Origin of the sequence: Pseudomonas sp. NBRC 111119, assembly GCF_001320125.1 — a bacterium.
GTDB classification, from domain to species: Bacteria; Pseudomonadota; Gammaproteobacteria; order Pseudomonadales; family Pseudomonadaceae; genus Aquipseudomonas; species Aquipseudomonas parafulva.
In genome coordinates this window covers 1-55,847 of sequence record NZ_BCAV01000022.1, presented here as the reverse complement: position 1 = coordinate 55,847, position 55,847 = coordinate 1, and the positions used below count along the sequence as shown (strand labels likewise).

At 62.7% G+C, this 55,847-nt stretch carries 56 protein-coding genes (1 of these 56 running past the window's edge); 37 read left to right on the top strand and 19 right to left on the bottom strand.

The window, feature by feature from the left end; genetic code table 11:
- The 11 genes from lpxA to ispD all read left to right on the top strand — a co-directional run.
- A protein-coding gene (gene lpxA, locus APH25_RS09715; RefSeq protein WP_028634991.1) for an acyl-ACP--UDP-N-acetylglucosamine O-acyltransferase crosses the window boundary here: on the top strand, nt 1–449 show its 3' portion. The gene continues 328 nt to the left of window position 1, outside the view; 449 of the gene's 777 nt are visible here — the last part of the coding sequence; the start codon falls outside the window, past its left edge; it ends in the stop codon at nt 447–449.
- Between the two features lies 1 nt (nt 450).
- Nucleotides 451–1,578, top strand: a complete 1,128-nt coding sequence (lpxB, locus tag APH25_RS09710) for a lipid-A-disaccharide synthase (protein WP_060481758.1) — start codon at nt 451–453, stop codon at nt 1,576–1,578.
- A gap of 1 nt (nt 1,579) precedes the next feature.
- Nucleotides 1,580–2,203: a ribonuclease HII gene (gene rnhB / locus APH25_RS09705; RefSeq protein WP_028634993.1), complete on the top strand. Its 624-nt coding sequence runs from the start codon at nt 1,580–1,582 to the stop codon at nt 2,201–2,203.
- Between the two features lie 86 nt (nt 2,204–2,289).
- Nucleotides 2,290–5,814, top strand: a complete 3,525-nt coding sequence (gene dnaE, locus APH25_RS09700) for a DNA polymerase III subunit alpha (RefSeq protein ID WP_060481757.1) — start codon at nt 2,290–2,292, stop codon at nt 5,812–5,814.
- A 105-nt stretch (nt 5,815–5,919) separates the two neighbouring features.
- Nucleotides 5,920–6,867 carry an acetyl-CoA carboxylase carboxyltransferase subunit alpha gene (locus tag APH25_RS09695; RefSeq protein ID WP_060481756.1) on the top strand — a complete coding sequence of 316 codons (948 nt, stop codon included), beginning with the start codon at nt 5,920–5,922 and terminating at the stop codon, nt 6,865–6,867.
- Between the two features lie 118 nt (nt 6,868–6,985).
- Nucleotides 6,986–8,269 carry a tRNA lysidine(34) synthetase TilS gene (gene tilS / locus APH25_RS09690; RefSeq protein WP_060481755.1) on the top strand — a complete coding sequence of 428 codons (1,284 nt, stop codon included), beginning with the start codon at nt 6,986–6,988 and terminating at the stop codon, nt 8,267–8,269.
- Nucleotides 8,270–8,539: 270 nt separating this feature from the next.
- Nucleotides 8,540–10,168 (top strand): CTP synthase, encoded by a 1,629-nt coding sequence (locus tag APH25_RS09685; protein WP_028634997.1) that lies wholly within the window; start codon nt 8,540–8,542, stop codon nt 10,166–10,168.
- Between the two features lie 3 nt (nt 10,169–10,171).
- The gene (gene kdsA / locus APH25_RS09680) at nt 10,172–11,017 is read left to right on the top strand and encodes a 3-deoxy-8-phosphooctulonate synthase (protein ID WP_028634998.1); all 846 of its coding nucleotides are present in this window, start codon (nt 10,172–10,174) and stop codon (nt 11,015–11,017) included.
- Between the two features lie 152 nt (nt 11,018–11,169).
- Nucleotides 11,170–12,459 (top strand): phosphopyruvate hydratase, encoded by a 1,290-nt coding sequence (eno, locus tag APH25_RS09675; RefSeq protein ID WP_028634999.1) that lies wholly within the window; start codon nt 11,170–11,172, stop codon nt 12,457–12,459.
- 155 nt (nt 12,460–12,614) lie between these two features.
- Nucleotides 12,615–12,896, top strand: coding sequence for a cell division protein FtsB (gene ftsB / locus APH25_RS09670; RefSeq protein WP_028635000.1), 282 nt, complete (start codon nt 12,615–12,617; stop codon nt 12,894–12,896).
- Complete coding sequence (gene ispD / locus APH25_RS09665) at nt 12,893–13,600, top strand: 2-C-methyl-D-erythritol 4-phosphate cytidylyltransferase (RefSeq protein WP_060481754.1); 708 nt, start codon at nt 12,893–12,895, stop codon at nt 13,598–13,600. Before ftsB ends, ispD begins: the two co-directional genes overlap by 4 nt.
- A 148-nt stretch (nt 13,601–13,748) precedes the next feature.
- Here ispD and APH25_RS09660 read toward each other — a convergent pair whose 3' ends face one another.
- Nucleotides 13,749–14,645 carry a LysR substrate-binding domain-containing protein gene (locus APH25_RS09660; RefSeq protein ID WP_060481753.1) on the bottom strand — a complete coding sequence of 299 codons (897 nt, stop codon included), beginning with the start codon at nt 14,643–14,645 and terminating at the stop codon, nt 13,749–13,751.
- Between the two features lie 107 nt (nt 14,646–14,752).
- Between APH25_RS09660 and APH25_RS09655 the strand changes: the two genes are divergently transcribed.
- From APH25_RS09655 to rpoS, 8 genes are all read left to right on the top strand, one after another.
- Complete coding sequence (locus tag APH25_RS09655) at nt 14,753–15,865, top strand: S-(hydroxymethyl)glutathione dehydrogenase/class III alcohol dehydrogenase (RefSeq protein ID WP_060481752.1); 1,113 nt, start codon at nt 14,753–14,755, stop codon at nt 15,863–15,865.
- An 8-nt stretch (nt 15,866–15,873) separates the two neighbouring features.
- Nucleotides 15,874–16,725, top strand: a complete 852-nt coding sequence (gene fghA, locus APH25_RS09650; protein ID WP_060481751.1) for an S-formylglutathione hydrolase — start codon at nt 15,874–15,876, stop codon at nt 16,723–16,725.
- Between the two features lie 50 nt (nt 16,726–16,775).
- A complete protein-coding gene (ispF, locus tag APH25_RS09645; RefSeq protein ID WP_060481750.1) occupies nt 16,776–17,249 on the top strand; it encodes a 2-C-methyl-D-erythritol 2,4-cyclodiphosphate synthase in 474 nt (157 codons plus the stop codon).
- A complete protein-coding gene (gene truD, locus APH25_RS09640) occupies nt 17,246–18,304 on the top strand; it encodes a tRNA pseudouridine(13) synthase TruD (protein WP_060481749.1) in 1,059 nt (352 codons plus the stop codon). The genes ispF and truD overlap by 4 nt, the downstream gene beginning before the upstream one ends.
- Nucleotides 18,292–19,041 (top strand): 5'/3'-nucleotidase SurE, encoded by a 750-nt coding sequence (gene surE, locus APH25_RS09635; RefSeq protein ID WP_028635007.1) that lies wholly within the window; start codon nt 18,292–18,294, stop codon nt 19,039–19,041. The genes truD and surE overlap by 13 nt, the downstream gene beginning before the upstream one ends.
- A 35-nt stretch (nt 19,042–19,076) precedes the next feature.
- Complete coding sequence (locus APH25_RS09630; protein WP_161629595.1) at nt 19,077–19,715, top strand: protein-L-isoaspartate(D-aspartate) O-methyltransferase; 639 nt, start codon at nt 19,077–19,079, stop codon at nt 19,713–19,715.
- Between the two features lie 217 nt (nt 19,716–19,932).
- Nucleotides 19,933–20,781: a peptidoglycan DD-metalloendopeptidase family protein gene (locus APH25_RS09625; RefSeq protein ID WP_028635009.1), complete on the top strand. Its 849-nt coding sequence runs from the start codon at nt 19,933–19,935 to the stop codon at nt 20,779–20,781.
- Between the two features lie 108 nt (nt 20,782–20,889).
- A complete protein-coding gene (gene rpoS / locus APH25_RS09620) occupies nt 20,890–21,897 on the top strand; it encodes an RNA polymerase sigma factor RpoS (RefSeq protein ID WP_028635010.1) in 1,008 nt (335 codons plus the stop codon).
- A 504-nt stretch (nt 21,898–22,401) separates the two neighbouring features.
- On the opposite strand, the gene fdxA is transcribed toward rpoS, so the two are convergent.
- Nucleotides 22,402–22,725 carry a ferredoxin FdxA gene (gene fdxA, locus APH25_RS09615; protein ID WP_060481748.1) on the bottom strand — a complete coding sequence of 108 codons (324 nt, stop codon included), beginning with the start codon at nt 22,723–22,725 and terminating at the stop codon, nt 22,402–22,404.
- A gap of 140 nt (nt 22,726–22,865) precedes the next feature.
- Nucleotides 22,866–25,439, bottom strand: a complete 2,574-nt coding sequence (gene mutS / locus APH25_RS09610; protein WP_060481747.1) for a DNA mismatch repair protein MutS — start codon at nt 25,437–25,439, stop codon at nt 22,866–22,868.
- A 181-nt stretch (nt 25,440–25,620) separates the two neighbouring features.
- Here mutS and APH25_RS09605 point away from each other — a divergent pair, with 181 nt between their 5' ends.
- The 4 genes from APH25_RS09605 (at nt 25,621) to recX (ending at nt 28,894) form a co-directional block, all read left to right on the top strand.
- Nucleotides 25,621–26,685: a hypothetical protein gene (locus APH25_RS09605; protein WP_060481819.1), complete on the top strand. Its 1,065-nt coding sequence runs from the start codon at nt 25,621–25,623 to the stop codon at nt 26,683–26,685.
- A 57-nt stretch (nt 26,686–26,742) separates the two neighbouring features.
- Nucleotides 26,743–27,225, top strand: a complete 483-nt coding sequence (locus APH25_RS09600; RefSeq protein ID WP_060481746.1) for a CinA family protein — start codon at nt 26,743–26,745, stop codon at nt 27,223–27,225.
- 103 nt (nt 27,226–27,328) lie between these two features.
- The gene (recA, locus tag APH25_RS09595) at nt 27,329–28,405 is read left to right on the top strand and encodes a recombinase RecA (RefSeq protein ID WP_028635015.1); all 1,077 of its coding nucleotides are present in this window, start codon (nt 27,329–27,331) and stop codon (nt 28,403–28,405) included.
- Between the two features lie 21 nt (nt 28,406–28,426).
- On the top strand, nt 28,427–28,894 hold the full coding sequence (gene recX / locus APH25_RS09590; RefSeq protein ID WP_060481745.1) for a recombination regulator RecX: 468 nt from the start codon (nt 28,427–28,429) through the stop codon (nt 28,892–28,894).
- Between the two features lie 4 nt (nt 28,895–28,898).
- Here recX and APH25_RS09585 read toward each other — a convergent pair whose 3' ends face one another.
- Both APH25_RS09585 and APH25_RS09580 read right to left on the bottom strand, forming a co-directional pair.
- Nucleotides 28,899–29,966 (bottom strand): LOG family protein, encoded by a 1,068-nt coding sequence (locus APH25_RS09585; protein WP_060481744.1) that lies wholly within the window; start codon nt 29,964–29,966, stop codon nt 28,899–28,901.
- 122 nt (nt 29,967–30,088) lie between these two features.
- Nucleotides 30,089–30,508, bottom strand: a complete 420-nt coding sequence (locus APH25_RS09580) for a quorum-sensing-regulated virulence factor family protein (RefSeq protein ID WP_028635017.1) — start codon at nt 30,506–30,508, stop codon at nt 30,089–30,091.
- Between the two features lie 213 nt (nt 30,509–30,721).
- On the opposite strand from APH25_RS09580, the gene APH25_RS09575 reads away from it, so the two are divergent.
- The 3 genes from APH25_RS09575 to APH25_RS09565 all read left to right on the top strand — a co-directional run bounded on the left by APH25_RS09575 (nt 30,722) and on the right by APH25_RS09565 (nt 32,705).
- A complete protein-coding gene (locus tag APH25_RS09575) occupies nt 30,722–31,432 on the top strand; it encodes a tRNA-uridine aminocarboxypropyltransferase (RefSeq protein ID WP_060481743.1) in 711 nt (236 codons plus the stop codon).
- Nucleotides 31,433–31,612: 180 nt separating this feature from the next.
- Nucleotides 31,613–32,263 (top strand): response regulator transcription factor ErdR, encoded by a 651-nt coding sequence (erdR, locus tag APH25_RS09570; RefSeq protein ID WP_028635019.1) that lies wholly within the window; start codon nt 31,613–31,615, stop codon nt 32,261–32,263.
- 73 nt (nt 32,264–32,336) lie between these two features.
- A complete protein-coding gene (locus tag APH25_RS09565) occupies nt 32,337–32,705 on the top strand; it encodes a diacylglycerol kinase (protein ID WP_028635020.1) in 369 nt (122 codons plus the stop codon).
- Here APH25_RS09565 and APH25_RS09560 read toward each other — a convergent pair.
- Nucleotides 32,702–33,628: a LysR family transcriptional regulator gene (locus tag APH25_RS09560; protein WP_060481742.1), complete on the bottom strand. Its 927-nt coding sequence runs from the start codon at nt 33,626–33,628 to the stop codon at nt 32,702–32,704. The two genes, APH25_RS09565 and APH25_RS09560, sit on opposite strands and share 4 nt — an antisense overlap.
- 119 nt (nt 33,629–33,747) lie before the next feature.
- Here APH25_RS09560 and fpr point away from each other — a divergent pair, with 119 nt between their 5' ends.
- Nucleotides 33,748–34,527, top strand: coding sequence for a ferredoxin-NADP reductase (gene fpr / locus APH25_RS09555; protein WP_028635022.1), 780 nt, complete (start codon nt 33,748–33,750; stop codon nt 34,525–34,527).
- Nucleotides 34,528–34,611: 84 nt separating this feature from the next.
- Here fpr and APH25_RS09550 read toward each other — a convergent pair whose 3' ends face one another.
- A complete protein-coding gene (locus tag APH25_RS09550; protein ID WP_256217502.1) occupies nt 34,612–35,133 on the bottom strand; it encodes a SprT family zinc-dependent metalloprotease in 522 nt (173 codons plus the stop codon).
- Nucleotides 35,134–35,221: 88 nt separating this feature from the next.
- Nucleotides 35,222–35,821, bottom strand: coding sequence for a Yip1 family protein (locus tag APH25_RS09545; protein ID WP_028635024.1), 600 nt, complete (start codon nt 35,819–35,821; stop codon nt 35,222–35,224).
- 258 nt (nt 35,822–36,079) lie between these two features.
- Between APH25_RS09545 and ttcA the strand changes: the two genes are divergently transcribed.
- Both ttcA and APH25_RS09535 read left to right on the top strand, forming a co-directional pair.
- A complete protein-coding gene (gene ttcA / locus APH25_RS09540) occupies nt 36,080–36,904 on the top strand; it encodes a tRNA 2-thiocytidine(32) synthetase TtcA (protein WP_028635025.1) in 825 nt (274 codons plus the stop codon).
- A 4-nt stretch (nt 36,905–36,908) separates the two neighbouring features.
- Nucleotides 36,909–37,580, top strand: coding sequence for a DNA-3-methyladenine glycosylase I (locus APH25_RS09535; protein WP_060481740.1), 672 nt, complete (start codon nt 36,909–36,911; stop codon nt 37,578–37,580).
- Between the two features lie 32 nt (nt 37,581–37,612).
- On the opposite strand, the gene APH25_RS09530 is transcribed toward APH25_RS09535, so the two are convergent.
- The 3 genes from APH25_RS09530 to arsC are packed head-to-tail and all read right to left on the bottom strand — an operon-like array spanning nt 37,613 to nt 38,974.
- Entirely contained in the window at nt 37,613–38,026 is a 414-nt protein-coding gene (locus APH25_RS09530; RefSeq protein ID WP_060481739.1) for a DUF2069 domain-containing protein, read from the bottom strand.
- On the bottom strand, nt 38,019–38,624 hold the full coding sequence (gene wrbA, locus APH25_RS09525) for an NAD(P)H:quinone oxidoreductase (RefSeq protein ID WP_060481738.1): 606 nt from the start codon (nt 38,622–38,624) through the stop codon (nt 38,019–38,021). The genes APH25_RS09530 and wrbA overlap by 8 nt, the downstream gene beginning before the upstream one ends.
- Nucleotides 38,621–38,974 (bottom strand): arsenate reductase (glutaredoxin), encoded by a 354-nt coding sequence (gene arsC, locus APH25_RS09520; RefSeq protein WP_028635029.1) that lies wholly within the window; start codon nt 38,972–38,974, stop codon nt 38,621–38,623. The genes wrbA and arsC overlap by 4 nt, the downstream gene beginning before the upstream one ends.
- 85 nt (nt 38,975–39,059) lie before the next feature.
- On the opposite strand from arsC, the gene APH25_RS09515 reads away from it, so the two are divergent.
- Complete coding sequence (locus APH25_RS09515) at nt 39,060–39,524, top strand: TlpA disulfide reductase family protein (RefSeq protein WP_028635030.1); 465 nt, start codon at nt 39,060–39,062, stop codon at nt 39,522–39,524.
- Between the two features lie 76 nt (nt 39,525–39,600).
- Here the strand turns inward: APH25_RS09515 and APH25_RS09510 are convergent, their stop codons facing one another.
- From APH25_RS09510 to APH25_RS09495, 4 genes are read right to left on the bottom strand one after another with little or no spacing between them, the layout of a single operon-like run.
- Nucleotides 39,601–40,005: an META domain-containing protein gene (locus APH25_RS09510; protein ID WP_028635031.1), complete on the bottom strand. Its 405-nt coding sequence runs from the start codon at nt 40,003–40,005 to the stop codon at nt 39,601–39,603.
- Nucleotides 40,002–40,439 carry a hypothetical protein gene (locus tag APH25_RS09505; protein ID WP_028635032.1) on the bottom strand — a complete coding sequence of 146 codons (438 nt, stop codon included), beginning with the start codon at nt 40,437–40,439 and terminating at the stop codon, nt 40,002–40,004. The genes APH25_RS09510 and APH25_RS09505 overlap by 4 nt, the downstream gene beginning before the upstream one ends.
- Before the next feature lie 31 nt (nt 40,440–40,470).
- Entirely contained in the window at nt 40,471–41,460 is a 990-nt protein-coding gene (locus APH25_RS09500; RefSeq protein ID WP_060481737.1) for a 2-hydroxyacid dehydrogenase, read from the bottom strand.
- Nucleotides 41,461–41,520: 60 nt separating this feature from the next.
- Nucleotides 41,521–44,274 (bottom strand): response regulator, encoded by a 2,754-nt coding sequence (locus APH25_RS09495; protein WP_060481736.1) that lies wholly within the window; start codon nt 44,272–44,274, stop codon nt 41,521–41,523.
- A 191-nt stretch (nt 44,275–44,465) separates the two neighbouring features.
- Between APH25_RS09495 and APH25_RS09490 the strand changes: the two genes are divergently transcribed.
- The 7 genes from APH25_RS09490 (at nt 44,466) to APH25_RS09460 (ending at nt 52,781) form a co-directional block, all read left to right on the top strand.
- On the top strand, nt 44,466–45,185 hold the full coding sequence (locus tag APH25_RS09490; RefSeq protein WP_028635035.1) for a response regulator transcription factor: 720 nt from the start codon (nt 44,466–44,468) through the stop codon (nt 45,183–45,185).
- A gap of 3 nt (nt 45,186–45,188) precedes the next feature.
- Nucleotides 45,189–46,538 carry a sensor histidine kinase gene (locus APH25_RS09485; protein WP_028635036.1) on the top strand — a complete coding sequence of 450 codons (1,350 nt, stop codon included), beginning with the start codon at nt 45,189–45,191 and terminating at the stop codon, nt 46,536–46,538.
- 120 nt (nt 46,539–46,658) lie between these two features.
- The gene (gene cysM / locus APH25_RS09480; RefSeq protein ID WP_060481818.1) at nt 46,659–47,558 is read left to right on the top strand and encodes a cysteine synthase CysM; all 900 of its coding nucleotides are present in this window, start codon (nt 46,659–46,661) and stop codon (nt 47,556–47,558) included.
- Nucleotides 47,559–48,917, top strand: a complete 1,359-nt coding sequence (rlmD, locus tag APH25_RS09475; RefSeq protein ID WP_060481735.1) for a 23S rRNA (uracil(1939)-C(5))-methyltransferase RlmD — start codon at nt 47,559–47,561, stop codon at nt 48,915–48,917.
- A gap of 99 nt (nt 48,918–49,016) precedes the next feature.
- Nucleotides 49,017–51,257 (top strand): GTP diphosphokinase, encoded by a 2,241-nt coding sequence (gene relA, locus APH25_RS09470; RefSeq protein ID WP_028635039.1) that lies wholly within the window; start codon nt 49,017–49,019, stop codon nt 51,255–51,257.
- A 124-nt stretch (nt 51,258–51,381) separates the two neighbouring features.
- Nucleotides 51,382–52,215: a nucleoside triphosphate pyrophosphohydrolase gene (gene mazG, locus APH25_RS09465; RefSeq protein ID WP_060481734.1), complete on the top strand. Its 834-nt coding sequence runs from the start codon at nt 51,382–51,384 to the stop codon at nt 52,213–52,215.
- Nucleotides 52,216–52,241: 26 nt separating this feature from the next.
- A complete protein-coding gene (locus APH25_RS09460; protein ID WP_028635041.1) occupies nt 52,242–52,781 on the top strand; it encodes a DUF2058 domain-containing protein in 540 nt (179 codons plus the stop codon).
- Nucleotides 52,782–52,824: 43 nt separating this feature from the next.
- Here APH25_RS09460 and APH25_RS09455 read toward each other — a convergent pair whose 3' ends face one another.
- From APH25_RS09455 to purM, 4 genes are all read right to left on the bottom strand, one after another.
- On the bottom strand, nt 52,825–53,007 hold the full coding sequence (locus tag APH25_RS09455) for a hypothetical protein (protein WP_028635042.1): 183 nt from the start codon (nt 53,005–53,007) through the stop codon (nt 52,825–52,827).
- 201 nt (nt 53,008–53,208) lie between these two features.
- On the bottom strand, nt 53,209–53,919 hold the full coding sequence (locus APH25_RS09450) for a DUF3108 domain-containing protein (RefSeq protein ID WP_060481733.1): 711 nt from the start codon (nt 53,917–53,919) through the stop codon (nt 53,209–53,211).
- Between the two features lie 8 nt (nt 53,920–53,927).
- Nucleotides 53,928–54,581 (bottom strand): phosphoribosylglycinamide formyltransferase, encoded by a 654-nt coding sequence (gene purN, locus APH25_RS09445; protein WP_028635044.1) that lies wholly within the window; start codon nt 54,579–54,581, stop codon nt 53,928–53,930.
- On the bottom strand, nt 54,581–55,639 hold the full coding sequence (purM, locus tag APH25_RS09440; protein WP_028635045.1) for a phosphoribosylformylglycinamidine cyclo-ligase: 1,059 nt from the start codon (nt 55,637–55,639) through the stop codon (nt 54,581–54,583). Before purM ends, purN begins: the two co-directional genes overlap by 1 nt.
- Nucleotides 55,640–55,847 lie beyond the last annotated feature (208 nt).

The following is a 55,847-nucleotide window of genomic DNA, read 5'->3' as shown; positions in this document are numbered from 1 at the left end:
ACAACCTGATCATGGCCTATGCCCACATCGGCCATGACAGCGTCATCGGCAGCCACTGCATTCTGGTCAACAACACGGCGCTGGCAGGCCATGTGCACGTGGGCGACTGGGCGATCCTGTCCGGTTTCACACTGGTGCATCAGTATTGCCACATCGGGGCTCACGCGTTTTCCGGCATGGGCACCGCCATTGGCAAAGATGTGCCGGCATTCGTCACGGTGTTCGGCAGCCCGGCTGAAGCCCGCAGCATGAACTTCGAGGGCATGCGCCGCCGCGGTTTCAGTGACGAGGTGATCCACGTGCTGCGCCGCTGCTACAAGATCGTGTACCGCCAGGGCCTGACTGTCGAAGATGCCCTGCGCGAGTTGCAGGCGCCGGCGGCGCAGTACCCTGAGGTCGAACTGTTCCGTCAGTCGATCGTGAGCTCTGCCCGCGGCATCACCCGCTGATATGGCCCAGCTTTGCATAGCCTTGGTCGCGGGTGAGGCCAGCGGCGACATTCTTGGCTCGGGCTTGATGCGCGCACTCAAGGCGCGTCACCCCGATGTGCGCTTCATCGGTGTCGGTGGCCCGCTCATGGAAGCCGAGGGCCTGCAGCCCTACTTCCCCATGGAGCGCCTTGCGGTGATGGGGCTGGTGGAAGTGCTGGGCCGTCTGCGCGAGCTGCTCAAGCGCCGCAAGCTGCTGATCCAGACCCTGATCGAGCAGAAGCCGGATGCGTTCATCGGCATCGACGCCCCTGATTTCAACCTGACGATCGAACTCAAGCTGCGCCAGGCCGGTATCAAGACCGTGCACTATGTGAGCCCGTCCGTGTGGGCCTGGCGTCAGAAGCGTGTACTGAAGATTCGCCAGGGCTGCGACCTGATGCTGACGCTGCTGCCCTTCGAGGCGCGCTTCTATGAAGAGCAGGGCGTACCGGTGCGGTTCGTCGGCCACCCGCTGGCCGACACCATTCCTTTGGAGTGCGACCGCGCTGCTGCCCGTGCCGCCCTCGGCTTGGGTGACGGGCCGGTGGTTGCGCTGATGCCAGGCAGCCGTGGCGGGGAAGTGGGTCGCTTGGGGGCGTTGTTCCTGGATGCAGCCCAGCGCCTGAGCGAACGGGTGCCGGGGGTACGCTTTGTGCTGCCCTGCGCCAATGCTAGCCGCCGCGCCCAGGTCGAGCAGATGCTGAGCGGCCGCCAGCTTGCATTGACGCTGCTTGACGGCCAGTCGCACCAGGCCCTGGCGGCCTGTGACGCGGTGTTGATCGCTTCGGGCACCGCCACCCTGGAGGCATTGCTGTTCAAGCGCCCTATGGTGGTGGCTTATCGCCTTGCGCCGCTGACCTACTGGATACTCAAGCGCCTGGTGAAAAGCCCCTACGTGTCGTTGCCCAACCTGCTGGCCCAGCGTGAGCTGGTGCCTGAGTTGCTGCAGGACGCAGCCACCAGCGAAGCGCTGGCCGCCACACTGGCGCCACTGGTGCGCGATGGCAGCCTGCAGACCGAGCGCTTCGACGAAATTCACCGCACCCTGCGTCGCGACGCCTCCAACCAGGCCGCCGACGCGGTGCTGGCTTTGCTGGAGAGGCGTTGAGATGCAGATAGGGCTGGACTTCAACCTGGTCGAAGACCTGGTTGCCGGTGTCGATGAAGTGGGTCGTGGCCCGTTGTGCGGTGCAGTGGTCACGGCGGCAGTGATCCTTGACCCATTGCGCCCGATCCTGGGCCTTAACGACTCGAAAAAGCTGACTGAAGCCCGCCGTGAGGCGCTGTTCGACGAAATCTGCGAAAAAGCCCTGAGCTTTTGCATTGCCCGCGCTGAAGTCGAGGAAATCGACCGCCTGAACATTCTGCACGCCACCCTGCTGGCCATGCAGCGTGCGGTCGAGGGCTTGCACATCACCCCCAACATGGCCCTGATCGACGGCAACCGCTGCCCACGCCTGGCCGTACCCTGCGCACCCGTTGTGCAGGGGGATGCCAAGGTGCCGGCCATTGCCGCTGCCTCAATCCTGGCCAAGGTGAGCCGCGACCGGGAGATGGCAGCCTTCGAGCTCATTTACCCAGGCTACGGCATGGGTGGGCACAAGGGCTACCCGACGCCTGTGCACCTCGAAGCGCTCGCGCGCCTGGGGCCTACGCCCATTCATCGTCGCTCGTTTGCCCCCGTGCGTGCGGCCTGGGAAGCGCGTGACGGCGTGGTCGATTCGCTGATCTGATCAGGGGCCAGCCGCGCGGCCCAACATCCCTTCGCAACTACGCTACAATTGCGCCCTTGTCGTTCAGCACTGCTACAGGATCTTCCATGTCGGTTCCCTTCGTTCACCTGCGCGTCCACTCCGAATTCTCGCTGGTAGACGGCCTGGTGCGGATCAAACCGCTGGCCAAGGCACTGGCCGGGATGAACATGCCGGCAGTGGCCATTACCGACCAGAGCAACATGTGCTCGCTGGTCAAGTTCTACAAAACCGCCATGGGCGCAGGCATCAAGCCTATCTGCGGGGCCGACCTGTGGCTGGCCGGTGCAGACCCTGAAGCGCCGCTGTCGCGTATCTGTTTCCTGGCCATGAACCCCCAGGGTTACCGCAACCTCACCGAGCTGATCTCCCGTGGCTGGACCGACGGGCAGCGCAATGGCCTGGTGATTCTGCAACGTGAATGGATCGCCCCCGCCAGCGAAGGGCTGATTGCCCTGTCTGCCGGCCGTGAGGGTGACATCGGCATGGCGCTGCTGGCCGGTCGGCTCGATGAGGCCCAGGCCCTGCTGCAGGACTGGATGGGCATGTTCCCCGACCGGTTCTACGTTGAGCTGCAGCGTACCAACCGGCCTCGCGACGAAGACTATGTGCATGCTGCCGTGGCCCTTGCCGACCGGCTGGGCGCACCGCTGGTTGCCACCAACGATGTGAGGTTCATCAAGCAGTCCGACTTCGATGCCCACGAAACCCGGGTGTGTATCGGTGAAGGCTGGACCCTGGACGACCCGCGTCGCCCTCGGCTGTACAGCGACCAGCAGTACCTGAAGTCGGCCGACGAAATGGCGGCGCTGTTCAGCGACCTGCCGGACGCCATCGCCAACACCGTGGAAATCGCCAAGCGCTGCAATATCCAGGTGCAACTGGGCAAGTATTTCCTGCCGGACTTCCCGACGCCCAACGGCATGGGCATCGACGACTACCTTCGCCATGTGTCCCACGAGGGCCTTGAAGAGCGCCTGGCAGTGTTGTGGCCGAAGGACACCACGCCGGATTACGAAGAAAAGCGCCAGGTCTACCTGGACCGCCTGAAGTTCGAGCTGGATATCATCATCCAGATGGGCTTCCCCGGTTACTTCCTGATCGTGATGGACTTCATCAAGTGGGCCAAGAACAACGGCGTGCCCGTGGGCCCCGGCCGGGGTTCGGGTGCGGGTTCGCTGGTGGCCTACGTACTGAAGATCACCGACCTGGACCCGCTGGCCTACGACCTGCTGTTCGAGCGCTTCCTCAACCCTGAACGTATCTCCATGCCCGACTTCGACGTCGACTTCTGCATGGACGGCCGCGACCGGGTGATCGACTACGTGGCCGAAGCCTATGGCCGCAACGCGGTCAGCCAGATCATCACCTTCGGCACCATGGCGGCCAAGGCCGTGGTGCGGGATGTGGCGCGGGTGCAGGGTAAGTCTTACGGCTTGGCCGACCGCCTGTCGAAGATGATCCCGTTCGAAGTGGGCATGACCCTGGAAAAGGCCTACGAGCAGGAAGAGATCCTGCGCGATTTCCTCAAGGGGGACGAAGACGCCCGCGAAATCTGGGACATGGCGCTGAAGCTCGAAGGCGTCACCCGCGGTACCGGCAAGCACGCCGGGGGCGTGGTGATCGCGCCGACCAAGCTCACCGACTTCTCGCCCATCGCCTGTGATGAAGAGGGCGGCGGCCTGGTAACCCAGTTCGACAAGGACGACGTCGAGGCCGCCGGCCTGGTGAAGTTCGACTTCCTGGGCCTGCGTACGCTGACCATCATCAAGTGGGCGATGGAGATCATCAACCGCGAGCAGGCCAAGAAAAACCTGCCGGATCTGAACATCGACTTCATCCCGCTGGATGACCGCAAAACCTACGAGTTGCTGCAAAAAGCCGAAACCACGGCGGTGTTCCAGCTTGAATCCCGGGGCATGAAGGAGCTGATCAAGAAGCTCAAGCCCGACTGCCTGGAAGACCTCATCGCACTGGTGGCGCTGTTCCGCCCGGGCCCGCTGCAATCGGGCATGGTGGATGACTTCATCAACCGCAAGCACGGCCGTGCCGAACTGGCCTACCCGCACCCTGACTACCAGTACGACGGCCTGCAGCCGGTGCTGGCGCCCACCTACGGCATCATCCTGTATCAAGAGCAGGTGATGCAGATCGCCCAGGTGATGGCTGGCTATACCCTGGGCGGTGCTGACATGCTGCGCCGGGCGATGGGCAAGAAAAAACCCGAGGAAATGGCCAAGCAGCGCGGCGGTTTCATCGAGGGTTGTGCCAACAACGGTATCGATGGCGATCTTGCGGGTAACATCTTCGACCTGGTGGAGAAATTCGCCGGCTATGGCTTCAACAAGTCGCACTCCGCCGCTTACGGGCTGGTGTCTTACCAGACTGCCTGGCTGAAAACCCACCACCCGGCTGCGTTCATGGCCGCCGTGTTGTCTGCGGACATGCACAACACCGACAAGGTGGTGGTGCTGGTGGAGGAAGTGCGCAGCATGAAGCTGCGCCTGGACGCCCCGGACGTGAACTTCTCCGACTTCAAGTTCACCGTCAACAATGATGGGCGCATCGTTTATGGCCTGGGTGCGATCAAGGGGGTTGGCGAAGGGCCGGTAGAGGCGATCGTCGAGGCACGTGCCGAAGGTGGCCCATTCAAGGACCTGTTCGATTTCTGCGAGCGCATCGACCTCAAGCGCGTCAACAAGCGCACCCTCGATGCCCTGGTGCGCAGTGGCGCCCTCGACCGGCTTGGCCCGCACTTCCACGACGAGATCAAGGCCTACCACGCCCACATCGACATCAACCGGGCAATCCTGCTGGGGGCACTGGGCGAAGCGATCAAAGCCGCCGAGCAGACTGCCCGCACGGCAGACAGCGGTCACATCGACCTGTTCGGTGGCATGTTCGATGCGGTGGATGCCGACGTCTATGCCAACCACCGCAAGGCGCGGCCCCTCACACTCAAGGAGCGGCTCAAAGGCGAGAAGGACACCCTTGGGCTGTACCTGACCGGCCACCCGATCGACGAGTATGAAGCCGAGATCCGTCGTTTTGCGCGCCAGCGCATCATTGACCTCAAGCCGTCACGCGATACCCAGACCATCGCGGGCATGATCATTGCCCTGCGGGTGATGAAGAACAAGAAGGGCGACAAGATGGGCTTCGTGACCCTGGATGACCGTTCCGGGCGCATCGAGGCATCATTGTTTGCCGATGCCTACATCACCGCCCAGTCCCTGTTGCAGACCGACGCCATGGTGGTGGTGGAAGGGGAGGTCAGCAACGATGACTTCTCGGGCGGCTTGCGCCTGCGGGTGAAGCAGGTCATGACCCTGGAAGACGCCCGTACCAAGCTGGCCGAGAGCCTGCGCCTGAAAGTGGCGCACGAGGCGCTCAAGGGCGACCGGCTGAAATGGCTGGGCGAGCTGATCACCCGCCACCGGGGTGCCTGCCCGATCACCCTGGAGTACACCGGCAGTGACGCCAAGGCCATGCTGCAGTTTGGCGAGCAGTGGGCAATCGACCCGGCCGATGGGTTGATTCAGACACTGCGTGACCAGTTCGGGCGTGAGAACGTCTTTCTGCAATATCGTTGAACCGACCAAATTTAATCTCGACCTGAATGCGCCTGATCCCTTAAGGTATGGCGCCAAACGGATCAACCGGCCGGCCGCCTGGCCGTAGACCCAAGACGGATGACTATGAACCCGAATTTTCTCGATTTCGAACAGCCGATTGCCGACCTGCAAGCCAAGATCGAAGGCCTGCGCCTGGTAGGCAACGACAATTCGCTGAATATCAGCGATGAAATTGCCCGTCTGCAAGACAAGAGCAATACCCTGACCGAAAGCATCTTCGGCAACCTCACCAGCTGGCAGATCGCTCGCCTGGCCCGTCACCCACGTCGTCCCTACACCCTGGACTACCTGGAACACATCTTCACCGAATTCGAAGAACTGCACGGCGACCGCCATTTCTCCGACGATGCTGCCATTGTTGGTGGTACTGCGCGCCTGGACGGCAAGCCGGTGATGGTCATCGGCCATCAGAAAGGCCGCGAAGTGCGCGAGAAGGTGCGCCGCAACTTCGGCATGCCACGCCCCGAGGGCTACCGCAAGGCCTGCCGTCTGATGGAAATGGCCGAGCGCTTCCGCATGCCGATCCTGACCTTCATCGATACCCCGGGTGCCTACCCGGGCATCGACGCCGAAGAGCGCAACCAGAGCGAAGCCATCGCCTGGAACCTGCGCGTCATGGCCCGCCTGAAAACCCCGATCATCGCCACCGTGATCGGTGAGGGTGGTTCCGGCGGCGCGCTGGCCATTGGTGTGTGCGACCAGCTGAACATGCTGCAGTACTCCACCTACTCGGTGATCTCGCCTGAAGGCTGCGCCTCCATTCTATGGAAGACTGCCGACAAAGCGGCTGACGCGGCTGAAGCCATGGGTATCACCGCCGAGCGCCTGAAGAGCCTGAATATCGTCGACAAGGTCATCGAGGAGCCGCTGGGCGGCGCCCACCGCGACCCGGCTGCCATGTCTGAAAGCATTCGTGCCGACCTGGTGCAGCAGCTGGACATGCTGGGCAAGCTCGATCACGACGCGCTGCTGGCGCGTCGCTACGACCGCTTGATGAGCTACGGCGTCTGATTATTCCGGCTGTCAGGTAATGGCACCGGCGTTGCCGGTTATCGCGGGTGACCCCGCCTCTACAGACAGTTATTGTCTGTAGGGGCGGGGTCGCCCGCGAGTGGTTTCAGAGGCCCTGATGATCGACCCAACCCCCTGGGTAACCGCCCCTCACTGGTACATCGCCTTTTCGGGTGGCCTGGATTCCACCGTCCTTCTGCACTGCCTGGCGGCTTACGCCCGCCAGCATTCGTGCCCACCGTTGTGCGCCGTCCACGTTCATCATGGCCTGCAGGCGGCTGCCGATGCCTGGCCTGCCCATTGCCAGCGCACCTGCGACCACCTGGGTGTCGAACTGCGCATTATTCACGTCGACGTCGTGCGCGGCGCCAGCCTGGAACAAGCCGCCCGCGATGCGCGTTACGCCGCCTTTGAAGCGCTCATGGGGCAGGGTGACATCCTGTTCACCGGGCAGCACCTGGATGACCAGGCCGAGACTGTGCTGTTTCGGCTGTTGCGCGGCGCAGGCCTGCGGGGGCTGGCGGCCATGGCCAAACAGCGCGCGCTGGGGCAGGGGGTGCTGGTCAGGCCGCTGCTGGGCTGCCCCCGGGAGCAGTTGCAAGGCTATGTCAAGGCGCATGGCCTGGCCTGGGTTGAAGACCCTTCCAACAGCGATCTCCAGTACGCTCGCAACTACCTGCGTGCTGAAGTGGTACCGGTGCTTGAGCGGCGCTGGCCCCAGGCCGGCCAGAGCCTCGCCCGCGCCGCCGAGCACCTGGGCGAAGCCTTGGGCTTGCTCGAAGAGCTGGCCCGGGCCGACCTGGCATCGGCCGCGCAAGGGGCACCGGGCACCTGGCCAGGGCTGGACTCGCTGGCGCTGGCCAGCCTGGGGGCGCTGTCGCCCGCGCGGCAGCGTAACGCCTTGGAATACTGGCTCAGCAGCCGTACCCGACTGCCCGATACGCGTCATTGGGCCGGGTGGGCAGATTTGCGCGACGCCGCAGCCGATGCCCAGCCCGTGTGGCGGCTTGCCGATGGGCAGCTGGTGCGCAGTCAGGGGCGTATCTGGTGGCTCAGTGGTGAATGGTTACGACAGCCTGCAGGCGGCCTGAGCTGGGCCGATGCCGGGGCGCCTCTGGCGTTGCCTGGTAACGGCTGCGTGCGACTTGTTGGCGCAGCCGCGCTGGCAGGCCTGCACATTGCCTACCGCCAAGGTGGCGAAGTGCTGGACGTCCCCGGGCGGGGGCGGCGTGATCTCAAGCGCCTGCTCAACGAACTGCAAGTGCCGCACTTTCTGCGCGCGCGCCTGCCGTTGCTGTACCAGGGCGAGCAACTGCTGGCGGTCGCCAACCTGCCAGGCCTGGGGCGGGGCGATTGCCAACTGCACTGGCTACTGCCGAGCAACGCGCAAGGTTTGAGCTGATGGGTACATTCGGGTAGACTACCCTCCCTTCTTGATACAGCTTCTGTGGGTTCCGCGAAAACACAGGGGTTGCCGATTACCAAGCAGTTTTTTGCTGGGCTGATTCTGAGAAATGACGAGCGAGCTCCATGCCGGGGATACCCCTGGTCTGTACAGACGCGGCAGTTTTTCGAGATGCACTGTGATTGACGCAGGTGATCGGAGGCTTCGGCCTTCCTTCGCTTTCTCCGGCGGCGCTGGCCGCCTTAACGCAGACTTCTAGGGTTTTTCATGACGCGCTACATATTCGTCACGGGCGGTGTTGTTTCTTCATTGGGGAAAGGCATTGCCTCGGCTTCCCTGGCGGCCATCCTGGAAGCGCGGGGCCTGAAGGTCACCATGCTCAAGCTGGATCCGTACATCAACGTCGACCCAGGCACCATGAGCCCGTTCCAGCACGGTGAAGTATTCGTCACCCAGGACGGCGCCGAAACCGACCTGGACCTGGGCCATTACGAGCGGTTCATCCGCACGACCATGACCCAGAACAACAACTTCACCACGGGCCGGATCTACGAGCACGTGCTGCGCAAGGAGCGCCGTGGTGACTACCTGGGTGCCACCATCCAGGTCATTCCGCACATTACCGACGAAATCAAGCGTCGCATCATCAAGGGTGCCGGCGATGCCGACGTGGCCCTGGTGGAAATCGGCGGTACCGTGGGCGATATCGAGTCGCAACCGTTCCTTGAGGCCATCCGCCAGCTGCGCGTCGAAGTCGGCTCCAAGCGCGCCATGCTGATGCACCTTACCCTGGTGCCGTACATCGCCACCGCGGGCGAGACCAAGACCAAACCGACCCAGCACTCGGTGAAGGAACTGCGCTCCATCGGCCTGCAGCCCGATGTACTGATCTGCCGCTCCGACCACCCGGTCGATGCCTCGTCGCGCCGCAAGATCGCCCTGTTCACCAACGTTGAAGAGCGTGCGGTCATTTCGCTGGAAGACGTCGACACCATCTACAAGATCCCAGGCGTGCTGCATGCCCAGGGCCTGGACGATTTCGTCGTCGAGCGTTTCGGCCTGCAGTGCAACGGTGCCGACCTGTCCGAGTGGGACAAGGTGGTGGACGCCAAGCTGAACCCTGAGCATGAAGTCACCATCGCCATGGTCGGCAAGTACATGGAGCTGCTGGATGCGTACAAGTCGCTGATCGAAGCGATGAGCCACGCCGGCATCACCAACCGCACCAAGGTCAACCTGCGCTACATCGACTCCGAAGACATCGAGAACCAGGGCACCAGCCTGCTCGAAGGCGCCGATGCCATCCTGGTGCCGGGCGGTTTCGGCCTGCGCGGCGTGGAAGGCAAGATCACCGCGGTGCAGTACGCCCGTGAGAACAAGGTACCGTACCTGGGCATCTGCCTGGGCATGCAGGTGGCCGTGATCGAGTTCGCCCGTAATGTGATGGGCTGGAAAGACGCCAACTCCACCGAGTTCGACCGCAACAGCGGCCACCCGGTCGTGGGCCTGATCACCGAGTGGGCTGATGCCACCGGCGCGGTCGAAACCCGCAGCGAAGCGTCCGACCTGGGCGGCACCATGCGCCTGGGTGCACAGGACTGCCAACTGGCAGCCGGCTCCAACGTGCACGATTGCTACGGCAAGGATGTGATCACCGAGCGTCACCGCCACCGCTATGAAGTGAACAATAACCTGCTGCCGCAACTGGTCGATGCTGGCCTGGTGGTATCCGGCCGTTCCGAAGACGGCGCGCTGGTGGAAGTGGTTGAGTCCAAGGATCACCCATGGTTCGTCGCCTGCCAGTTCCACCCGGAATTCACCTCCACCCCGCGTGACGGCCACCCGCTGTTCAGTGGCTTCGTGAAGGCGGCCCTTGCCCAGAAGAACAAGGCCTGATCCATGACCCAGAAGATCATCCGCGTCGGTAACATCGAGATCGCCAACGACAAGCCGTTTGTGCTGTTTGGCGGCATGAACGTGCTGGAATCCCGCGACCTGGCCATGAAAGTGTGCGAAGAATATGTACGGGTTACCGACAAGCTCGGTATCCCCTATGTGTTCAAGGCCAGCTTCGACAAGGCCAACCGGTCCTCGGTCAGTTCTTACCGTGGGCCTGGCATGGAAGAAGGGCTGAAGATCTTCGAAGAGATCAAGCGCACCTTCAATGTGCCGGTGATTACCGACGTGCATGAGCCCTACCAGGCCGAGCCGGTGGCCCAGGTTTGCGACATCATCCAGTTGCCCGCCTTCCTGTCGCGCCAGACCGACCTGGTGGTGGCCATGGCCCGCAGTGGCGCAGTGATCAACATCAAGAAGGCCCAGTTCCTCGCGCCTCAGGAAATGAAACACATCCTGGCCAAGTGCGAAGAAGCCGGTAACGATCAGTTGATTCTCTGCGAGCGTGGTTCGAGCTTCGGCTACAACAACCTGGTCGTGGACATGCTCGGCTTCGGCATCATGAAGCAGTTCCAGTACCCGGTGTTCTTCGACGTGACCCACGCCCTGCAAATGCCGGGTGGTCGCGCCGATTCTGCAGGCGGGCGCCGCGCCCAGGTCACCGACCTGGCCAAGGCCGGCATGAGCCAGGGCCTGGCGGGCCTGTTCCTCGAAGCCCACCCGGACCCGGACAACGCCAAGTGCGACGGCCCCTGCGCCCTGCGCCTGGACAAGCTGGAGCCATTCCTGGCCCAGCTCAAGCAACTGGACGACCTGGTGAAAAGTTTTCCGACGGTAGAAACCGCGTAAAGCGCGTTTCTCGGGTAAAGTAGCGCCCGACCCACCCCTGACCATTCGGTCAGGGGCTCCCTTCGCCGGGCCTGCCATCGCAAACCCTCCCGGTGAACGGCAAGAATTCCCTAAGCTGCGTTGTTTTCGTCAATTCTGGAGTGCTTACAACAATGGCAAAAATCGTCGACATCAAAGGTCGTGAAGTTCTCGATTCGCGTGGCAACCCCACCGTGGAAGCCGATGTACTGCTCGACAACGGCATCATCGGCAGCGCCTGTGCGCCGTCCGGTGCTTCCACCGGCTCGCGCGAAGCGCTGGAGCTGCGTGATGGCGACAAGAGCCGTTACTTGGGCAAAGGCGTGTTGAAGGCTGTCGCCAACATCAACGGCCCGATTCGCGAGCTGCTGCTGGGCAAGGACCCTTCCGACCAGAAGGCCCTGGACCATGCCATGATCGAACTCGACGGCACCGAGAACAAGGCCAAGCTGGGCGCCAACGCCATCCTCGCCGTGTCGCTGGCTGCCGCCAAGGCTGCCGCCCAGGACCAGGACCTGCCGCTGTACGCGCACATTGCCAACCTCAACGGCACCCCAGGCCAGTACTCCATGCCGGTGCCGATGATGAACATCATCAACGGCGGCGAGCATGCCGACAACAACGTCGACATCCAGGAGTTCATGGTCCAGCCGGTTGGCGCCAAGACCTTCTCCGACGGGCTGCGCATGGGCACCGAGATCTTCCACCACCTCAAGGCCGTGCTCAAGGCACGTGGCCTGAACACTGCCGTGGGTGATGAAGGTGGTTTCGCGCCTAACCTGGCGTCCAACGAAGATGCCCTGGGTGCCATCGCTGAAGCTGTCGAAAAAGCCGGCTACAAGCTGGGTACCGATGTGACCCTGGCCCTGGACTGTGCAGCTTCCGAATTCTACGAAGACGGCAAGTACAACCTGTCGGGCGAAGGCAAGTCGTTCGACGCCGAAGGTTTTGCCGAGTACCTCAAGGGCCTGACCGAGCGCTTCCCGATCATCTCCATCGAAGATGGCCTGGACGAATCGGACTGGGCGGGCTGGAAGATCCTCACCGACAAGATCGGCAGCAAAGTGCAGTTGGTGGGCGACGACCTGTTCGTGACCAACACCAAGATCCTCAAGGAAGGCATCGAGAAGGGTATCGGTAACTCGATCCTGATCAAGTTCAACCAGATCGGCTCGCTGACCGAGACCCTGGAAGCCATCCAGATGGCCAAGGCTGCAGGCTACACCGCAGTCATCTCGCACCGCTCCGGCGAAACCGAAGACTCCACCATCGCCGACCTGGCCGTGGGTACTGCTGCAGGTCAGATCAAGACTGGCTCGCTGTGCCGCTCCGACCGCGTCTCGAAGTACAACCAGCTGCTGCGCATCGAAGAGCAACTGGGTGCCAAGGCGGTATACCGTGGTCGTGCCGAGTTTCGCGCCTAAGCAAGAGATGGTAAAAAGGCAGCAGCCGCCGCTGCAGGCACACGCGTACTAATGCCTGTAGCCCAACGGGTTTCTGTTTACGAAGCCTGGCCTCGGCCAGGCTTTGTGCTATCTGAGCCCCTGAACCGACAGGGTCTTTCAACCTGGATATCTTGATGCGCAGTCCTTATTGGTTGTTCCTGGTCCTGCTTTTGCTGCTGGGTGGCCTGCAGTACCGCTTGTGGGTGGGCAATGGCAGCCTGGCGCAGGTGGCCGAGCTCAAGCAGCAGATCGAAGAGCAGCACGCCGAAAACGAGCGCCTGCTTGAGCGTAACCGCGTGCTCGATGCCGAAGTGCTGGAACTGAAGAAGGGCATGGAGACCGTCGAAGAACGGGCTCGTCATGAATTGGGAATGGTCAAGGAGGGCGAGACCCTCTTCCAGTTGCCGCAGAAATGAACGCGCATCTACCGGCCTTCTGGGCCGTGATCCCGGCTGCCGGCGTGGGTGCCCGCATGGCTGCCGACCGCCCCAAGCAATACCTGGAGCTGGCCGGCAAGACTATTCTTGAGCACAGCCTCGACTGTTTCCTGGGCCACCCCACGTTAAGCGGGGTGGTGGTGAGTGTTGCCGAAGATGACCCCTATTGGCCTGGCCTGCCGTGTGCCAATGACGCGCGCATACGGCGCGCCGATGGCGGCCGTGAGCGTGCGGACTCGGTGCTGAATGCTTTGTTGCTGCTGCATGCCCAGGGGGCCTCGGACAGCGACTGGGTGCTGGTGCACGATGCGGCGCGGCCGAACCTTGCACGCAGCGACCTGGACAAGTTGTTGTCGGAGCTGGCAGACGACCCGGTGGGGGGGCTACTGGCGGTGCCGGCGCGCGACACCCTCAAGCGTGCCGACAGCAATGGCCGGGTGAGCGCTACCGTGGACCGTAGCACCATCTGGCAGGCTTACACGCCGCAGATGTTCCGCCTTGGGGCATTGCACCGGGCGTTGGCCGAGTGCCTGGTGTCTGATGTGGTAGTGACCGATGAGGCCTCGGCCATCGAATGGTCCGGCCAGGCGCCGCTGCTGGTTGAAGGGCGCAGTGACAACATCAAGGTCACGCGCCCCGAAGACCTGGAATGGTTGCGTCAGCGCTGGGCGGGTAGGCGCTGATGGTCGCTCTCCTATACTGGCCTCTTCGCGGGTGAACCCGCTCCCACATGGTCTCCACTGGGTCTGAAATCTGTGAAGTACCTGTGGGAGCGGCGGTGCGGCGATCCGATTCACCCGCGAAGAGGCCAGTATTAAGCAGCACATCCCTTCAGCCGAAACGATACTCCGGCAACCCCGTCAACCCTTGCTTCAGGTAATCCACCAACCGCCGCACCTTCGGCGACAAGTGCCGTTGCTGTGGATACAGCGCCCACACTGCCGTATTCGGCGGCTGGTGTGCCTCCAGCAGTGACACCAGCGCCCCAGTGTTCAGGTGCTCCAGCACGTAGTAGTCCGGCAACTGGCACAACCCGATCCCCTGCAGCGCAGCATCCAGCACTGCCTGCCCGCTGTTGCAGCGCCAGTTGCCTTGCACCCGTTGGCTGAGCTCGCGCCCTTCCAGCTGCAGCGCCCACACGTCCGAGCTGCCGATCAGGCAGTTGTGGCGGGCGAGCTCGGACACGCTGTGTGGCCTGCCGTAGCGTTCAAGGTAGGCAGGTGAGGCACACAGGTACATGCGCCGTGGCGCCAGGCGCGTGGCCACCAGGCGAGAATCGGCCAGGCGGCCGAGCCTTATCGCCAGGTCCATGCCGTGATGCACCAGGTCGAGGGTGTGGTTGCTCAGCTCCACGTCCACCCGCAACTGCGGGTACAGGGCCATGAAACGCGTTACCAGCGGCACGATAAACCGTTCGCCATACGCCACCGCGCAGGTCATGCGCAGCAGCCCCTTGGGCTCGCTGGCCAGGTCACCCATGGCGCGCAGCGCTTCCTCGCGGCCGTCTTGCAGGCGCTGGCAATGCTGCAAAAAAGTCTGCCCCGCCTCCGTCAGCGTCACGCGGCGGGTACTGCGGTACAGCAGGCGTGTTTGGACGCGCTCTTCAAGGCGGGCGATCTGGCGGCTCACGTGGGATGACGAAACCCCCAGGCGCTCGGCCGCCGCCGTGAACTGGCCAGACTCGGCCACCGCAACGAATTCGTCTATGCCTTCCCAACGGTTAAGCATTGATTGTCCCTGTACAGCAATAATGTTTTGAGCTGACGCTGATTATTCATCAAATGAAGGTGAATTACACTGCAGGCCATTGTTCAAGACCTGTATGGAGACCTTTGATGATCAAGTCCCGCGCTGCCGTAGCCTTCGAAGCCAAGAAACCGTTGGAGATCGTCGAAGTCGACGTGGCCATGCCCAAGGCCGGGGAAGTGCTGCTGCGCGTTGTCGCCAGCGGCGTTTGCCATACCGACGCCTACACATTGTCGGGCGCCGACCCGGAGGGCATCTTCCCGTCGATTCTGGGCCATGAAGGTGGCGCAATCGTCGAAGCGGTAGGCGAGGGCGTCACCTCGGTTGCCGTTGGTGACCACGTGATCCCGCTGTACACCCCTGAATGCGGCAAGTGCAAGTTCTGCCTGTCGGGCAAGACCAACCTGTGCCAGGCCATTCGTGCCACCCAGGGCAAGGGCCTGATGCCAGACGGCACCACGCGTTTCTCGTACAAAGGCCAGCAACTGTTCCACTACATGGGCACCTCGACCTTCTCCGAGTACACCGTGCTGCCGGAAATCTCTGTGGCCAAGATCCAGAAAGAAGCCCCGCTGGAGAAGGTCTGCCTGCTGGGCTGTGGCGTTACCACCGGCATCGGCGCGGTGTTGAACACCGCCAAGGTCAAGCCGGGTGATACCGTCGCGGTCTTCGGCCTGGGCGGCATCGGCCTGTCGGCGATCATCGGCGCGGTCAAGGCCAAGGCCTCGCGCATCATCGCCATCGACATCAACCCGGCCAAGTTCGAGATCGCTCGCCAGCTGGGTGCTACCGATTGCATCAACCCGAAGGAGTACGACCGCCCGATCCAGGAAGTCATTGTCGACCTTACCGACGGCGGCGTGGACTTCTCCTTCGAGTGCATCGGCAATGTCCAGCTGATGCGCGCAGCGCTGGAGTGCTGCCACAAGGGTTGGGGGGAGTCGGTGATCATTGGCGTCGCCGGCGCCGGGCAGGAAATTGCCACCCGTCCGTTCCAGCTGGTTACCGGCCGGGTATGGCGCGGTTCAGCGTTCGGTGGGGTGCGCGGGCGCAGCGAGCTGCCGAGCTACGTCGAGATGTCGCAGAACGGCGAGATTCCGCTGGACACCTTCATTACCCACACCATGGGCCTGGAAGACATCAACAAGGCGTTCGACCTGATGCATGAAGGCAAGAGCATTCGCAGCGTCATTCATTTCTGAGGTTTGCCATGAGCCTGGACAACATCTCCTGCCAGAAAAGCTTCGGCGGCTGGCACAAGCGTTACCGGCATCACTCCAAAGTGCTGGGCTGCGACATGGTGTTCGCTGTGTACCTGCCGCCACAAGCGGAGCAGGGCGCCAAGCTGCCGGTGCTGTACTGGCTAAGCGGCCTGACCTGCACCGACGAGAACTTCATGCAGAAGGCCGGTGCCCAACGCCTGGCTGCGGAGCTCGGGTTGATCATTGTGGCGCCCGATACCAGCCCGCGTGGCGAGCAGGTACCGGGCGACCCCGACGGTGCCTGGGACTTCGGCCTGGGCGCCGGGTTCTACCTGAATGCTACCCAGCAACCCTGGGCCCAGCACTACCGCATGCATGACTATGTAGTGCAGGAGTTGCCCGCGCTGATCGAGGCACACTTCCCCGCGTCGGGGGAGCGCAGCATCAGTGGCCATTCCATGGGCGGGCACGGCGCGCTGGTGTGCGCCTTGCGCAACCCGGGGCGCTACCGCGCGGTATCGGCGTTTTCACCCATCAGCAACCCCATGGATTGCCCGTGGGGCGAGAAGGCGTTCAGCCGCTACCTGGGGGAAGACCGCGCCCGCTGGCGCGAGTGGGACGCCAGCGTGCTGCTGGCCGAAACCCCGGCCGGGCAGTGCCCACCGTTGCTGGTGGACCAGGGCGACCGCGATGATTTCCTGGAAAAGCAGCTCAAGCCTGAAGCACTCGAGCAGGCTGCGCGCAAAGGCGGTCACGACCTGACCTTGCGCCTGCAACCTGGCTATGACCACAGTTATTACTTCATTGCCAGTTTCATCGAGGACCACCTGCGCCATCACGCCGCGGCATTGGGGCGCTAGCCTGCAAATACAGGTAGAATCACGCCCTGACTCATTCAGGGCGTTTTTCTATGCGTATTGGCCACGGCTACGATGTGCACCGTTTCTGCGACGGTGATTTCATTACCCTGGGCGGGGTGCGTATCCCCCACAAATACGGCCTTCTGGCCCACTCTGATGGCGACGTGCTGCTGCACGCCGTGAGCGATGCGCTGCTCGGGGCTGCGGCCCTGGGCGATATCGGCAAGCACTTCCCCGACACTGACCCGCAGTTCAAGGGCGCGGACAGCCGTGTGCTGCTGCGCCATGTGCTGAGTGTGGTCCAGGCCAAGGGCTGGAAGGTGGGCAACGTGGATGCCACCATCGTCGCCCAGGCGCCCAAGATGGCGCCGCATATCGACACCATGCGCCAACTGCTGGCCGACGACCTGCAGGTTGGCCTCGATCAGGTCAACGTCAAGGCCACTACCACCGAAAAACTGGGCTTCGCAGGCCGCGAGGAGGGGATTGCCGTGCATTCGGTTGCCCTGCTGCTGCCAGCATGACCGAACAGGAACTGCTGGGCCCGCGCGCATCGGGCGAACCCCTGGGCAGCGCCGTACTCAAGGCGGTAGCTGAAGACTTCCAGGTGGATGAAGTGCTGGATATTCCGTTGTCCGGGCAGGGCGAACACCTGTGGCTATGGGTGGAAAAGCGCGACCTCAACACCGAGGAGGCCGCTCGCCGCCTGGCCCGTGCTGCGGGTGTGCCAGCGCGTGCTATCAGCTACGCAGGGCTCAAGGACCGCCAGGCGCTGACCCGCCAGTGGTTCAGCCTGCACTTGCCTGGCAAGGCCGACCCGGACCTGTCGCGGGCCGAAGATGCCAGCCTGCGCGTGCTCAAGCAGGTGCGCCACCAGCGCAAGTTGCAGCGTGGCGCCCACTCCGCCAACGGTTTCACCTTGCGCCTCACGGCCCTCAAGGCAGATCACCAGGCCATCGATGCGCGTTTGGCGCTGCTCAAGCAGCAAGGGGTGCCCAACTACTTCGGTACCCAGCGCTTCGGTCACGGCGGTAGCAATGTGCAGGATGCCCTCGAGTGGGCGGCACGCAAGGCCCTGCCCGAGCAGCGCAACGTGCGCTCGCGGTTGCTCTCGGCCGGGCGCAGCTATCTGTTCAACCAGGTGCTGGCTGCGCGCGTGGCCCAAGGCAACTGGGACCAGGCGCAGGTAGGCGATTTGCTGGCCTTCACCGATAGCCGCAGTTTCTTCCCGGCGGGTGAGGCCGAATGCAGTGACCCACGGCTGGCGGTGCTCGACCTGCATCCCACCGGCCCGTTGTGGGGCGAAGGCGCGTCACCCGCTGCTGGCGCCTGCGCAGGCCTGGAAAATGCCATCGCCGCGCGTCAGCCAGCACTATGCCACTGGTTGTCGCAGGCGGGCATGGATCACGAACGGCGCATCATGCGGCTCCCTATTGGCGGCCTGACGTGGCATTATCCCGAGCCTGATATCCTGCAACTGGAATTCGTCCTTCCGGCCGGATGCTTCGCCACCGTAGTAGTGCGCGAAGTGGTGGATCTGGTGCCGGCAGGGCAGACGGACAGCCCATGCGTATTCTGATTTCGAACGACGATGGTGTTACTGCACCCGGCATCGCCGCGCTGCACGCTGCGCTGGCGGATTACGCCGAGTGCACGGTAATCGCCCCTGACCAGGACAAGAGCGGCGCCGGCAGTTCGCTGACGCTGGACCGCCCGCTGCATCCCGTGACCCTGGCCAATGGCTTCATCAGCCTCAATGGCACGCCCACCGACTGTGTGCACCTGGGGCTCAACGGCCTGTTGCCGCAGGCGCCCGACATGGTGGTGTCAGGCATCAACCTGGGCGCCAACCTGGGCGATGACGTGCTGTACTCCGGCACGGTCGCAGCGGCGCTCGAGGGGCGTTTCCTGGGTGGCACATCGCTGGCGTTCTCGCTGCTGTCTCGCCAGCCCGACAATTTGCCGGCTGCCGCCCACATCGCCCGTCGTTTGGTAGAGGCACAGTCGCGCCTGGTGTTGCCACCGCGTACCGTGCTCAACGTCAACATCCCCAACCTGCCGCTGGAGCGCATCCGCGGCATCCAGCTGACCCGCTTGGGGCACCGGGCCCGGGCGGCGGCCCCTACCAAGGTGGTCAACCCGCGTGGCAAGGAAGGCTACTGGATCGCCGTGGCCGGTGACGCCGAGGATGGCGGCCCGGGTACCGACTTCCATGCGGTCATGCAGGGGTATGTGTCAATAACGCCGCTGCAGTTGGACCGCACCTTCAGTGATGCCTTCGAGCAGCTCGATGGCTGGCTGGAGGGGCTGCTTTGATGCGCGAAGACGATATGCTGCGGCGCGGTATCGGCATGACCTCCCAGCGCACCCGGGAGCGGCTTATCCAGCGCCTGTGCGAAGAGGGTGTATCGAACACCCAGGTGCTGGATGTCATCCGTCGCACGCCCCGTCACCTGTTCGTTGACGAGGCCCTGGCCCACCGGGCCTATGAAGACACCGCGCTACCGATCGGGCACAACCAGACCATCTCGCAACCGTTCATGGTCGCGCACATGAGCGAGTTGCTGCTTGAAGCCGGGCCGTTGGACAAGGTACTGGAGATCGGCACCGGCTCTGGCTACCAGACCGCCGTGCTGGCGCAACTGGTGGAGCGGGTTTTCTCGGTTGAGCGCATCAAGGTGCTGCAGGATCGCGCCAAGGAGCGTCTGGTTGAGTTGAGCCTGCGCAACGTGGTGTTCCGCTGGGGCGATGGTTGTGAGGGCTGGCCGGCATTGGCGCCCTACAACGGTATCATCGTGACGGCGGTGGCGCCGGAAGTGCCCCAGGCGTTGCTGGACCAGCTGGCACCCGGTGGGCGCATGGTGATCCCTGTAGGGCCTGCCGGCGAGGCTCAGCAGCTGATGCTGATCGTGCGTGAAGAACATGGCTTCTCGCGCCGGGTTCTGGGCGCGGTGCGTTTCGTGCCGTTGCTGAATGGGCCTGTGGCCTGAACCGCCGGCCTTACCGGCGGGCTATTTTTACAACAGCAGCGAATTCTTGCCGCGTCGTCCTGTCTATCAGGCGGTACGCACAGGTTGCGCCGGGCTATGATCGGCCTTTGCAGCAGCGTGTTGCATCTGCCTGGGAATGCCGGCGAGCTTCGTTATAATTGCAATACTATTGCATTTCTTGTTCAAAGAAGATTTCGGCACCATGAGGGGAGCGCGGGTGGTTCACACAGTCTTTCGGCAGCGCAAGGACAGCTCGGCTTTCAAGCTCGTGGTGCTCGCCATGGCCCTGGGCGCGCTGCTGGTGGGGTGCTCCAGCAGCGGTAGCAACAACGCACGGGTGGTCGACCGCAACAGCGCTGCGCCCAAACGGCCCACGGTGACGTCCGGGCAATACGTGGTCAAACCGGGTGATACGCTGTTTTCCATCGCTTTCCGCTATGGCTGGGACTACAAAGAGCTGGCCGCCCGCAACGGTATCGCACCGCCCTACACCATACGCCCCGGCCAGGCCATTCGTTTCAGCACGGGTGCGTCGGGCAGCACAACGGTGGTTGCCAGCCCGTCTTCCTCCAGCCGCACCACCGTGACCCGTCGTCCGGTGGGCACCTCGCCGGCGGCCCCTGCCAGCACTACCAAAACCGTTACTACGACCACTGCCCCCGTGGTGGCTACGGTGCCCGCTGCAGAACGTGCGGTGGGTGGCTGGACATGGCCGGCCAATGGGGTGCTGATTGGAAAATTTGCTTCAAACGGTAGTTTGAATAAAGGCATTGATATCGCTGGTGATTTGGGACAGCCTGTTTTTGCTGCGTCGGGTGGTACAGTGGTCTACGCCGGGAGTGGTTTAAGGGGCTACGGCGAGTTGATCATCATCAAACACAGCGATACCTACGTCAGTGCCTACGGTCACAACCGCAGGCTGTTGGTTCGGGAGGGGCAGCAGGTCAAGGCAGGGCAGTCGATTGCTGAAATGGGGTCCACAGGCACAGACAGGGTGAAGCTGCATTTCGAGATTCGCCGTCAGGGCAAGCCCGTCGATCCTCTCCAGTTCCTGCCACGTCGTTGACCGTTGTACCGGCCTGTTTCCCGTGACGTAGAGGGGACAGGCTCCAGCGCTGCCAGGGATACAGGTGCCGCTTGAGTCTGAGTTCGAACTCAGCAAAGGACTATAACAATGGCTCTCAGTAAAGAAGCGCCGGAGTTTGACATCGACGATGACGTCCTCCTCATGGAGACGGGTATCGTTTTGGAAACGGATGTGGTGTCAGACGAACCTGCTGTATCCTCGGTTCGGACCAGGGCCAAGTCGGGCCCTTCGCTCAAACAACACAAGTACATCGATTACAGCCGGGCGCTCGATGCCACTCAGCTGTACCTCAACGAGATCGGCTTCTCGCCCCTGTTGTCGCCGGAAGAGGAAGTGCATTTTGCGCGGTTGTCGCAAAAAGGCGACCCTGCTGGCCGCAAACGCATGATCGAAAGCAACCTGCGCCTGGTTGTGAAAATTGCCCGCCGTTACGTGAACCGTGGCTTGTCGTTGCTCGATCTGATCGAGGAGGGCAACCTGGGGTTGATCCGTGCCGTTGAGAAATTTGACCCGGAGCGTGGTTTCCGCTTTTCCACCTACGCCACATGGTGGATTCGCCAGACCATCGAGCGGGCGATCATGAACCAGACCCGCACCATCCGCTTGCCCATCCACGTGGTCAAGGAGTTGAACGTTTATTTGCGTGCAGCCCGTGAGCTCACCCAGAAACTGGATCACGAGCCTTCGCCGGAAGAAATCGCTACCCTGCTGGAAAAGCCCGTTGCGGAGGTCAAGCGTATGCTTGGTCTCAACGAGCGGGTATCGTCAGTCGACGTCTCGCTGGGGCCGGACTCAGACAAGACCTTGCTCGATACGCTCACCGACGACCGCCCGACCGATCCTTTCGAACTGCTCCAGGACGATGATCTGTCCCAGAGTATCGATCAGTGGCTGGGTGAACTGACTGATAAACAACGCGAGGTAGTAGTGCGTCGTTTTGGCCTGCGTGGCCACGAGAGCAGCACGTTGGAAGATGTCGGGCTGGAGATCGGCCTGACCCGTGAGCGCGTTCGGCAGATCCAGGTAGAAGGGCTGAAGCGTCTGCGCGAAATCCTCGAGAAGAACGGCTTGTCCAGCGAGTCGTTGTTTCGATAAGCAGCTGCTGCTTTACCCCTGAAACGCCCCGGTATGCCGGGGCGTTTTCGTGTGTGAGGTAATCACTCGAATATTCCCCAACCCCTAACAGAGTCACTCAACGCCTACAGGTTGCAGCTCGGCGTGTAAGTGTTTGCTTACTCGTCGCGTAAGCCATGTATGCGAGGGGGAGTAAATCATTGTCGTTTTCAGTCTGTCTATTTTTACAAGTGGCTGAAAAGTATGATGTTTTTACCTGTGAGGAAATGTATCCAACGCAACATTGTGAGAGCTTTGCCGGTTGCCTCCCTCAGCCGAATCGCTAGTATTCGAACTGTGCACACGGACATGCACAGGCCTTCAGGAAGAAAGCCAGGGACATCGCAAGAAGCGATTTCATCAGGACGATGTTCAGGACAAGCAGGGACTACGGAAAAAAATGTGGGCGGGTCAAACCGCCCCTTTTTTTTGCCCGCTAGAAAGCAAAAAAGGCCCTGCAAGGGCCTTTTTGTATTGCGCTGCTGCTTAGCGTTGCAGGTCGGCAATTTTGCCGGTCTTGCCATCCCATTCCTCTGCGTCGGGCAGGGCGTCCTTACGCTCGGTAATGTTCGGCCAGATCTCTGCCAGCTCGGCATTCAGCTCAATGAAGTTTTCCATGCCCGAAGGCACTTCGTCTTCCGAGAAGATGGCTTGCGCCGGGCATTCAGGTTCGCACAGGGCGCAATCGATGCACTCGTCCGGGTGAATGACCAGGAAGTTCGGGCCTTCGTAGAAGCAGTCCACCGGACAGACTTCCACGCAGTCGGTGTATTTGCATTTGATGCAGTTGTCGGTGACGACGAAGGTCATTTCTAATTCTCTCCTCAGGCGACGGCGGCGGCCCTTCCTCTTGGGGCCGCGCGGTTTACGGGTACATGGCTGCAGGCCAGGCTAATAACCTGCAGCACCAGCAAACCGCGGCGGATTCTACCAGCTTGTAGTGGACGCCGTTATAACAGGTTCTTTAGTTGATATAGCATTTCGATAGCTTGACGCGGGGTCATGTCATCCAGCTGCAGCTTGCCCAGCTTCTCGATGGCTGGGTGGGGCAGGCTGGCGAACAGGTCGCTCTGGTGCGGCACCTGTGGCGCGCCCTTCGGACCCGGCACAGCAGGCGGTTCATGGGGCAGGCTGTTGGTTTCCAGGCGTGCCAGGTGCTCCCGTGCGCGCTGGATGACAGCAGTGGGTACCCCGGCCAACTGCGCCACCGCCAGGCCATAACTCTGGCTGGCCGGCCCGGGCAGCACATGGTGCAGGAACACGATGCGTTCATTGTGCTCGGTGGCGTTAAGGTGCACGTTGGCCACCAGCGGCTCGCTGTCGGGCAGTACCGTCAGCTCGAAGTAGTGGGTGGCGAACAAGGTATAGGCACGCAGGCGCGCGAGGCGCTCGGCCGCTGCCCAGGCCAGCGACAGGCCGTCAAACGTGCTGGTACCGCGGCCGACTTCGTCCATCAGCACCAGGCTGCGGTCTGTAGCGTTATGCAGGATGTTGGCCGTTTCGCTCATCTCCACCATGAACGTGGAGCGCCCGCCAGCCAGGTCATCGCTGGAGCCGATGCGGGTGAAGATCCGGTCTACCGGCGACAGTTCGCAGCTGGCTGCCGGTACAAAGCTGCCGATGTGGGCCAGCAGCACGATCAGCGCGGTCTGGCGCATGTAGGTGGATTTACCGCCCATGTTCGGCCCGGTGATCACCAGCATGCGTGTGTTGTCGTCCAGGCCCAGGTCGTTGGCCACGAACGGGGTGGTGAGCACCTGCTCGACCACCGGGTGACGGCCCTGCTCGATGCGCAGGCAAGGGTGGTCGACGAAGCGTGGGCAGTTCAGGTCCAGGTTCAACGCGCGCTCGGCCAGGTTGCTGAGCACATCCAGTTCGGCCAGGGCTGCGGCGCTGTCCTGCAGCGGCGCCAGGTGGCTGATGAGGGTTTCCAGCAGGGCGTCGTAGAGCATCTTTTCGCGGGCCAGGGCCCGGCTCTTGGCCGACAGCGCCTTGTCCTCGAATGCTTTCAGCTCGGGGGTGATGAACCGTTCGGCGCCTTTCAGCGTCTGGCGGCGGATATAGTCGCCCGGCGCTTGTTCTGCCTGCTTGGTGGGCAACTCGATGAAGTAACCGTGCACGCGGTTGTAGCCGACCTTGAGGTTGGCCAGGCCAGTACGGGCTTTTTCACGGGCTTCCAGGTCGATGAGAAACTGACCGGCGTTTTCGCTGATCGCCAGCAGGTCATCCAGCTCGTTGTCATAGCCAGCCTTGAGCACACCGCCATCACGGATGACCGCAGGTGGGTTGTCCACGATCGCCCGTTCCAGCAGGCTGGCAAGCTCCGGGTAGGTGCCGGTAATGGCAGCCAGACGCGCCAGGTGAGGGGCTTCCAGTTCGGCCATGGCGTTCTGCAGTTCGGGCAGTGCGCCCAAGGCATCTCGCAGGCGGGCGAGATCGCGGGGACGTGCGTTACGCAGGCCGATGCGCGCCAGAATACGTTCGATGTCGCCGATTTCCTTCAACTGCGGTTGCAGTTTTTCGAACCGGTAGCCGTCGAGCAGGCATCGGATCGAATCCTGCCGGGCCTGCAGCACCTTGAGGTCGCGCAGCGGCCGGTTCAGCCAGCGGCTCAGCAGGCGGCTGGCCATGGCGGTCTGGCAACGGTCGATCACCGATTGCAGGGTATTGTCACGCCCACCCGCCAGGTTGATGTCCAGCTCCAGGTTGCGGCGGCTGGCACCGTCGAGGATCACGGTGTCGTCCAGGCGTTCATGGCGCAGGCTGCGCAGGTGCGGCAAGGCGGTCCGCTGGGTTTCCTTGGCGTAGGTCAGCAGGCAGCCAGCGGCGCCGATGGCCAGGGTCAGCTTGTCGCAGCCAAAGCCCTTGAGGTCCTTGGTCGCAAATTGCTGGCACAGCGCCTTGCGCGCGGAGTCGCGGTCGAAGTCCCAGGGCGCACGGCGGCGAGCCCCCGGGCGCTTTTCGGCGGGCAGGTCGCGCGGCCAGTCGTCCGGGATCAACAGTTCCACCGGGTTCAGGCGTTCCAGTTCGGCCAGCAGGTTTTCCCAGCCCTTGAGCTCCTGAACGCTGAAATTGCCACTGGTGATGTCCAGCACAGCCAGGCCGAACAGGCGGTCATCGCCCAGCAGCGCGGCAATCAGGTTGTCGCGCCGCTCGTCCAGCAGCGCTTCGTCGCTGACTGTGCCGGGCGTGATGATCCGCACCACCTGGCGCTCGACCGGCCCTTTGCTGGTGGCCGGGTCGCCGATCTGTTCGCAGATCACCACCGACTCGCCCAGCTTCACCAGCTTGGCCAGGTAGCCTTCCAGCGAATGGAACGGCACGCCGCACATGGGGATGGACTGGCCGGCTGACTGACCGCGGGCGGTCAGGGTGATGTCCAGCAGGCTGGCGGCCTTTTTCGCATCTTCGTAGAAGATCTCGTAGAAGTCGCCCATGCGGTAGAACATCAGCTGGTCCGGGTGCTGGTTCTTCAGCTTCCAGTACTGCTGCATCATCGGGGTGTGTGCGGAAAGATCAGACATTCGGGGCCTTACAGCGGGTGATCTGGTTGGCGATGGTAAACCCGCAATGGTACAGCCTTTTTGCTTGCCATGCAGGCGCCCGCAAGTGGGCAAATCGGCGCAGTTGGCGCTCGGGGGTGGAGCCAGGCCACATCAAGCTTTAGAATGGCGAGCCCCGATGAAGACCCAAGCCGCTATTTGCATGAATGTCTCCACGCGCGTTTCTTTTGTAGACCAGCAACTTATCTACCTTCTGTACGGCAAGCGTCGTACCTATCAGTTAGAGGCCAAGTTCAGCATTCTCAGCGCCTTGGCGCGCTGTGAGCCCGGCCAGTGCCCCGTTATCCGTGTGCTTACCGACGAGCCCCAGGCATTTGCCGGGTGGCCCGTGGAAGTGGTCAGGCTGGACACGCAGACCCTTCAAGCCTGGGCGCCCGATGGCAGTTACACCCATCGGCGCAAGGCCTGCGCCATTGCCCAAGCTTGCCAATGGGCACAAAAAACCATTTTCATCGACACCGATACGGTGTTTCTGCAACCTGTGCAGCGGCTCTTCGAACAGGTGGGTGCCGACCAGTTCCTGATCGACGAAGTGGAGTCGAGCTGGGCTAAAGCCTCGCGCAAGCGCCATTACCGCGCCCTCGCCCGCGGGTTGGCGGCGACAGGCCAGTTGCCACCCGACGACCTGCAGCTGTGCAACAGTGGGGTACTGGGCCTTGCGCATGAAAACGCAGCCGTTGCCCAGCGGGCGATCGCCCGGATCGACGACTGGGCCGCCTACAGCCGTGAGCTGCTGACCATCGAGCAGATTGCCTTTTCGTTTGAAATTTATGGCGCGCGCATCAATCAGGCACGGGGTTTGATCAGCCATTACTACGCCATGAAACCGTACCTTCATGCCATCCAGGACGTGTTCTTTGCCCGCCATGGCGAGGGCTTTCATGCCGACATGCCGGCCTTGGCGCTGCAGGTGCCAGCGTACCGCCCGCTGCCCTCGTGGCTGATGCGCGTTGGTGTGAAGCTGAGCCTGCTGCGCGTGCCTCGTGAACTGCGTGGCGTTGCCCGCAAGCTGCTTTACGGCAGTGCGATCAGTGGTGATGAGTATTTGCAGGCCTGCAAGGTGGTGTGGTGGCGCTCGGCGATCGACGACATGCGCATGCTCGGCGGCCTCGACTGGACCAATGGCTGGCCTGCAGGGCTGCCGCGGCTCAAGCGCAGGGATGAGCGCGTCATCAGCAAGATTGCGCGGGAAAGCCTGAACGTTTGACCGGCCAGTGGCTCTACCAGGATGGTAGGGTAGCGCCCACTCTTTCAGGAGCCTGTCATGGACCCGATCACCACGCTCGCCACCCAACTGGGCGAACACCTGCAGCGCACTGGTGCGCAGGTGAGTACTGCCGAATCCTGCACCGGCGGCGGTATCGCCGAGGCCATCACCCGCATCGCCGGCAGCTCGGCATGGTTCGAGGCCGGTTACGTGACCTATTCCAATGCGCAGAAAACCCGGCAGTTGGGCGTGCCTGAGCAGTTGTTCGGGCAGGTCGGGGCGGTGAGCCAGGAGGTGGTCGAAGCCATGGTGCGCGGGGCGCAAGCCGCCAGTGGCGCACGTTTTGCCGTTGCGGTCAGTGGGGTGGCCGGCCCTGGCGGTGGTTCGCCCGCCAAGCCGGTGGGTACCGTATGGCTGGCCTGGGGCGATGGCAGCCGCGTGGTCAGCATACGCCGCCAGTTCGACGGCGACCGCGAGGCGGTGCGCCGGCAGACTGTGATCGCCGCTTTAGAAGGCTTGTTACAGCTTGCCCCGCGGTAAATCGACGACAGGGGTTTGCGTAGGCGCTGGCCTGTGGAATAATACTGGCTACTTATACAGGTATCCCGGCCGTCAGGGCCAAGTCGAACACGTGAGGATTTCAATGGACGACAACAAGAAGCGCGCCTTGGCTGCGGCCCTGGGTCAAATCGAACGCCAATTCGGCAAGGGCGCGGTCATGCGCATGGGCGACCACGAGCGCCAGGCCATCCCCGCCATTTCCACCGGCTCCCTGGGGCTGGACATTGCGTTGGGCATCGGCGGTTTGCCAAAAGGCCGTATCGTCGAAATCTACGGCCCGGAGTCGTCGGGTAAAACCACGCTGACGCTGTCGGTCATCGCCGAAGCCCAGAAAAGCGGCGCCACGTGCGCGTTCGTCGACGCCGAGCACGCCCTGGACCCGGAATACGCCGGCAAGCTGGGCGTCAATGTCGACGACCTGCTGGTCTCGCAGCCAGACACCGGCGAGCAGGCCCTGGAAATCACCGACATGCTGGTGCGCTCCAACGCGGTTGACGTGATCATCGTCGACTCCGTAGCTGCGCTGGTGCCGAAGGCGGAAATCGAAGGCGAAATGGGTGACATGCACGTGGGCCTGCAGGCTCGCCTGATGTCCCAGGCCTTGCGCAAGATCACCGGTAACATCAAGAACGCCAACTGCCTGGTGATCTTCATTAACCAGATCCGGATGAAGATCGGCGTCATGTTCGGCAGCCCGGAAACCACCACCGGTGGTAACGCCCTGAAGTTTTACGCATCGGTGCGTCTGGACATCCGCCGTACTGGCGCGGTCAAGGAAGGCGATGAAGTGGTGGGTAGCGAAACTCGCGTCAAAGTGGTGAAGAACAAGGTTTCGCCGCCGTTCCGCCAGGCTGAGTTCCAAATTCTTTACGGTAAGGGTATTTACCGTAACGGCGAGATCATCGATCTGGGCGTATCCCAAGGGTTGGTCGAAAAGTCGGGTGCCTGGTACAGCTATCAGGGCAATAAAATCGGTCAGGGCAAGGCCAACGCCGCCAAGTACTTGCAAGAAAACCCAGCCATCGGCAACGAGATCGAGAAGCAGGTTCGCGACAAATTGCTCACCGCAGGCGCCGCTGCCGCCGCAGCTGCGGCTGGCAAAGCTGCAGCCGCAAAAGCTGACGCCGACGACATGGCTGACGCCGACGCTGGTTATTGATCGCGCGGTCGTTGCTAAATTATGCCCGCCGTACTCGACACCCCTGTCGCCATTCGGCGGGCTGCCATGGACCTGCTCGCGCGACGTGAGCACGGTCGCGTTGAACTGACACGCAAGTTGCGCCAGCGTGGTGCAATGGACGAGCTGATCGAGCCTGAGCTTGATCGGCTTTGCGATGAAGGGCTGCTAAGCGAAGCCCGGTACCTGGAAAGCTTCATCAGATACCGTTCAGGCTCTGGTTATGGCCCGGCGCGCATTCGCGAAGAACTTGGTCAACGTGGGTTGGCTCGAACTGATATCGAGCAGGCACTGCGTGAAAGCGAAGTGGATTGGGGGGAGCGCTTGCGGGATGTCTGGCAGCGCAAATTCGCCGGCCAGCGCCCGCAGGACCCGCGCGGTCGTGCGCAGCAAACACGCTTTCTGGCCTACCGCGGCTTCCCTCTTGATATGATCGGTCGCTTGCTCAGCGGGCGCGATTTGGACGACTGACGTGTTATATCAGCCAGTTCTCCGGCAGGTTGATGAAGTTCACCAGCTCTCTTAACCGACCCTGGTCGCGACCGGTAAAGGCGAAGGACAGGCGGGTGAGGTGCCCGTAGTCGGCCGTTTCATGTTCGGCGCTGCTGTCGGGCTGCTGTTCAAATTCCCCGTTCATGCACAAGTCCGCGAAGGTTTCCCGTATGTCCTGGAGTGCGGCGGCACTCAGCGCGTGTTGCATACGAATCACGAACTGGCTCTTCAACCAACGGCTTGAATGGTAATTGCGGTAGAACTGGTTGATTTCCTCCACCGCCTCATCAGCTGTATGCACCAGGCGGACCAGCTTCAGGTCGCCGGGCAGGATGTAGCGGTTTTCTTCGAGTTGATTGCGGATGAAAGCCAGGCAATCGCGCCAGAAGGTGCCGTCGGGTGAGTCCAGTAGTACCACGGGTACCAGCGGGCTTTTGCCAGTCTGGATCAAGGTCAGCACCTCAAGCGCTTCGTCCAGTGTGCCAAAGCCGCCAGGGCAGAGCACCAGCGCATCGGCCTCCTTGACGAAGAACAGCTTGCGGATGAAAAAGAAGTGGAAAGGTAGCAATTTGTCCGTGCCATCCACCGTGGCATTGGCATGTTGCTCGAAGGGCAGGGTGATGTTGAAACCGAGGCTGTGATCGCTGCCGGCACCCTCGTGCGCTGCGGCCATGATGCCGCCACCGGCACCAGTGATTACCATCAGGTCCGAGCGTGCAAGGGTGGCGCCCAGTTCGCGGGCGATAGCGTACATCGGGTGCTGCAGTGGCGTGCGCGCCGAGCCGAATACGGTGACTTTGCGGCGGCCCTTGTACCGCTGCAGGGCACGGAAAGACTGGTCAAGTTCACGCAGTGCCTGCGCTGTGATCTTGGCGCTCCAGCGGTCGGCATCGTCATGAGCCATGCGCAGAACGGTCAGCATCATCTCGCGGTACAGCGGCAGGTTGGGGCTGGTGGGTGCCACGAGTTGCAACTGTGCGTCGATGTGGCTGAGATCGATGTTGTTGTCGCGGAAATGGCCGGAAAGCAGTTCATTCGATTGATAAGGCATGCAACTTCTCCTTCTGCACCCTCTCAATCTAGCCGGTTGCGCGGCATCATGCCCAGCCGCAATGGCTGCCGGTCAGCCGGCAATGGGCGCCGTGGCGCCCAGGCAACCGGCCAATGCGGCCATTACTTCTTCTTGTTGCCTGCTACACAGCTGGCGCTGTCGAAGGCTTGATCCATCACAGGCTGGTTGGTCTTGTACACGGTAAAGCGGTAGACCATCACGGCACCCTTGGACATCAGGTTGCGGAACCCGCTGTTGCGGCACACGCTGTCGCCCAATTGGCTGCGAACCTGCTCGGGGTTGGCTTGCATGCGCGCAGCATGCTCGCCACGCACGCTCAGGTGGTTGATCAAGGCCTTGCCTTCAACGGTGTAGCCTTGGTCGAGAATGTCTTCATTGATGGCGCGGGGCGTGCCGACGCTGCTTTCCTTGGCGACCTTCTGCAGCATCTTGTTGAGGTCGTAGTCCTGCTTGGAAGCCGCCTGGGCTGCCAGGGGCAGGGCGAGCATCAGGCTCAGGGCGGGGGCGATGAGGCGCAGCATGAATCTCTCCTGTTCGGTGACTGGCGCTTGGACATGCATGCATCTGCGGCGTTCCGTGAGCACCGCACGGCGCCTGTGCCTGGCATAAAGCGGCGATTATAGGGGGCGCGTCGCCCGCTGCACAGCAATGGGTGGCGCTTCTGTTAAACTGCACGCCGTTTTTGCTCGAGCTATTACCGTGCCTATTTTCAACCTGCCTGGAGGCCTGCCGGCATGAGCCACGCGGTAGCGCGCCTGCGTGCCGAACGCCTGGCCCGCAGTAACAAGCCCTTCGTTGCCCGTGGATCACGGGCGCAACGCTGCCCCGATTGCCGGGTAATCGCCACGCACTGCCTGTGTGCCTGGAAGCCCAAGGTGCAAGCCGAGTCAGGGATTTGCCTGTTGATGCATGACACCGAGCCATTGAAGCCCACCAACACTGGCTGGCTGATTGCCGACCTGATCGAGGACACTTCCGCCTTTGGCTGGCTCCGCACCTCGGTCGACGAGGGCTTGCTGGCATTGCTGGACGACCCGCAGTGGCAGCCCTATATCGTCTTTCCCGGTGAATTCGTTGCTGAACAACGTGTGGTCAATGAAGTGGTGCGCGAGCCCGGCAAGCGCCCGCTGTTCATCCTGCTGGATGCCACCTGGACCGAGGCGCGCAAGATGTTCCGCAAAAGCCCGTACCTGAACCGCTTTCCGGTGCTGAGCCTGCAGGCCGAGCAGATGTCACGCTACCGCTTGCGCCGTTCCCGGCGTGATGACCACTTCTGTACCGCCGAGGTTGCGGCCATGTGCCTGGACCTGGCCGGGGACGCGGTAGCCTCCCAGGCGCTGGATGCCTACCTGGATGTCTTCAGCCTGCATTACCTCAGCGGCAAGCGGCGGGTGCCGCTGGACGAACAGGATGACACCCATCGCCGTTTGCATACCTTTCTATAGTCCAAGGGGCATGCCCCGGGCTTTGGTTCATAATGATGGGGCCGGGCAGCCAGGACAGGCGAGACGGCAGGGCGGCTGGCTTGCCTTCCTGGGCCGCGCTCGGCATCCTTGGCGCCGATTCCCCGCCGGGCAGCCCCGTTTGAGACCGGGCGCCGGGTATAGAACAGGATCACTAGATCGATGGCCACGTACGAAATCCTGATTGCCGATGACCACCCGCTGTTCCGCGGTGCCTTGCGCCAAGCCGTAACGCTTGGCCTGGGCCCGGACGTTCGCCTGGTAGAGGTTGCCAGCATCGCCGAGCTGGAAACCCGCCTGAGCGAAAAAGCAGATTGGGACTTGGTGCTATTGGACCTCAACATGCCAGGCGCCTATGGTTTCTCCGGGCTGGTGCTGCTGCGCGGGCAGTACCCGCAGATACCTGTGGTGATGGTCTCTGCGCAGGAAGAGGCCGCCGTGGTGGTCAAGTCTCGCGAATTCGGCGCCAGCGGGTTCATCCCCAAGTCAAGTACCCTGGAGGTGATCCAGGACGCCGTGCGCAAGGTGCTGGACGGTGAAGTATGGTGGCCGCCCCAGGCGTTCGAGAAGGTTGATGTGCCGGCCGAGGCCAAGGCCGCCAGTGCAGGCCTGGCGAGCCTGACGCCGCAGCAGTTCCGGGTGCTGACGATGGTGTGCGAAGGCCTGCTGAACAAGCAGATCGCTTACGAACTGAGCGTATCCGAAGCCACCATCAAGGCCCATGTCACGGCCATCTTCCGCAAGCTGGGCGTGCGTACGCGCACCCAGGCCGCGCTGTTGCTGCAACAACTTGAATCGGTTGCCAGCACCTGACTGCGCGTGGCTTCACGCTTTTTTGACCCATGCCGGTCTAGTCTGCTGGCCTTTTCGTTGTTAAGCGACCCTCATGACTCCATCACCCTTCAAGGGCCAGACCGGCCTTAAACGTATCCTGAATGCTGCTGGCTATTCGCTGGACGGGCTGCGCGCCGCATTCAAGGGCGAAGCGGCATTTCGTCAGCTGGTACTGCTCAACGTGCTGCTGATCCCCATCGCCTTCTGGCTGCCGGTCAGCCGTGCCGAGCGGGCGATCATGATCGCTGTCTGCTTGTTGGGCTTGATCGTGGAGCTGTTCAACTCGGCGGTAGAGGCAGCCATCGACCGCATTTCACTCGAGCGCCACCCGCTGTCGAAAAATGCCAAGGACATGGGCAGCGCTGCGCAGTTCGTGTCGCTCAGCATGGTGGCGCTGGTGTGGGGCGTGATCCTGCTCTAGGCGATAGGCGGCAACACGATTTCATCACTGCGGGTGACGCCGGCAGTGAAGTTGCGGCACAGCTGCAGGAACTCGCGCATGGCCGATGTCTGGTATTTCTGCTTGTGCCAGATGAAGTAGAACTGGCGCATCAGGTCCAGCTCCGGGGTTTCCACGGCAACCAGGCTGCCCCGGCGGAATGCATCGCGCAGCGCCAGGCGCGAGATGCAGCCGATGCCCAGGCCAGACTCCACCGCACGCTTGATGGCCTCGGTATGCTCCAGCTCAAGGCGGATATCCAGGTGAGAGCGGTGGTGTCGCATCGCCTGATCGAACGTCAGGCGCGTGCCTGAACCCTGTTCGCGCAGAATCCAGGCCTCCCCGGCCAGCGTCTGTACATCGGCACGGCCCTGTTTGGCCAGCGGATGCTGCGGCGCGCAGAACACCACCAGCTCATCCTCCACCCAGGGCTGGACCTCAAGGTCTGGATGGTTGCAATCGCCTTCGATCAGACCCAGGTCAATTTCATGGTGAGCAACCTGTTGCACGATATGCGCAGTGTTTTGCACGTGCAGCTTCACCTGGCTTTCCGGGTGAAGTTGCATGAAGCTGCCGATCAGCAAGGTGGCCAGGTAGTTGCCAATGGTCAGCGTGGCGCCCACGGCCAGCGAGCCGAAGCCGGACTTCCCATTGAGCAGGTCTTCGATTTCCTTGGCCTGGTCAAGCAGGGCGACAGCCTGAGGCAGTAACTGGTGCCCCAGCGCATTGAGGCTCAGGCGCTTGCCCGCGCGGTCGAACAGCTGGCAGCTGCACTGGCGCTCGAGTTCGGTGATGGAAGTGCTGGCAGCAGACTGCGACAGCGCAAGCAGGCTGGCTGCTCGCGACACGCTCTGGTGCTGGGCGACGGCCACGAAGACCTGAAGTTGACGAAGTGTAAATCGCATATCGATATAACCGATAACACATATCTTGATAATTCAGTTAACAGATATTGTCGCTGCCCCTAAACTATCGCGCAACTACGCGCCCTCTGCGCCGCGTCTTTTTTCAGGAGCCCCTTTAGATGAGCAACATGAACCACGAACGTGTCCTCAGTGTGCACCACTGGAACGACACCCTGTTCAGCTTCAAGTGCACCCGTGACCCGGGCCTGCGCTTCGAGAACGGTCAGTTCGTGATGATCGGCCTGCAACAAGACAGCGGCCGCCCGCTCATGCGCGCCTACTCCATCGCCTCGCCGAACTGGGAAGAGCACCTGGAATTCTTCAGCATCAAGGTGCCGGATGGTCCACTGACCTCCCAGCTTCAGCACCTGAAGGAAGGCGATGAAATCATCATCAGCAAAAAGCCTACCGGTACGTTGGTACTCGATGACCTGAACCCGGGCAAGCACCTGTACCTGCTCAGTACCGGCACCGGCCTTGCGCCTTTCATGAGCGTCATCCAGGACCCGGAAACCTACGAGCGTTTCGAAAAGGTGATCCTGGTACACGGCGTGCGCTACGTGAACGAGGTGGCCTACCGTGAGTTCATCACCGAACACCTGCCACAGAACGAGTTCTTCGGTGAAGCGGTACGCGAAAAACTGATTTACTACCCCACCGTTACCCGCGAGCCGTTCGAGAACCAGGGCCGGCTGACCGACCTGATGCGCAGCGGTAAGCTGTTCAGCGACATCGGCCTGCCGCCGATCAACCCGCAGGACGATCGTGCCATGATCTGTGGCAGCCCCAGCATGCTCGACGAGACCAGCGAAGTGCTGGACAGCTTCGGCCTGAAGATTTCCCCGCGCATGCGTGAGCCAGGTGATTACCTGATCGAGCGCGCCTTCGTCGAGAAGTAAGGCGCAGGCGGGTACAGGAAGGTGGCCTCGGTGCCACCTTTTTCGTGCCTGGGCGGCTGGCGTGCCAGCTAGCGCACGACCTCTCTATTCCAGCCGCGTTTCACCGCTATACACCAATATCCCCCGGCACCGTTTGCACAAGTAGCGCCGCCCCTGGCGAACCAGCGTGTGCCGCTGGGCCGTGAACGGGAAATCACTCTGCGGGCATGGGCAGCGGTAGATGTACCGGGTCGCCAGGCGGCGCTCGATTGCATAATTGTGGCAGCGGCTGGGCGGCAGTTCGTACACGCCGCGCATGATCAACTGCCACTCCTGGCCATGAGCCTGAATGCTGTCGCCGAACAATTGGTGGGCCACCAGGTGCGCGACCTCGTGCGCCACCGTCTGGCGTAGAAAATCTTCCTGGTTTTCTCGGTACAGCTGCAGGTTGAAGCGCAGTTTGTTCTCGTGAAGGTGGGCGACCCCGGCTTTTTGCCCGCGCAGTTTGAAGTTCACTTCCGGGCGGAGGAAGGGGCGTTTGAAGAAGGTTTCCGCTTGCTGGTAACAGGTTTCGACGCGTTGGATAAGCAGCTCGGGCATGGCGCAATGGTTCTCCTGGCCCGTCATTATGCCGCAACCGCGGGGAGGCCGCCGAGCCACCTGTCAGCGCGCCCCGAGGCCTTTGGGGGGGCCGGGCAGCGCGCTGACACCCGCTCTAGTTGGTATAGACAGGCCCTACACCCAAGCCCCAGATGATGACAGTGGCCGCCATGATCGCCACCAGCACCACCAGCCCTACCGCCAGGACGGAGCTGGAAAACAGAAAACCTTCATCCTGCGGGATGTTCATGAAGGTCGGCAGGCCCACGTACAGTAGATACACCGTGTAGCAGATAGCCGCTGTGCCCACCAGCATGCCCAGCCATAGGTGTGGGTAGAGCGCCGCCAAGCCGGCAATGAACAGTGGGGTGGCGGTGTAGGTGGCAAAGGCCGTGCACTGGGCCATGGACGGATTGGCATCGTAGGTACGTGCCATCCAGTGGATAAAGGCCGCCATCACCGCCACCCCGGCGAGCATGGCGACATAGGACATGATGCTCATCCAGAGTGCGCTTTGCAGGGTCAGCATCACCGCTGGCCGGTCGCCGATCACCCAGCCAACCTGGGTAGTGCCAATAAATGCCGAAAGGGCGGGTATCGCCGCCAGTATCAAGGTATGGGTCAGGTACATGTGGCTGATGGTTTCGTCTTCGCCACGGATTTCCCGCCATTCCCGGTCGGGGTGGGTAAATAGCCCAACGACGTGATGAATCATGCCGGTCACTCCTCTGAATGTTGCCAGTCGCCCTCTATGGAGCGCAGCGGCCCGGGGCCTGAACACCGAGCGAGCGGGACGTTGGCCCTATCACGCAGTATAGGAAGCGGTGACTCGATCAAGGCAGCACCTTTAGAGCAAATCGCACTCGCACGCCTGCTGCTGATTACCGTGAAGTCTTTGTCGGAATGCCTACAGTGCTGGCGCATTTGTGCGTAAAATAGCCGGCTTTTGTCACACCTCGCGGATTCAAGCGCTATGGGCACCCTCTCGGTCAACCAGAACAAACTGCAAAAACGCCTGCGTCGTCTTGCCGGCGAAGCCATCACCGACTACAACATGATCGAAGATGGTGACAAGGTCATGGTCTGCCTGTCCGGCGGCAAGGACAGCTACACCATGCTCGACGTTCTGTTGCACCTGCAGAAGGTGGCGCCGATCCAGTTCGAGATCGTCGCGGTGAACATGGACCAGAAGCAGCCAGGCTTCCCTGAACACGTGTTACCTGCGTACCTGAAGGCGCTGGGCGTCGAGTACCACATCGTCGAGAAGGATACGTACTCGGTGGTCAAGGAGTTGGTGCCGGAGGGCAAAACCACCTGTTCGCTGTGCTCGCGCCTGCGCCGTGGCACCCTGTACACCTTCGCCGATGAAATCGGCGCAACCAAGATGGCGCTCGGTCACCACCGCGACGACATCGTCGAGACGTTTTTCCTCAACATGTTCTTCAACGGCGCCCTCAAGGGCATGCCGCCGAAGCTGCGCGCCGATGACGGCCGCAACGTGGTCATCCGCCCGCTGGCCTACTGCAGCGAGAAGGATATCCAGGCCTACTCCGACATGAAGGAATTCCCGATCATCCCGTGCAACCTGTGCGGTTCGCAGGAGAACCTGCAGCGCCAGGTGGTCAAGGACATGCTGGTGGAGTGGGAGCGCAAGCACCCAGGCCGTACCGAGAGCATCTTCCGTGCGATGCAGAACGTAGCGCCGTCGCAGTTGGCCGACCGCAACCTGTTCGACTTCACCAGCCTCAAGATCGACGAAACCGCTGCGCCCCGTTTCCTTGATGTGGTGAACATCTGAACCTATGCGCGATTACCAGTGGTTGCACGAGTTCTGCCTGAATCGCTTTGGCTCCGCCCAGGCCCTGGAGGCTTTTCTGCCGCAGCCGCGTACACCAGCGCAGTTGCGTGAAATAACCGACGACCGTTATCTGTCCACGCTGGCGCTGCGTGTGTTCCGGGCCGGGCTCAAGCACAGCCTCGTGGATGCCAAGTGGCCAGCATTCGAGCAGGTGTTCTTCGGTTTCGATCCGGAGAAGGTCGTGCTGATGGGGGCCGAGCACCTGGAGCGGCTGATGCAGGACACGCGCATCATCCGCCACCTGGGCAAGCTCAAAAGCGTGCCGCGCAATGCGCAGATGGTGTTGGACGTGGCGAAGGAGAACGGCAGCTTTGGTGCGTTCATCGCCGACTGGCCGGTTAACGACATCGTCGGGCTATGGAAGTACCTGGCCAAACAGGGCAACCAGCTGGGCGGGCTGTCGGCGCCGCGGTTTCTGCGCATGGTGGGCAAGGATACCTTTGTGCCCACCGACGACATGGCGGCAGCGCTGATCGCGCAGAAAGTGATCGACAAGCCGCCGACCAGCCAGCGCGACCTGGCCCTGGTCCAGCAGGTTTTCAACCAGTGGCACGCCGAGAGCGGGCGGCCGCTGTGCCAGTTGTCAGTGATGCTGGCGCATACTGTCAACCATTGAGGCCGCCGGGGCTGCACCGCAGCCCCCTGAACTTATCCCCCTTCACCCGCCATGCGCCGCTCATGCTGGAATTTCCAGCGCACATACAGCAATGCGGCAATGAAAAGCCCCAGGCTGATCAGCACTTCGGCCCAGCCAAACACCGCCCGCCCCGGGTCGAACGCGGCCAGTACGCCCTTGATGAAGTAGATGTTCACCACGAAGCACGTCCAGGCATGGGCCCGCGCGCTGCCTAGCAGCATGCCGGGCAGCAGCAACAGCAACGGGATCAGCTCAATCGCCAGGATCACGCCGACTCGGGCGCCGTGAAGGTTGGCGAACCACAGGTTGTTCACCACCAGCAGGGCGATCAGGCCGAAGAACAACGCCAGGCTCGTTGCCCGCGCCAGGCGCAGGCGCGGCGCCAGCCACTCCAGCGGCGGCAGCACCTTGGGCTTCTTAGCCACGCGCAGCCTCCAGGGCCTTGGCAGTGATCGCCAGACGTTGGCCCAGGGCACGGCACAGGGCGATTTCGTGGGTGTCCAGCTCGCGCTTGCCGTCGGCGCCAGCATGGTGGCTGGCGCCATAGGGGGTGCCACCACCACGGGTTTCCAGCAGTGCCGACTCGCTGTAGGGCAGCCCCATCACCAGCATGCCGTGGTGCATGAGTGGCAGCATCATCGACAACAGGGTGGTCTCCTGGCCGCCGTGCAAGCTGGCGGTGGAGGTGAATACACCAGCAGGCTTGCCCACCAGTTCACCGCCCAGCCACAGGCTGCTGGTGCCATCGAGGAAGTATTTCAACGGTGCTGCCATGTTGCCGAAGCGGGTAGGGCTGCCCAGCACCAGGCCGGCGCAGTGGCGCAGGTCGTCCAGGTTAGCGTACAGGGCGCCGCTGGCGGGGATGTCGGGCGCTACCGCTTCGCATTCGGTGGAGATGGCCGGCACGGTGCGCAGGCGCGCCTCCAGGCCTGCCAGTTCGATGCCACGGGCGATATGCCGGGCCATCTCGCTGGTAGCACCATGACGGCTGTAGTAGAGCACCAGGATGTAGGGTTCGCTCACGGCAAAATCTCCAGCACATGCTCAGGTGGGCGGCCGATCACGGCCTTGTCGCCGGCCACCAGAATGGGCCGCTCGATCAGCTTGGGGTGGCTGACCATGGCTTCGACCAGTTGTGCGTCAGTGAGTGCGGGGTTGGCCAGGTTCAGCTGTTTGTATTCGTCTTCGCCGGTGCGCAGCAGCCCGCGCGCGCCAATGCCCAGCTTGCCCAGTACGGCCCGCAAGGTGGCAGCATCGGGAGGTGTTTCCAGGTAGCGCACCACGGTGGGCGCCAGGCCGCGGGCCTCGAGCAGTTCCAGGGCGGCGCGGGATTTCGAGCAGCGCGGGTTATGATAGAGCGTCAGGTCGGTCATGTGGGGTCGCATCCAGCAGGGTGTGGCGGCTATTCTAACCGCAGCGACCGCCCCATTTGCTCTAAAACTCGAGAAGGATTGACCCATGGCAAGGCGTCTGGCAGCAGTACTGGCCATCACCGCAAGCTTGTTGCTCGGTGGTTGCGGTGCCGATTATGGCGTGGACCAACACGGTAATGCAGTGAAGGCCGAGCAGCTTGACGGCCACTGGCTGGTGCTCAACTACTGGGCAGAATGGTGCGGGCCGTGCCGTACCGAAATCCCTGAACTGAACGCTGCGGCCAAGCAGTGGGCGGCTGACGGTGTCAGGGTGGTGGGGGTGAACTTCGATGGCTTGCAGGGCCAGGACCTGAAGCAAGCAGCCGAAACCCTGGGTATTGGTTTCACCGTACTGGCCCAGGACCCGGCCGAGCGTTATGACCTGCCACGCAGCGAGGCGCTGCCGGTGACCTACATCATCGATGACAAGGGCAAGGTGCGCGAGCAACTGCTGGGCGAGCAGACCTTGGAAGGCTTGCAGGCGAAGATCAAGGCGTTGAAGGGCGCGTAAATAGGGCGAGCCGCATTTAGGGCGCGTTACCGAACCGGTGCGCGTGAGCACCGCTCAGCGTGCGGCCCACCACCCCTCACCCTTCCTCGGGCCACAAGCGCAGGGGCTTGCCCTCGGCAGGCCACAGGCGCAGCTGGTCCACAGGGGACATGTCCCAGCGCTGGACTGTTTCCAGCGCCTGCAGGAAGCGCTTTTCCTGCTCCATCAAGGCGGGTGCGCACAGCTTGCGGGTTTTGCCCACATGGCCGAAGCTCAGGCGCTCACCGTCAAGGGTGTAGGGCGCAAACCAGTGGTTGCACCCGGCGTTGCCGTAGGCACGGCCGTCGCTGGCCAGGGTCAGGGTCAGGTGGCTGTCGTCGATCAGTGGGCGCTCGCCGATCCACTCCAGCACATAGCTGCGCTCCTGTTGCAGCTTGGCAGGCTGTGCGGCGCAGCCAAGCAGGCCGGTGGTGATCAGCGCGCCGGTCAGCAGGTTTTTCATTGGGCACCCCCCTGGCAGCGCGGGCACAGGTGCTTCTCGTCGCGGCTTACCCAACCCAGCTCAGCGATGCGGGCACTGGCAGCAGGCTGGCGGGCTTTCTTGCCCAGCTTGGCGTCCACGGCGAATTCGAAATCCAGTACTGCCGCGCAGCTGTTGCACTCAACCTGCCAGTTGAGGATTTCCAGCTCGTTGAACACTGGGCCACTGGCCACGGCGACCCATTGGCCGCGTGGGTTGATCAGGTGGCGTACGCTTTCGACGGCCAAGCGCATGGACAGGTCCTTGCTGCCCTTGAGGGTCACCAGCAAGGTGTCGCCTTTGTGCATCGAGCCGCCGTTGCCTGTGACCTGATAACGGCCCGGCACCAATGCGCGGCACTCGATCAGGGTGTGTTGCGGGTTGAAAAGCGTGTAGCGAAAATCGTGTTCGACCATGGGTCCTCCAGAAATGCCGCGTATCCTAGCACTAACCCACCACCAGGTTCTGCGGATTGCCCGCCGCCCAGCGGTTGATGTTTTCCAGCGTGGTCTCGGCAATGGCCGCCAGTGCCTCACGGGTGAGAAAGGCCTGGTGGGCCGTGATGATCACGTTGGGGAACGTCAGCAGCCGCGCCAATACGTCATCCTGCAGGGGCTGGTCGGAGCGGTCCTCGAAAAACAGCTGGGCTTCTTCTTCATACACGTCCAGGCCCAGATAGCCGAGCTGGCCGCTTTTCAGCGCGTCGATCAGCGCTGGGGTGTCCACCAGTGCGCCGCGCCCGGTATTGATGAGCATGGTGCCGTGCTGCAACTGCGCCAGGCTCTGGGCGTTGATCAGGTGGTGGGTGCCTTCGGTCAACGGGCAGTGCAGGCTGATGATGTGGGCCTCGTGCAGCAGCTCGGGCAACGGTAGATAGCGAGCGCCCAAGGCCAGTAGGTCAGGGTTGGGGTAGGGGTCGTAGGCCAGCAACTGGCAGCCGAAACCGGCCATGATACGAGCAAAGGCGGCGCCGATCTGCCCGGTGCCAACCACGCCGACGGTTTTACCGTGCAGGTCGAAACCGGTCAGGCCATGCAGGGTAAAGTCTCCCTCACGGGTGCGGTTATACGCGCGGTGCAGCCGGCGGTTCAGCGCCAGTACCAGCGCTACCGCATGTTCGGCCACGGCGTGGGGCGAGTAGGCCGGCACACGTACCACGGCCAGGCCCAGGCGCCGTGCGGCGGCCAGGTCGACATGGTTGTAGCCGGCAGAGCGCAGGGCGATCAGGCGCGTGCCACCGCTTGCCAGGTGTTCGAGCACCGGCGCATCCAGCGCGTCATTGATGAATGCGCAAACCACCTCATACCCTTGTGCCAGGGTAGAGGTGTCGAGGGTGAGGCGGGCGGGCTGGAAGTGCAGGTCAGCACCGTAATGCTGGGCGGCCCGCGAAAAACTCTCCTGATCGTAATGCTGGCAACTGAACAGCAGTGCACGCATGTCTGGCTCCTTGTGTGTCCGTGGCCAACGGCGTGGAATGCTGCCCGTCGGCAATTAACCTCAGCCGGTCGACCGGGCTTGTGCAGCCAGGCGAGCGATTGCGCTGTCCAGTTCATCCAGGGCTTGGGTTGCCTGTGTACTGTCCTGCTTCAGCAAGGTTTCGCTGCGCTGGCAGGCCGCCCGTAGCTGCGGCACGCCGCAATAACGGGAGGCGCCGTTCAAACGGTGCACCTGTTCGATCAGCGCAGTGCGGTCCTGGGTATCACGGGCAGCGCGTATGGCCCTGCGGTCATCATCGAGCGCGGCCAGCAGCATGCTCAGCATGTCTGCTGCCAGGTCTGCCTTGCCGGCCGCCAGGCGCAGGCCTTCTTCGTGGTCCAGCACCTTCAGTTCGTCGGCGTTGGGTGGCAGCTCGGCCTGGGCCTGCTGGGGCGAACCCAGGCTAAGCCCGGTCCACTTCATCACCACTTGGGCCAGTTGCCGCTCGCTGATCGGCTTGGTCAGGTAGTCGTCCATGCCGGCGTGCAGCAGGGCGCGTTTTTCGTTGGCCATGGCGTGGGCGGTAAGGGCGACGATTGGCAGTGGGTTGCCACTCTGGGTGTTTTCCCACAGGCGAATCTGTTCGGTGCAGGCCCGGCCATCCATGCCGGGCATCTGCACGTCCATCAGCACCAGGTCGAAGGGTTGGTCCTGCACGGCCTGAACGGCAGCGTAGCCATTGTCCACCGCCACCACCCTGGCACCCAGGTCCTCGAGCAGGGTCTGCACCAGCAGCAGGTTGGCCGCGTTGTCGTCCACGCAGAGGATCTTTGGCTGGTGCTGGCCGTGAAGTGGGCTGGTTTCATTTTGCGGCCGGCGCGGTTGCACCATCTCCAGCAGCAAGCGGCGCAGTTTGCGGGTGCAGGAGGGTTTGGACAGCAGTTGGCCGTGCCCGTTGGACAGGTAAGGGTGGTACAGCGCTTGCTCGGTGGTGGGGCACAGCACCACGCACTGGCAGTGGTGGCGTTCGAGTTGCTGGTAGTACTCGCCCAGTTGCTCGGGCGAAAGGGTGCCCAGGTTGGCGCCCATCACCGCGAAGTCGAATGGCTGCCCCGCCTGGCTCGCGGCCTGCACTGCCTGCACCAGCTGATCGTACGACGCGAACTGGCTGACGCTCAGCCCGCAGTCCTGCAACTGGTGGTCCAGTGCCTGGCGCGCCAGTTCATGGCCATCGACGATGGCGGCCCGGCGGCCGAGCAGGGGTTGCAATGGCAGCGCTTCGACATCGTCGTGGGCCTTGGGCAGGTTCAGGCTTATCCAGAACTGCGAGCCTTCCCCGGGCGTGCTGTCAACGCCAATTTCGCCGCCCATCTGCTCGATCAGGCGTTTGGAAATCACCAGGCCCAGGCCGGTACCGCCGGGTTGCCGAGCCAGTGAGTTGTCGGCCTGGCTGAAGGCCTGGAACAGGGTGCGCACATCCTGGGGCGACAACCCTATGCCGGTGTCCTGCACGCTGATGCGCAACTGCGCGCTGTCTTCGTGTTCGTCTTCGAGCATGGCGCGGACCACGATCGTGCCTTCGCGGGTGAACTTGATGGCATTGCTGACCAGGTTGGTGAGGATCTGCTTGAGCCGCAGCGGGTCACCGATCAGTGACGATGGCGTGTCCCGGTAGATCAGGCACAGCAGCTCCAGCTGCTTGGCGTGGGCGGCCGGGGCCAGGATCGTCAGGGTGTCCTGGATCAGGTCGCGCAGGTTGAACGGAATGCTGTCGAGCACCAGCTTGCCGGCCTCGATCTTCGAGAAGTCGAGAATCTCGTTGATGATGCCCAGCAGGTTGTCGGCAGATTTTTCGATGGTGTTCAGGTAGTCCACCTGGCGCGGCATCAGCTCGCTTTTCTGCAGCAGATGGGTGAAGCCCAGGATGCCATTGAGCGGGGTACGGATTTCGTGGCTCATGTTGGCCAGGAACTCAGACTTGATCCGGCTGGCCTCCAGGGCCTCCTTGCGCGCCATGTCCAGTTCGATGTTCTGGATCTCGATGGTTTCAAGGTTCTGGCGTACGTCCTCGGTGGCCTGGTCGATGCTGTGCTGCAGCTCTTCATGGGCATTGTGCAGGGTTTCGGCCATGCGGTTGATGCCCCGGGCAAGTTCATCCAGTTCATGGCTGCCCATGGCCGGAAGGCGTTCTTCCAGGTGCCCGTCCTTGAGCTGGTTGACCGCATGCTTGATGCGTTCGATAGGGTGGTTGATGGCACGGCTCATGCGCAGTGCCAACAGCCCGCTGAGTACCAGGCAGGCGAGGATCAGCAGCAGGGTGGTGAACAGGTTGCGGTAGCCCCGTAGCAGCGTGCCGTCGTGGGACAGTTCGATCTCTACCCAGCCCAGCAAGCGTTCGGCTTCGGCCGGCACCGCTTCTGTGGCCAGGTCGCGATGGTGGCCGAAGACCGGCATCAGGTAACGGGTGGCGTCGTTGCCAGTGCGTTGCAGCAGCTGCGTGCCGCTGCCGCCGCTGGGGGGCTGGTTGAGCATGCTGGGGCCGGCATGGGCCAGCCGTGTGCGGTCCGGGGCGAGGAAGGCGACGGCACGCACGTCGGGCTGCTCCAGGGTCTGGGCAGCGATGCGTTCAAGTTGCGCGGGCGCCGGCCGCGCCATGGCGGGTGCAGCCAAGGGCGCCAGTTGCTCGGCGAGCATCTTGCCGCGTTGCAGCAACTGCGTACGCAGGTCGCTTTGTTGCAGCCAGGTAAAGTAGCTGCCCAGTACCAGCGCCATCAGCCCGGCCGGCAGCAAGGCCAGCAGAAGCACCCGGCTGCGAATCCCCAAACGATCGAGCACACCGCCTCCTGTCATGTGCCTGGACACCGTCGTGTGTGACGGCCAAGGGGCGACGTTACTCCGCCTGCCAGGCTAATGCACCTGTTTAGTCGGTGTTTTTGCCTTCTGTGGCCAAGCTGCACGGGATGCAGTTGCCTGTCGCCTACGGGATGCTGAATAATCTGGCAATTGAGAATAAATGGCAGTTGCCAATGAATCTTGTAGCGACGCCCAGCCCCGCCATCCTCGCCATTGAAGACGACCCCGTACTGGGCGCCTACCTCCACGAGCAATTGCAGCGCGGCGGCTTTCAGGTCACTTGGTGCCGCAATGGCCTGGAGGGCCTGGAAACGGCCAGCCGCCGGGTCTTCGATGTCGTGCTGCTCGACATCCTGCTGCCCGGGCTCAATGGGCTGGAAGCCCTGACCCAGCTGCGCAGGCAGGGCGCCACCCCGGTCATCCTGATGTCGGCGCTGGGCGCCGAGGCTGACCGCATCGTCGGTTTCAAGCGTGGCGCGGACGATTACCTGCCCAAGCCGTTCAGCATGGACGAATTGCAGGTGCGTATCGAAGCAATCCTGCGCCGCGTGCGCCTTGAGCGCCACTACCGGCCGCCGCTCCAGCATGCGGATCGGGGCGAACTGGAGTTCGACGAGGCGCACCTGGACGTGCGCCTGGCCGGCTGCGCGGCGGGCCTGACACCCAGCGAATACCGGCTGCTGGAAATGCTGACCCGTAATCCCGACGAGGTGCTGAGCAAACCCTTCCTGTACCAGCAGGTGCTGCAGCGGGGCTATTCGCAGCATGATCGTAGCCTCGACATGCACGTCAGCCAGCTGCGCCGCAAGCTCAAGGGCATCGGCTACGAAGGGCGGCAGATCCGTACCGTCTGGGGCAAAGGCTACGTGCTCAGCGCCCTTGAGGTGCAGTAGGCCGTGCTCGACCGGCACTCGCTGTTCTGGAAGCTTGCCATTCTGCTGGTGGGGTTCTGCCTGCTGATGATCGGGCTCAGCTTCACCTGGGGCCGGCATATGGAAACCCGCAACGCCTACCTCGACGAGGCTGCGCGTGCAGCGTTGCGCGCCTATGCGGCCGAGGCTGAGCACGCCTGGCGCAGCGGTGGGCGTGAGGGCCTGGACCGTTGGGTTGCGCAGATGCACCGGCGTGAGCACGGCTGGGTGGGTGTGCTGGACGCCAACCTGCGGCCGCTGGACAGCGCCACGCTCGATGCACAAGCCCTGCAGCGCCTGACCCGCCTGCGGGGGGTTGACTGGCCCATGAGCAGGCGCAGCGTCGACCAGCCGTGGATGCGTGTTCCGTTCCCGGGCGCCGCAGAGCAGGCCATGCTGGTCATCGAGCTGCCGCAGCGCTTCAACCCAGGCCAGTACCTGCTGCTGTGGCGCATCCTCACCAACGGTATCATCCCTGGGCTGTTCACCCTGCTGCTGTGCGTGGGCCTCTACCGCATGCTGATCGTGCCGCTGAACCAACTGCGCGAGCAGGCCAATGCCTGGCGTGCCGACCAGCTGTCGGCGCGCCTGGCACCACGCCTCCTGGCCCGTCACGACGAACTGGGCGAACTGGCGCGGGCATTCGACCAGATGGCTGAACGCTTGCAAGGCACCGTGGCTATCCAGCAGCAGTTGCTGCGTGACCTGTCCCACGAGATGCGCACGCCCCTGAGCCGCTTGCGCGTGGCCTGCGACAGCGAGCCCGAGCTACAGGGGTTGCGCGAGCGCCTGAGGCGAGAAGTGGACTGCATGCAGCAGTTGGTCGAAGGCACCTTGCAGTTGGCCTGGCAGGACGCCGAGCGTGCGCCGATGAACCTGGAGCCCATCGAGGTGCAGGCGCTGTGGGACCTGCTGGCCGAGAACGCCTGCTATGAGTGCGGCTGGTCACCCACCCGCCTGCACTGTGAGGTGCCCGCGGGCTGCTGGGTGCAGGGCAACCTCAATTATCTGGCCCAGGCGCTGGAGAACCTACTGCGCAACGCCATTCGTCACTCGCCCCCCGAGGGTATAGTGCGTCTGGGTGGGCGCAGGGAGGCGGGGTTCTGGTGGCTGTGGCTTGAGGATGAAGGGGGCGGAGTGGCCGAACAAGACCTGGAGCGCATCTTCGCGCCGTTCTCCCGGCTGGACGGCTCACGGCCCGGGGACGGCGGCTTTGGCCTGGGCCTGAGCATCGCCCGCAGTGCCATTCAGCGCCAGGGCGGCACCCTATGGGCGCGCAATGGGCCGCGTGGGTTGCGCCTGTGGCTGCGCTTGCCAGCCCATGTGCCAGGCTGAAATCAATGGCTGGGCATTTGATATAGCGTGTAGCTATATGCACCACAGATTGCGTGATATGGCGCGCAAGGGTTTGCCGGTATGATAGGCGCCCCTGCCGCCTGGATTGTGAAGCACACCATGACCTTGCAGTACCCAACCATCGCCGATTGCGTCGGCAATACGCCTCTGGTTCGCCTGCAGCGCCTGGCTGGCCAAACCAGCAATACCCTCCTGCTCAAGCTTGAAGGTAACAATCCTGCCGGGTCGGTGAAAGATCGCCCGGCGCTGTCGATGATCGCCCGGGCCGAACTGCGCGGCCAGATCAAGCCCGGCGACACCTTGATCGAAGCCACCTCCGGCAATACCGGTATCGCCTTGGCGATGGCGGCAGCGATCAAGGGTTACAAGATGATCCTGATCATGCCCGACAACTCCACCGCCGAGCGCAAGGCCGCCATGACCGCCTACGGCGCCGAGCTGATTCTGGTGACCAAGGAAGAAGGCATGGAGGGCGCCCGGGACCTGGCCGAAAAGCTTCAGGCCGAAGGCCGTGGCCTGGTGCTGGACCAGTTCGCCAACGGCGACAACCCGATCGCCCACTACAACAGCACGGGCCCCGAAATCTGGCAGCAGACCCAGGGCACCATTACCCATTTCATCAGTTCCATGGGCACCACTGGTACCATCATGGGCTGCTCGCAGTACCTCAAGGAGCAGAACCCGGCGGTGCAGATCATCGGCCTGCAACCGATGGAGGGCTCTGCCATCCCTGGCATCCGCCGCTGGCCAGAAGAGTACCTGCCGAAAATCTTCGATGCCGCCCGTGTTGATCGCGTCGTCGACATGTCCCAGCAGGAAGCCGAAGAGACCATGCGCCGGCTTGCCCGCGAAGAGGGCATTTTCTGCGGCGTGTCCTCCGGTGGTGCGGTGGCCGCCATGCTGCGTCTGTCCCGCGAGGTGGAAAATGCCACCTTGGTCGCGATCATCTGCGACCGTGGCGACCGCTACCTGTCCACTGGCTTGTTCGATCACAGCTAAATGTCCAAGAAAAAGAGCAACAGCGGCCTGCGCTTCCAGCCAGCCGGCGGTAACCGAAGCCCCCAGGTACCTGTGGGCAAGAAGCAGCAATTGACTATGGAGCGCCTGGCCGGCGACGGCCGAGGCATTGCCTTTCATGACGGGCGCACCTGGTTCGTCAGTGGCGCCCTGGCAGGTGAGGTGGTCGAGGCGCGGGTGCTCAGTGCCCGCGGCAAGGTGGTGGACGCGCGCTTGGAGCGGCTGCTGCAAGCCAGCCCCGAGCGCCGCGAGGCGCCATGCCGGCACTATGCCCGCTGTGGCGGGTGCAACCTTCAGCACCTGCCCCATGCGGCGCAGCTTGCGTTGAAACAGCGCACCCTGGCCGAACAGTTGCAGCGGGTGGCTGGCGTGCAGCCCGAGCAGTGGGCGCCGCCGCTGAGCGGGCCGGAGTTCGGCTACCGGCGCCGTGCGCGGGTGGCCGTGCGCTGGGACGCCAAGGCGCGGCACCTGGAGGTGGGGTTGCGCGCCGAAGCCAGCCAGGACATCGTCGCCCTCGACGATTGCATGGTGCTGGTACAGCCCTTGCAGTCGATTCTGCGGCATCTGCCAACCGTGCTGCGCTCGCTGGACAAGCCGCAGGCCCTGGGGCATGTGGAACTGTTCAGCGGCACTGCCGAGGCGGTGCTGGTACGCCATGTGGCGCCGTTGCCCGCCGAAGACCTGGCCCGGTTGCAGGCCTTCTGCGAGCAGGCCAGCGCCCAGTTGTGGCTGCAGGGGGAGGGTGAGCCTGCCCCGGTGACGCAGGGTGCACCCTTGGGCTTTGCCCTGGCGCCCTGGCAACTGGAGCTCGCCTGGCGACCAGGGGACTTCGTGCAGGTCAATGCCCAGGTCAATACGGCGATGATCGAGCAGGCCCTGGCCTGGCTGGCACCGCAGGCTGACGAACGGGTGCTGGACCTGTTCTGCGGGTTGGGCAATTTCGCCCTGCCACTGGCCCGCCAGGCGCGTGAGGTGGTAGCAGTTGAAGGCGTGCAGGCCATGGTCGACAGGGCCGCTGCCAACGCCCGAAGCAACAATGTGCATAACGCACGGTTTTTTCAGGCCGATTTATCGCAGCCTTTGGCCGGCTCCGGATGGGCCGCCGAAGGCTTTTCTGCGGTACTCTTGGACCCACCGCGTGACGGTGCATTCGAGGTGGTGCAAGGCATCGCCCGCCTCAAGGCCAAACGGCTGGTCTATGTATCGTGCAACCCGGCAACGTTGGCGCGAGACGCGCAAGTGCTGGTTGGGCAGGGGTACCGGTTAAAAAGGGCCGGGATTCTCGACATGTTTCCTCAGACGGCACATGTCGAGGCCATGGCGTTATTCGAAGCGGGCTAGCACGCTGCTGGCCCCTTGGTACGGCTTTCAAGGATTGGCAGCCGTGCGGTGATTGCCAGTGCATCCGTGGGGTGCGCTGTATGGAAAGGTAGAACAAAGATGGTACAGGTGAGAGTGCACCAGCCGGTCAACACCGACGGCAGTATCAATCTCGAAGGCTGGTTGGACCACGTGGTAAGCGTCGATTCGGCACTGGACCGCGCTGCGCTGAAAGACGCCTGCGAGTTTGCCCTGGACGTCGAGAAGAAGGGCAACCCTGCCAAGCATTCCTGGGCAGACGGTACCTCCAGCTTTCAGGCCGGGCTTGAAATCGCCGAGATCCTCGCGGACCTCAAGCTCGACCAGGACTCCCTGGTGGCAGCGGTCATCTACCGGTCGGTACGCGAGGGCAAGGTGACCTTGGCCGAGGTCAGCCAGCGCTTCGGCCCGGTGGTTTCCAAGCTGATCGACGGCGTGCTGCGCATGGCTGCCATCAGCGCCAGCCTCAGCCCCCGGCAGTCGCTGGTGCTGGGCTCCCAGGCGCAGGTCGAGAACCTGCGCAAGATGCTCGTGGCCATGGTCGACGATGTGCGCGTGGCGCTGATCAAGCTGGCCGAGCGCACCTGCGCGATACGTGCAGTCAAGGGCGCCGACGACGAGAAGCGCCTGCGGGTTGCCCGCGAGGTGTTCGACATCTATGCCCCCCTGGCACACCGCCTGGGCATCGGCCACATTAAGTGGGAACTCGAGGACCTGTCCTTCCGTTATCTCGAGCCCGATCAATACAAGCAGATCGCCAAGCTGCTGCACGAGCGTCGGCTGGACCGCGAGCGCTTCATCAGTGATGTGATGAACCAGTTGCAGAACGAGCTGCTGGCCACGGGCGTGAACGCCGATATCAGTGGCCGGGCGAAACACATCTATTCCATCTGGCGCAAAATGCAGCGCAAGGGCCTCGAGTTCAGCCAGATCTACGACGTGCGTGCCGTACGTGTACTGGTGCCGGAGGTTCGTGACTGCTACACCGCGCTGGGTATCGTGCATACGTTGTGGCGGCACATCCCCAAGGAGTTCGACGACTACATCGCCAACCCCAAGGAAAACGGCTACCGCTCGCTGCATACGGCGGTAATCGGCCCTGAGGGCAAGGTGCTCGAGGTCCAGATCCGCACCCACGGCATGCATGAAGAGGCTGAGCTGGGGGTGTGCGCCCACTGGCGTTACAAGGGCACCGACGTAAAGTCTGGCTCCAACCATTACGAAGAAAAGATTTCCTGGTTGCGCCAGGTGTTGGAATGGCACGAAGAGCTGGGCGATATCGGCGGCCTGGCCGAACAGCTGCGGGTGGATATCGAGCCGGACCGGGTCTACGTGTTCACCCCGGACGGCCACGCCATCGACCTGCCCAAAGGCGCCACGCCGCTGGACTTCGCCTACCGGGTGCACACCGAGATCGGCCACAACTGCCGGGGTGCCAAGATCAACGGGCGCATCGTGCCGCTCAACTACAGCCTGCAGACCGGCGAGCAAGTCGAGATCATCACCAGCAAGCACGGTAACCCGAGCCGCGACTGGCTGAACTCGAACCTGGGCTACGTGACCACTTCCCGGGCGCGGGCAAAGATCGTGCACTGGTTCAAGCTGCAGGCACGTGACCAGAACGTCGCCGCCGGCAAGACCCTGCTCGAGCGTGAGCTAAGCCGGTTGGGCCTGCCTCAGGTGGACTTCGAGCGCCTGGCCGACAAGACCAACGTCAAGACGGCAGAAGACATGTTCGCGGCACTGGGTGCCGGCGACCTGCGCCTGGCGCACCTGGTCAATGCTGCCCAGCAACTGCTCGAGCCCGAGCGCATCGAGCAGATCGAACTGGTCCCGCGCAAACCCAGCGGGCCGCGCGGTGGCAAGCGTGGCGATATCCAGATCCAGGGTGTCGGCAACCTGCTGACGCAAATGGCAGGCTGCTGCCAGCCGCTGCCGGGCGATGCCATCGTTGGCTACATCACCCAGGGCCGTGGCGTGAGCATCCACCGCCAGGACTGTGCATCGGTGCTGCAACTGGCGGGCAAGGAGCCCGAGCGCATGATCCAGGTGAGCTGGGGGCCGATCCCGGTGCAAACCTACCCGGTGGACATCGTCATCCGCGCCTATGACCGCCCGGGCCTGCTGCGCGATGTGTCCCAGGTGCTGCTGAACGAGAAAATCAACGTGCTGGCGGTGAACACCCGCTCGAACAAGGAAGACAACACCGCGCTGATGTCTCTGACCATCGAGATTCCAGGCCTGGACGCGCTGGGGCGCCTGCTGGGGCGGATCTCGCAGTTGCCGAACATCATCGAGACGCGGCGTAATCGTACCCCTTGAGACCGCGGCGCCTGCTTCGCGGGTAAACCCGCTCCCACAGGTAACGTACAGATTTCAAAACCTGTATCCGTCCTGTGGGAGCGGGTTTACCCGCGAAGAAGCCACCGCCGAAGGACCTGCCTACATGACCTACACCCTCGAAGACCTGCTGCACCTCATGGCCCGCCTGCGCGACCCGCAGTACGGTTGCCCATGGGACCTCAAGCAGAACTACGCGAGTATCGTCCCCCATACCCTCGAAGAGGCCTACGAGGTCGCCGACACCATCGAGCGCGGTGATTTCGAGCACCTGCAAGGTGAGCTGGGCGACTTGCTGTTCCAGGTGGTCTACTACAGCCAGCTGGCCCGAGAGGAGGGGCGTTTCGAGTTCGATGGCGTGGTCGACAGCATCACCCGCAAGCTGATTCGTCGCCACCCGCATGTATTCCCTACCGGCGAGCTTTATGTGCCGCTGGATACCCCCAGCCTGAGCGAGGCCCAGGTCAAGTCCCGTTGGGAGGAGATAAAGGCCGAGGAGCGGGCCGAGAAAAGCACGCCCGAGCAACTGTCGCTGCTCGATGACGTGCCGTCAGCCTTGCCGGCCCTGTCCCGGGCTGCCAAGCTGCAAAAGCGCGCCGCCACGGTCGGCTTCGACTGGCCGGCAGCGTTGCCGGTGCTGGACAAGGTGCGTGAAGAACTGGATGAAGTGTTGCAGGCCATGGCCGACGGTGACGCCGATGCGATGGAGGACGAGGTGGGCGATTTGTTGTTCGCTGCCGTCAACCTGGCGCGGCACCTCAAGCAAGACCCGGAAAACGCCCTGCGCCGCGCAAACCGCAAGTTCGAGCGACGTTTCCGTTTTATCGAGCAGGCATTGCGCGACAGTGGCACCCCTATTGAAGAATGTAACCTTGACGCGCTTGACGCCCTTTGGGGTGAAGCCAAGCGTCAGGAAAAGAACCTGCCCAGCTGCAGCTGAGCTGTTGCATAAGTGAGTGAACATTCATGAGCCTTTCCCTTCGCGACCAATTGCTCAAAGCCGGTCTGGTCAACCAGAAACAGGTCTCCCAGGCCAACAAGGCTGAGAAAAAACAAAAACGCCTGGAACACAAAGGCCAGGTAGAGGTGGACGACACCCAGCAGCGCCAAGCCAGGGAAGCGATGGCCGAAAAGGCCAAGCGTGACCAGGAGCTGAACCGCCAGCAGCAGGAAAAGGCCGAGCAGAAAGCCCGTGCCGCGCAGATCAAGCAGTTGATCGAAGCCACCCGCCTGCCGAAGCTCACCACCGAGGACTACTACAACTTCGTCGATGACAAGAAGGTCAAGCGCATTGCGGTCAATGCGCTGATGCGCAGCAAGCTGAGCAATGGTGCGCTGGCGGTTGTGTCCCATGGGGGCGGCTACGAAGTGATTCCGCGTGAAGCGGCGCTGAAGATCCAGGAGCGCGACCCGCACCGGGTGTTGCTGCTCAACACCCATGTGGAGGAGGCCGACGATGATGACCCGTATGCGGCCTACAAGATCCCGGATGACTTGATGTGGTAACAGCAAAAACCCCGCCTTGGCGGGGTTTTTCGTTCAAGAGGGGTCATTGCGTGGTGCGCTGCTTTTCCTGGTCTTCCAGCTCGACGCGGTACTGCTGTGCTTCGTGTTCGTTATGGAACATCCCAACCAGTTGACCTTGTTGATGGACGTCCCAGATCCGCACGCCAGCGGCCAGGCCTTCATGGGACATTTTCGATTCGTCGCGTTCGGTTACTTGGACTGTCATCGGTAAACTCCACATTTTCAGTTGGCTGCGACAGTATGTCGCACACCCCCTTTATAGAGTTTGTTAGCAGGCTAAGTAAATAAAATCGCCATGAAACAAGTTTCATGAAGCCTGCTGATGGCGCCTCTGCGCCCGCCCCACCATCGTCCATAAAAAAGCCCCGCTCAGGGCGGGGCTTCCGTTACTCAAGGCAAGCCCGGCTCAGTTACCCTTAACCGCCTTGCCATCGACCGTACCATCCTGCAGCACGATCACGTATTCCTTGCCGTCAGTTTCGACCTGACGCAGTTGCACCAGCAGGTAATCCCAGTTCTTGGCGAACCACAGCTCGGTGATGCGCTTGCTCTGGCTGGGGTCACGCACTCGCTCGACCTTGACGGCATCCACCTGGCCGGTCTTGGTGGTGACCTTTTCGGTGCCCAGTACGCGGAAGTCGTAGGTGTCGATCTCGTCGCCATCGACCACTTGGTAGGTCATGCTCTTCTTGCCAGCGGCCACATCATGCTGCAGCGCCAGCTGATAAGACGACTTGTCGAGTACGCCGCGGTTCAGCGGCAGGGTGATGGCATCGCCACGGTCAGTACCGGTCACCTTCTTGGCGGCCCAGTCGAAGTTCAGGTCAACCTTCTTCGCCTTGCCCAGGCCCCCGCGTTCGAAGTGGTACTGCTGGGGCAGCAGGGTATCGTTGTCCTGGCGCAGTGTGCTTTGCTCGGTCAGGCTGGCAATCATCATGGACGCCTTGAAGTTCAGGCTCCACGTGCCATTGGCATTCTTGACCAGGCTACGTTCAGCGGTACCGCTCATGGGCAACTGCTTCCAATCGGCGGTGTAGCTGGCCGAAAACGGCTTCAAGTCTGCTGCCTGGAGGGGCAGGGCAAGCACGGCTAGAGCCAAGAGCAAGGCACGACGCATAAAATCTCCTAGGATCGAATCAAGTGACCGCTGGCCGACAGGGGCTGGCCATCCAGTAATGCACCTTGTTCGCCAAGACGCAAGCGCCCTTCGGCAAACCAGCGCACTGCCAGGGGGTAGACCAGGTGTTCCTGACAGTGCACCCGCTGGGCCAGCGTTTCGACGGTGTCATCGGCGGCTACGGGCACAACAGCCTGTACGACCAGTGGCCCCCCATCGAGTTCCTCGGTCACGAAATGCACACTGCAACCGTGTTCCGCGTCACCGGCTTCCAGCGCCCGGCGATGGGTGTGCAGGCCTTTGTACTTGGGCAACAGGGACGGATGGATGTTGACCAGACGCCCCTGGTAGTGGCGCACAAAGCTGCCGCTGAGGATACGCATGAAGCCAGCCAGCACCACCAGGTGGGGTTCGAAACCGTCGATGCACGCCATTAGCGCAGCGTCGAAGGCCTCACGGCCTTCGTACTGGGTGTGATCGAGCACGACATGTTCGATGCCCGCCGCGGCGGCGCGCTGCAGGCCAAAGGCATCGGCACGGTTGGAAACCACCCCGCAGATGCGCACTGGGTTACCCGGGGCCTGGCAGCTGTCGATCAGAGCCTGCAGATTGCTGCCGGAACCCGACAGCAGTACCACGACATTGCAGAACGCGTTCGGCATCAGTGTGCCTTGAGGTTTTGCAGCTCGACCTGGGCTGCGCCCTCAGCGGCTTCGGTGATGTGGCCGATGACCCAAGGCTGCTCGCCAGCGGCACGCAGTTCAGCCAGGGCGGTTTCCACCTGGTCTTGCGCCACGCAGATCACCATGCCGACGCCGCAGTTGAGCACGCGGTGCATTTCGTGTTCGTCGACGTTGCCTTTTTCCTGCAGGAAGTCGAACACTGCCGGGCGCTGCCAGCTGGCCACGTCGATCACTGCCTGGGCGTTGGCCGGCAGTACGCGTGGAATGTTGTCCAGCAGGCCGCCGCCGGTGATGTGGGCCATGGCCTTGACTGCACCGGTGTTCTTGATCAGTTGCAGCAGCGGCTTGACGTAGATGCGGGTCGGTGCCATCAGCAGCTCGGTCAGGGGCTTGCCGCCCAGCTGGGTGCTTTCGACGTCAGTGGCCGATACCTCGAGGATCTTGCGGATCAGCGAGTAGCCGTTGGAGTGTGGGCCGGAGGACGGCAGGGCAATCAGGGCATCACCCGTGGCCACCTTGGAGCCGTCGATGATCTCGGCCTTTTCCACCACGCCCACGCAGAAACCGGCCAGGTCGTAGTCTTCGCCTTCGTACATGCCGGGCATTTCGGCGGTTTCACCACCGACCAGCGAGCAGCCGGCCAGCTCGCAACCGGCACCGATACCGGTGACCACCGTGGCCGCCACGTCAACGTTCAGTTTGCCGGTTGCGTAGTAGTCGAGGAAGAACAGCGGTTCGGCGCCGCACACCACCAGGTCGTTGACGCACATGGCGACCAGGTCCTGGCCGATGCTGTCGTGCTTGTTCAGGTTCAGTGCCAGGCGCAGCTTGGTGCCGACGCCGTCGGTACCAGAGACCAGCACCGGCTGCTTGTAGCCGGCCGGGATCTCGCAGAGGGCGCCGAAGCCGCCCAGGCCACCCATGACTTCAGGGCGTGCGGTGCGTTTTGCCACGCCCTTAATGCGTTCGACCAGTGCTTCGCCGGCGTCGATGTCTACACCGGCGTCCTTGTAGCTCAGGGAGGGTTGCTTGCTCATTGATCCAGGCCTTTAGAGGGAGGGATTCGTAGAAACGACCGTGATGGCCAGGGCTGGCTGCCTGATGGCGGCTGCCTGAACTTCAGTGGTCTGTGAAGGCGCGCGATTTTATCAGGGTTGCCGGGCAGCGGCCATCCTCACGCCGACGGGCAGGGCGGGAAATTGCTAAAAAACGTTTGGGGTGTTGCTGCGGTGTCTCGAAAGCTGC

Coding starts and splice junctions, on each gene's coding strand:
- lpxB (WP_060481758.1), top strand. CDS start 451: ATGGCCCAGCTTTGCATAGCCTTGGTCGCGGGTGAGGCCAGCGGCGAC.
- rnhB (WP_028634993.1), top strand. CDS start 1,580: ATGCAGATAGGGCTGGACTTCAACCTGGTCGAAGACCTGGTTGCCGGT.
- dnaE (WP_060481757.1), top strand. CDS start 2,290: ATGTCGGTTCCCTTCGTTCACCTGCGCGTCCACTCCGAATTCTCGCTG.
- APH25_RS09695 (WP_060481756.1), top strand. CDS start 5,920: ATGAACCCGAATTTTCTCGATTTCGAACAGCCGATTGCCGACCTGCAA.
- tilS (WP_060481755.1), top strand. CDS start 6,986: ATGATCGACCCAACCCCCTGGGTAACCGCCCCTCACTGGTACATCGCC.
- APH25_RS09685 (WP_028634997.1), top strand. CDS start 8,540: ATGACGCGCTACATATTCGTCACGGGCGGTGTTGTTTCTTCATTGGGG.
- kdsA (WP_028634998.1), top strand. CDS start 10,172: ATGACCCAGAAGATCATCCGCGTCGGTAACATCGAGATCGCCAACGAC.
- eno (WP_028634999.1), top strand. CDS start 11,170: ATGGCAAAAATCGTCGACATCAAAGGTCGTGAAGTTCTCGATTCGCGT.
- ftsB (WP_028635000.1), top strand. CDS start 12,615: ATGCGCAGTCCTTATTGGTTGTTCCTGGTCCTGCTTTTGCTGCTGGGT.
- ispD (WP_060481754.1), top strand. CDS start 12,893: ATGAACGCGCATCTACCGGCCTTCTGGGCCGTGATCCCGGCTGCCGGC.
- APH25_RS09660 (WP_060481753.1), bottom strand. CDS start 14,645: ATGCTTAACCGTTGGGAAGGCATAGACGAATTCGTTGCGGTGGCCGAG.
- APH25_RS09655 (WP_060481752.1), top strand. CDS start 14,753: ATGATCAAGTCCCGCGCTGCCGTAGCCTTCGAAGCCAAGAAACCGTTG.
- fghA (WP_060481751.1), top strand. CDS start 15,874: ATGAGCCTGGACAACATCTCCTGCCAGAAAAGCTTCGGCGGCTGGCAC.
- ispF (WP_060481750.1), top strand. CDS start 16,776: ATGCGTATTGGCCACGGCTACGATGTGCACCGTTTCTGCGACGGTGAT.
- truD (WP_060481749.1), top strand. CDS start 17,246: ATGACCGAACAGGAACTGCTGGGCCCGCGCGCATCGGGCGAACCCCTG.
- surE (WP_028635007.1), top strand. CDS start 18,292: ATGCGTATTCTGATTTCGAACGACGATGGTGTTACTGCACCCGGCATC.
- APH25_RS09630 (WP_161629595.1), top strand. CDS start 19,077: ATGACCTCCCAGCGCACCCGGGAGCGGCTTATCCAGCGCCTGTGCGAA.
- rpoS (WP_028635010.1), top strand. CDS start 20,890: ATGGCTCTCAGTAAAGAAGCGCCGGAGTTTGACATCGACGATGACGTC.
- fdxA (WP_060481748.1), bottom strand. CDS start 22,725: ATGACCTTCGTCGTCACCGACAACTGCATCAAATGCAAATACACCGAC.
- mutS (WP_060481747.1), bottom strand. CDS start 25,439: ATGTCTGATCTTTCCGCACACACCCCGATGATGCAGCAGTACTGGAAG.
- APH25_RS09605 (WP_060481819.1), top strand. CDS start 25,621: ATGAATGTCTCCACGCGCGTTTCTTTTGTAGACCAGCAACTTATCTAC.
- APH25_RS09600 (WP_060481746.1), top strand. CDS start 26,743: ATGGACCCGATCACCACGCTCGCCACCCAACTGGGCGAACACCTGCAG.
- recA (WP_028635015.1), top strand. CDS start 27,329: ATGGACGACAACAAGAAGCGCGCCTTGGCTGCGGCCCTGGGTCAAATC.
- recX (WP_060481745.1), top strand. CDS start 28,427: ATGCCCGCCGTACTCGACACCCCTGTCGCCATTCGGCGGGCTGCCATG.
- APH25_RS09585 (WP_060481744.1), bottom strand. CDS start 29,966: ATGCCTTATCAATCGAATGAACTGCTTTCCGGCCATTTCCGCGACAAC.
- APH25_RS09580 (WP_028635017.1), bottom strand. CDS start 30,508: ATGCTGCGCCTCATCGCCCCCGCCCTGAGCCTGATGCTCGCCCTGCCC.
- APH25_RS09575 (WP_060481743.1), top strand. CDS start 30,722: ATGAGCCACGCGGTAGCGCGCCTGCGTGCCGAACGCCTGGCCCGCAGT.
- erdR (WP_028635019.1), top strand. CDS start 31,613: ATGGCCACGTACGAAATCCTGATTGCCGATGACCACCCGCTGTTCCGC.
- APH25_RS09565 (WP_028635020.1), top strand. CDS start 32,337: ATGACTCCATCACCCTTCAAGGGCCAGACCGGCCTTAAACGTATCCTG.
- APH25_RS09560 (WP_060481742.1), bottom strand. CDS start 33,628: ATGCGATTTACACTTCGTCAACTTCAGGTCTTCGTGGCCGTCGCCCAG.
- fpr (WP_028635022.1), top strand. CDS start 33,748: ATGAGCAACATGAACCACGAACGTGTCCTCAGTGTGCACCACTGGAAC.
- APH25_RS09550 (WP_256217502.1), bottom strand. CDS start 35,133: ATGACGGGCCAGGAGAACCATTGCGCCATGCCCGAGCTGCTTATCCAA.
- APH25_RS09545 (WP_028635024.1), bottom strand. CDS start 35,821: ATGATTCATCACGTCGTTGGGCTATTTACCCACCCCGACCGGGAATGG.
- ttcA (WP_028635025.1), top strand. CDS start 36,080: ATGGGCACCCTCTCGGTCAACCAGAACAAACTGCAAAAACGCCTGCGT.
- APH25_RS09535 (WP_060481740.1), top strand. CDS start 36,909: ATGCGCGATTACCAGTGGTTGCACGAGTTCTGCCTGAATCGCTTTGGC.
- arsC (WP_028635029.1), bottom strand. CDS start 38,974: ATGACCGACCTGACGCTCTATCATAACCCGCGCTGCTCGAAATCCCGC.
- APH25_RS09515 (WP_028635030.1), top strand. CDS start 39,060: ATGGCAAGGCGTCTGGCAGCAGTACTGGCCATCACCGCAAGCTTGTTG.
- APH25_RS09510 (WP_028635031.1), bottom strand. CDS start 40,005: ATGAAAAACCTGCTGACCGGCGCGCTGATCACCACCGGCCTGCTTGGC.
- APH25_RS09505 (WP_028635032.1), bottom strand. CDS start 40,439: ATGGTCGAACACGATTTTCGCTACACGCTTTTCAACCCGCAACACACC.
- APH25_RS09500 (WP_060481737.1), bottom strand. CDS start 41,460: ATGCGTGCACTGCTGTTCAGTTGCCAGCATTACGATCAGGAGAGTTTT.
- APH25_RS09490 (WP_028635035.1), top strand. CDS start 44,466: ATGAATCTTGTAGCGACGCCCAGCCCCGCCATCCTCGCCATTGAAGAC.
- cysM (WP_060481818.1), top strand. CDS start 46,659: ATGACCTTGCAGTACCCAACCATCGCCGATTGCGTCGGCAATACGCCT.
- rlmD (WP_060481735.1), top strand. CDS start 47,559: ATGTCCAAGAAAAAGAGCAACAGCGGCCTGCGCTTCCAGCCAGCCGGC.
- relA (WP_028635039.1), top strand. CDS start 49,017: ATGGTACAGGTGAGAGTGCACCAGCCGGTCAACACCGACGGCAGTATC.
- mazG (WP_060481734.1), top strand. CDS start 51,382: ATGACCTACACCCTCGAAGACCTGCTGCACCTCATGGCCCGCCTGCGC.
- APH25_RS09460 (WP_028635041.1), top strand. CDS start 52,242: ATGAGCCTTTCCCTTCGCGACCAATTGCTCAAAGCCGGTCTGGTCAAC.
- APH25_RS09455 (WP_028635042.1), bottom strand. CDS start 53,007: ATGACAGTCCAAGTAACCGAACGCGACGAATCGAAAATGTCCCATGAA.
- APH25_RS09450 (WP_060481733.1), bottom strand. CDS start 53,919: ATGCGTCGTGCCTTGCTCTTGGCTCTAGCCGTGCTTGCCCTGCCCCTC.
- purN (WP_028635044.1), bottom strand. CDS start 54,581: ATGCCGAACGCGTTCTGCAATGTCGTGGTACTGCTGTCGGGTTCCGGC.
- purM (WP_028635045.1), bottom strand. CDS start 55,639: ATGAGCAAGCAACCCTCCCTGAGCTACAAGGACGCCGGTGTAGACATC.